This is a genomic window from Pseudomonas syringae, from assembly GCF_021606685.1.
Taxonomy (GTDB): domain Bacteria; phylum Pseudomonadota; class Gammaproteobacteria; order Pseudomonadales; family Pseudomonadaceae; genus Aquipseudomonas; species Aquipseudomonas syringae_R.
The window spans coordinates 1-47,332 of sequence record NZ_WKCB01000045.1; the positions used below are offsets into that span (position 1 = coordinate 1).

Consider the following 47,332-nt stretch of genomic DNA (forward strand, 5'->3'; position numbering starts at 1 on the left):
GTGAAACGATGCATCGCCGATGGTAGTGTGGGGTTTCCCCATGTGAGAGTAGGTCATCGTCAAGATTAAATTCCAGAACCCCTGTTTGCTAACGCAAACAGGGGTTTTGTTTTGGGCGGTCGAAAAGGGCGAAGTGGCGCATTACGGCGGCCTTCAATGCTAAAGTCCCGCCTTTCTATGCAATGACCCTTCGCATGGCTATCATGCGTGCCTCATTGTGAGGCGATACTTGCATGCTGACGTTGTTGAAACTTCTAAAAGATGGCCGATTCCACTCCGGGGAGGCACTTGGTGCCGCTCTGGGCGTCAGCCGAAGTGCTGTCTGGAAGCAGCTCCAGCACCTGGAGGCTGAATTGAATCTGCCCATCCATAAGGTCCGTGGCAAGGGCTATCAGCTGGCCTCGCCGCTGGTATTCTTGAGTGCCGCAGAGATTGCGTTGAGTGCGCCTTCCCTGGCCTGGCCTGTTCATATATTCGACTCCATCGACTCTACCAACGCAGAAGCCTTGCGCCTTGTTGGCGCTGGGTGCGCGGCGCCGTTCCTGGTACTGGCGGAGCAGCAAACCGCAGGGCGAGGCAGGCGAGGCCGTAGGTGGGTCAGTCCGTTCGCTCAGAACCTGTATTACAGTCTCGTATTGCGTATTGACGGCGGCCTTAGGCAGTTAGAAGGGCTAAGCCTGGTTGTCGGCTTGGCGGTCATGCAAGCCCTGCGCGAGTCGGGAGTGCAGGGGGCGAGCTTGAAATGGCCAAACGACGTTTTAGTCGGGCAGAAAAAAATTGCCGGGATCTTGCTGGAGTTGGTGGGGGATCCAGCTGATATCTGTCACGTTGTCCTCGGAATAGGCGTCAACGTGAATATGCAGAAAGCTGATGAAGTCGATCAGCAGTGGACTTCCGTGCAGCTCGAAACAGGCTCTCCAGTCGATCGTAACCGACTGGTCGCGCAACTGGGTCTGCAGCTGCAGCACTACCTGGATCGGCACCGGGTTGCAGGCTTTACAGCGCTCCAGGAGGAGTGGGAGCAAAATCACGCTTGGCAGGGAAGGGCGGTATCTCTTATCGCCGGTGTCAACCAAGTTGATGGAGTTGTCCTGGGGGTCGACCCTCAAGGTGCGTTGCGTTTAAGTGTTGATGGCGTCGAGAAAATATACAGTGGTGGTGAGTTAAGCCTGAGGTTGCGTGATGATTCTTGAGCTCGACTGTGGGAATAGCTTTATCAAGTGGCGAATCCTTGAGTCGGATAGGGCCAGTGCCTCTGCAGAAGGGGTTGCAGGTTCGGACATCGCACTGATTGAAAGCCTGCTAGCGCTGCCCGGAGTATTGCTGACACGCTGTCGCTTGGTGAGTGTTCGCGCCATAGAGGAAACGGACAAGCTCGTTGCGGCTCTCGTAGAGGCTTTTGGTGTGGTTGTTTGCTGTGCTGCTTCTGCACGAGAAATGGCCGGGGTGCGCAACGGCTACGAAGATTTCGAGCGTCTTGGCCTTGATCGCTGGCTGGCGATGCTGGGTGGGTTCAAGTTGGCATCGGGTGCTTGCCTGGTACTCGATTTTGGCACGGCAGCGACTGCAGACTTTATCGCGGCGGACGGTGAGCATCTGGGCGGCTTCATTTGCCCCGGTATGCCTCTCATGCGTAACCAGCTTCGCACGCACACGCGCAGGATACGTTATGACGATGCCGCAGCGGAAAGGGCCTTGGAGGGCTTTTCGCCTGGCCGTACGACCGTAGAGGCGGTAGAGCGTGGTTGTACATTAATGCTCAGGGGATTTGTGCTGACCCAGCTTGAATTGGCTCGCGCCTACTGGGGGGATGACTTCACCGTATTCCTCACCGGTGGGGATGCAGGCCTGGTATCGGATGCGGTGCCCCAGGCCCGGCTGGTGCCTGATTTGATTTTCGTGGGGTTGGCGATGGCGTGTCCATTATCTTGAGGTGATTATGCGTTGGCTGTTTTTACTTTTACTTGTCCTCAACGCCTTCTATTACGTATGGCATCAGCAAGAGGCGCCGTTGCGTGCCAAGGATGTCACTCCTTTGAGTCTCTATCGGGGCTCACAGCAAGACATCCGACTACTGAGTGAGTCTGCCGATGATGTGGTCCGCAAGGATCGAGCAAAAGCGCCCGACGCGCCGAATACATGCTTGTACATCGGTGGTTTTTTGGATCAGCGCCAAGCGCAGACGCTCGAGCAGCGCCTCACAAGCCTGGATATAAAGGTCAAAGTTCAATTGCTGGCCACGCCCGATACCTCAGGTTATTGGCTCCGCGTGGCCCCAGAAAGTCGGCGCCTGGCTGATGATCTGCCATTTGAAAACCTTGCTAAGGAATTCAATGAGTTAAAACATAAAATAATGTTGTGCGAAGGCGTTGCAAGTGTCGAATAGTTTGCATAGAATGGCGCCCGCTTCGCAGTGAAGACCTTTACGGTCTACAGCGTGAAGCGAAGGTCAACGCAGCTAACCTCATATTTTTAATGAGAAAATGCTTGACAGAAGGCCGGCGTGATGTAGAATGCCGGCTCGCTTAGGAGGGGTTCCCGAGCGGCCAAAGGGATCAGACTGTAAATCTGACGTCTACGACTTCGAAGGTTCGAATCCTTCCCCCTCCACCATTTTTAGCGTGAGCTGCAAGCTCCGCGGGTATAGTTTAGTGGTAGAACCTCAGCCTTCCAAGCTGATGATGCGGGTTCGATTCCCGCTACCCGCTCCAAGTTTGCAGGTTGTGCAAGGTGTTTCGCTCTTGTAGCTCAGTTGGTAGAGCACACCCTTGGTAAGGGTGAGGTCAGCGGTTCAAATCCGCTCAAGAGCTCCATATGACAAGGCAGATATGAAAATATCTGCCTTTGTTTTAACAGCTACCTCGGCTTGATGGTGTTGTGCCTGGCTTTGTTGTTAGGTGATTTCAAGTCTAGTGGGGTTGGTTGTTGTAAAGTCTTTTTCAGGCCTGCATAATGGTCGGCCTGATTTTGTTTTAGGTCAGTAGCTCAATTGGCAGAGCGACGGTCTCCAAAACCGTAGGTTGGGGGTTCGATTCCCTCCTGACCTGCCAGATTCACGTGGTGTATCTGGCTTTCTTTTCACAGGATCTTCATAGATGACTCCTAAGGCTGAAGCTCAAAGCTCTCGTTTCGATCTCGTCAAGTGGCTCGCCGTAGTCGCATTGGTGGTCGTAGGCGTTGTTGGCAATCAGTACTACTCTGCTTCGCCGATCCTGTACCGTGTGCTCGCTTTGCTCGCCCTTGCTGCTGTAGCTGCCTTTGTGGGCCTGCAGACTGCCAAAGGCAAGTCTTTCGCGGTCCTGGTAAAGGAAGCTCGCACCGAAATTCGTAAAGTCGTTTGGCCGACTCGCCAAGAAACCACGCAGACCACGTTGATTGTTGTGGCTGTTGTTCTGGTTATGGCGTTGCTGTTGTGGGGGCTTGATTCCCTGCTCGGCTGGCTTGTTTCCTTGATTGTTGGCTAAGGGTGTCCCGTGGCTAAGCGTTGGTACGTTGTGCATGCTTACTCGGGTTACGAGAAGCATGTTATGCGCTCTTTGCTGGAGCGCGTAAAGCTCGCAGGCATGGAAGATGGCTTCGGCGAAATTCTGGTTCCCACTGAAGAAGTGGTTGAAATGCGGAATGGTCAGAAGCGCAAGAGTGAACGCAAGTTCTTCCCTGGCTACGTGCTGGTTCAGATGGACATGAATGAAGGTACTTGGCACTTGGTCAAGGACACTCCTCGTGTCATGGGTTTCATTGGCGGTACTGCTGATAAGCCTGCTCCGATCACTGACAAGGAAGCGGAAGCGATTCTGCGTCGTGTTGCTGACGGTAGCGACAAGCCTAAGCCGAAGACGTTGTTCGAGCCGGGTGAGGTTGTTCGTGTCACAGATGGTCCGTTTGCTGATTTCAACGGCACCGTCGAAGAAGTTAACTACGAAAAGAGCCGGATCCAAGTGGCAGTGCTCATTTTCGGTCGCTCTACTCCGGTAGAGTTGGAGTTCAGCCAGGTCGAGAAGGTCTAGCTGGGCAAGCATCCCAACCCCGCAGCCTTAGGCTGTGGGGTTTTGTCGTCACTGGGATAAACGCGCAAGTAACCGGGGAGCCTTTCGAGGCGTTCGAACCCGTAATTGGAGTGCCTCATGGCCAAGAAAATTACCGCTTACATCAAGCTGCAAGTGAAGGCCGCTCAGGCCAACCCTAGCCCACCCGTCGGTCCAGCTCTGGGTCAGCACGGCGTGAACATCATGGAATTCTGCAAAGCCTTCAACGCCCGTACTCAGGGTCTTGAGCCAGGTCTGCCGACTCCAGTGATCATCACTGTATACAGCGACCGTAGCTTCACTTTCGAAACCAAGTCGACCCCGGCTTCGGTTCTGTTGAAGAAAGCTGCCGGTCTGACTAGCGGTTCCGCTCGTCCTAACACCGTTAAGGTTGGCACCGTAACTCGTGCTCAGCTGGAAGAAATCGCGAAAACCAAAAACGCGGATCTGACTGCAGCTGATATGGATGCAGCCGTGCGTACCATCGCCGGTTCTGCTCGTAGCATGGGCCTTAACGTGGAGGGTGTGTAATGGCTAAGCTGACCAAGCGCCAAAAGGCTATCGCCGGCAAAATCGAAGCGGGCAAGTCCTACAACTTTGTAGACGCTGCTGCCCTGCTGACCGAGCTGTCGACTGTCAAGTTCAGCGAGTCCGTTGACGTTGCTGTAAACCTGGGTGTTGACCCACGTAAATCCGACCAGGTCGTTCGTAGCGCTACTGTGCTGCCACACGGTACTGGCAAGACTGTACGTGTAGCTGTCTTCACCCAAGGCCCGGCAGCTGAAGCTGCTCTGGCCGCCGGCGCAGACCGCGTTGGTATGGACGACCTGGCTGCCGAAATGAAAGGCGGCGACCTGAACTATGACGTTGTTATTGCCTCCCCGGATGCAATGCGCGTTGTAGGTCAGTTGGGTCAGATCCTGGGTCCACGTGGTCTGATGCCTAACCCTAAAGTCGGCACCGTAACGCCAGACGTAGCTACCGCGGTTAAAAACGCCAAGGCTGGTCAGGTTCGTTATCGCACCGACAAAAACGGCATCATTCACACCTCCGTTGGCAAAGTCGGCTTTGATGCCGTCAAGCTGAAGGAAAACGTTGAAGCCCTGATCGCTGATCTGAAGCGTATCAAGCCAGCTTCCTCGAAAGGTATCTACGTCAAGCGCGTTACCCTGAGCACCACTATGGGCCCAGGTCTGGTCATCGACCAAGGCTCGCTGGACGTATAAGACACAGATTGGCGCAAGCGATTGCGCCAATTGAAAAATTGGGGTCCCTGCCTGGCGGGGGCTATCCAAGACCGTAGGCGACGCAAGTCTTAAACCATAAGCCTACGCAGATGGTGCTCCCGGTTCCTTACCGAATCAGACACCAAAACGACATCCGGCTCCGGCCAGATGAAACGGTAACAAGCAGGAGTTAAACCCGTGGCAATTAATCTCGAAGACAAGAAGGCCATCGTCGCTGAAGTCAACGAGGCTGCCAAAGCTGCTCTGTCCGCTGTCGTGGCTGATGCCCGTGGTGTGACAGTAGGCGCTATGACCGGACTCCGTAAAGAGGCTCGTGAAGCTGGCGTATACGTACGTGTTGTACGTAACACCCTGCTCAAGCGCGCTGTTGCTGACACTGAATACAGTGTTCTCAACGACGTGTTCACCGGCCCGACTCTGATCGCGTTCTCCAAGGATCATCCAGGCGCTGCTGCCCGTTTGTTCAAGGAATTCGCTAAGAGTCAGGATAAGTTCGAGATCAAGGCAGCTGCGTTCGAGGGCAAGTTCCTCGCAGCTAACCAAATCGACGTACTGGCAACACTGCCGACCCGCGACGAAGCCATTTCGCAGCTGATGAGCGTGATTCAAGGCGCTACCAGCAAGCTGGCTCGTACTCTGGCTGCAGTTCGCGAGCAAAAAGAAGCTGCCGCAGCCTAAGGCTGAGCAACTTCTCTCGCGTATTTTTGTTTATTTCGATGGCCGCGTAGGCCGTCCCCCAATTCAGGAAATACAGCAATGTCTATCTCCCAAGACGATATCCTCAACGCCGTAGCTGAAATGTCGGTTCTGCAGGTTGTTGAGCTGATCAAAGCTTTCGAAGAAAAATTCGGCGTTTCCGCTGCCGCTGCTTCCGCTGGCCCAGCTGCTGCTGCTGCCGTTGTTGAAGAGCAAACCGAATTCAACGTCATGCTGACCGAAGCTGGCGAGAAGAAAGTAAACGTGATCAAGGCAGTACGTGAACTGACCGGTCTGGGCCTGAAAGAAGCCAAGGCTGTAGTTGACGGCGCTCCTGCCGTGGTTCTGGAAGCTGTCTCCAAAGACGCAGCTGACAAAGCCAAAGCTACTCTGGAAGAAGCAGGCGCTAAAGTCGAGCTGAAGTAAGCATCGACCTTGCGTCTCCAGCCCAAGCGTTAAGCTGAAGGCTGATGGCTGGTGGCTCTTGCCACCGGCCTTTTTCCGTTCTTGGCTGTCGACTCGGTCGCCGCCATTAACGCGCTGTAGCCACCCGAAGCGGTGGTGCAAACCATGGGGTTTGCGAGATTTTCTGGCTGCTCCCGTCGGAGGGGCCAAACAAGCAGGTGACCAAGCTGGGGAACGCTGATGGCTTACTCATATACTGAGAAAAAACGTATCCGCAAGGACTTTAGCAAGTTGCCGGACGTCATGGATGTCCCGTACCTTCTGGCTATCCAGCTGGATTCGTATCGTGAATTCTTGCAGGCGGGAGCGACCAAAGATCAGTTCCGCGACGTGGGCCTGCATGCGGCCTTCAAATCCGTTTTCCCGATCATCAGCTACTCCGGCAATGCTGCGCTGGAGTACGTCGGTTATCGCCTGGGCGAACCGGCATTTGATGTCAAAGAATGCGTGTTGCGCGGTGTTACGTACGCCGTACCTTTGCGGGTAAAAGTCCGTCTGATCATTTTCGACAAAGAGTCGTCGAACAAAGCGATCAAGGACATCAAAGAGCAAGAAGTCTACATGGGCGAAATCCCACTGATGACTGAAAACGGTACCTTCGTTATCAACGGTACCGAGCGTGTTATCGTTTCCCAGCTGCACCGTTCCCCGGGCGTGTTCTTTGACCACGACCGCGGCAAGACGCACAGCTCCGGTAAGCTCCTGTACTCCGCGCGGATCATTCCGTACCGCGGTTCGTGGTTGGACTTCGAGTTCGACCCGAAAGACTGCGTGTTCGTGCGTATCGACCGTCGTCGCAAGCTGCCGGCCTCGGTACTGCTGCGCGCGCTCGGCTATACCACTGAGCAAGTGCTGGACGCTTTCTACACCACCAACGTATTCAGCCTGAAGGATGAAACCCTCAGCCTGGAGCTTATTGCTTCGCGTCTGCGTGGTGAAATTGCCGTTCTGGACATCCAGGACGAGAATGGCAAGGTCATTGTTGAAGCGGGTCGCCGTATTACTGCGCGCCACATCAACCAGATCGAAAAGGCCGGTATCAAGTCGCTGGAAGTGCCTCTGGACTACGTCCTGGGTCGCACCACCGCCAAGGTCATCGTTCACCCGGCTACTGGCGAAATCCTGGCTGAGTGCAACACCGAGCTGAACACCGAGATCCTGGCAAAAATCGCCAAGGCTCAGGTTGTACGCATCGAGACTCTGTACACCAACGACATCGACTGCGGTCCGTTCGTCTCCGACACATTGAAGATCGACTCCACCAGCAACCAATTGGAAGCGCTGGTCGAGATCTATCGCATGATGCGTCCTGGCGAGCCACCAACCAAAGACGCTGCCGAAACCCTGTTCAACAACCTGTTCTTCAGCCCTGAGCGCTATGACCTGTCTGCGGTCGGCCGGATGAAGTTCAACCGTCGTATCGGTCGTACCGAGATCGAAGGTTCGGGCGTGCTGTGCAAGGAAGACATCGTCGCGGTACTGAAGACCCTGGTCGACATCCGTAACGGTAAAGGCATCGTCGATGACATCGACCACTTGGGTAACCGTCGTGTTCGCTGCGTAGGCGAAATGGCCGAGAACCAGTTCCGCGTTGGCCTGGTACGTGTTGAGCGTGCGGTCAAAGAGCGTCTGTCGATGGCTGAAAGCGAAGGCCTGATGCCGCAAGACCTGATCAACGCCAAGCCAGTGGCTGCGGCGGTGAAAGAGTTCTTCGGTTCCAGCCAGCTCTCGCAGTTCATGGACCAGAACAACCCGCTCTCCGAGATTACCCACAAGCGCCGTGTTTCCGCACTGGGCCCGGGCGGTCTGACCCGTGAGCGTGCGGGCTTCGAAGTTCGTGACGTACACCCGACGCACTACGGTCGTGTTTGCCCGATCGAAACGCCGGAAGGTCCGAACATCGGTCTGATCAACTCCCTGGCCGCTTATGCGCGCACCAACCAGTACGGCTTCCTCGAGAGCCCGTACCGTGTGGTGAAAGACGCTCTGGTCACCGACGAGATCGTATTCCTGTCCGCCATCGAAGAAGCTGATCACGTGATCGCTCAGGCTTCGGCCACGATGAACGACAAGAAAGTCCTGATCGACGAGCTGGTAGCTGTTCGTCACTTGAACGAGTTCACCGTCAAGGCGCCGGAAGACGTCACCTTGATGGACGTTTCGCCGAAGCAGGTAGTCTCGGTTGCAGCGTCGCTGATCCCGTTCCTGGAGCACGATGACGCCAACCGTGCGTTGATGGGTTCCAACATGCAGCGTCAAGCTGTACCGACCCTGCGTGCTGACAAGCCGCTGGTAGGTACCGGCATGGAGCGTAACGTAGCCCGTGACTCCGGCGTTTGCGTCGTGGCTCGTCGTGGCGGCGTGATCGACTCTGTTGATGCCAGCCGTATCGTGGTTCGTGTTGCCGATGACGAAGTTGAAACTGGCGAAGCCGGTGTCGACATCTACAACCTGACCAAATACACCCGCTCGAACCAGAACACCTGCATCAACCAGCGTCCGCTGGTGAGCAAGGGTGATCGCGTTCAGCGTAGCGACATCATGGCCGACGGCCCGTCCACCGATATGGGTGAGCTGGCACTGGGTCAGAACATGCGCATCGCGTTCATGGCATGGAACGGCTTCAACTTCGAAGACTCCATCTGCCTGTCCGAGCGTGTTGTTCAAGAAGACCGCTTCACCACGATCCACATCCAGGAACTGACCTGTGTGGCGCGTGACACCAAGCTTGGGCCAGAGGAAATCACTGCAGACATCCCGAACGTGGGTGAAGCTGCACTGAACAAGCTGGACGAAGCCGGTATCGTTTACGTAGGTGCTGAAGTTGGCGCAGGCGACATCCTGGTCGGTAAGGTCACTCCGAAAGGCGAGACTCAACTGACTCCGGAAGAGAAGCTGCTGCGTGCCATCTTCGGTGAAAAAGCCAGCGACGTTAAAGACACCTCCCTGCGTGTACCTACCGGTACCAAGGGTACTGTCATCGACGTACAGGTCTTCACCCGTGACGGCGTTGAGCGTGATGCTCGTGCACTGTCCATCGAGAAGACTCAACTCGACGAGATCCGCAAGGACCTGAACGAAGAGTTCCGTATCGTTGAAGGCGCGACCTTCGAACGTCTGCGTTCCGCTCTGGTAGGCCACAAGGCTGAAGGCGGCGCAGGTCTGAAGAAAGGTCAGGACATCACCGACGAAGTTCTCGACGGTCTTGAGCACGGCCAGTGGTTCAAACTGCGCATGGCTGAAGATGCTCTGAACGAGCAACTCGAGAAGGCCCAGGCCTACATCGTTGATCGCCGCCGTCTGCTGGACGACAAGTTCGAAGACAAGAAGCGCAAACTGCAGCAGGGCGATGACCTGGCTCCAGGCGTGCTGAAAATCGTCAAGGTTTACCTGGCAATCCGTCGCCGCATCCAGCCGGGCGACAAGATGGCCGGTCGTCACGGTAACAAAGGTGTGGTCTCCGTGATCATGCCGGTTGAAGACATGCCGCACGATGCCAATGGCACACCGGTCGACGTCGTCCTCAACCCGTTGGGCGTACCTTCGCGTATGAACGTTGGTCAGATCCTTGAAACCCACCTGGGCCTCGCGGCCAAAGGTCTGGGCGAGAAGATCAACCGTATGATCGAAGAGCAGCGCAAGGTCGCAGACCTGCGTAAGTTCCTGCACGAGATCTACAACGAGATCGGCGGTCGCAACGAAGAGCTGGACACCTTCTCCGACCAGGAAATCCTGGATCTGGCGAAGAACCTGCGCGGCGGCGTTCCAATGGCTACCCCGGTATTCGACGGTGCCAAGGAAAGCGAAATCAAGGCCATGCTGAAACTGGCAGACCTGCCAGAAAGCGGCCAGATGCAGCTGTTCGACGGCCGTACCGGCAACAAGTTTGAGCGCCCGGTTACTGTTGGCTACATGTACATGCTGAAGCTGAACCACTTGGTAGACGACAAGATGCACGCTCGTTCTACCGGTTCGTACAGCCTGGTTACCCAGCAGCCGCTGGGTGGTAAGGCTCAGTTCGGTGGTCAGCGTTTCGGGGAGATGGAGGTCTGGGCACTGGAAGCATACGGTGCTGCTTACACTCTGCAAGAAATGCTCACAGTGAAGTCGGACGATGTGAACGGTCGGACCAAGATGTACAAAAACATCGTGGACGGCGATCACCGTATGGAGCCGGGCATGCCCGAGTCCTTCAACGTGTTGATCAAAGAAATTCGTTCCCTCGGCATCGATATCGATCTGGAAACCGAATAACACGTGACGCGAATCGAGAGTGGGGCAATTTGGCCCGCTCTCTGCTCCGCCAGGAGGAAAGGCCTTGAAAGACCTACTGAATTTGCTGAAAAACCAGGGTCAAGTCGAAGAGTTCGACGCCATCCGTATTGGATTGGCATCGCCTGAGATGATCCGTTCGTGGTCGTTCGGTGAAGTTAAAAAGCCGGAAACCATCAACTACCGTACGTTCAAACCTGAGCGTGACGGCCTGTTCTGCGCCAAGATCTTTGGCCCGGTAAAGGATTACGAGTGCCTGTGCGGTAAGTACAAGCGCTTGAAGCACCGTGGTGTGATCTGCGAGAAGTGCGGCGTTGAAGTTGCACTGGCCAAGGTTCGTCGTGAGCGCATGGCGCACATCGAACTGGCTTCGCCGGTTGCCCACATCTGGTTCCTGAAATCGCTGCCGTCCCGTATCGGCTTGCTGATGGACATGACCCTGCGTGATATCGAACGCGTTCTCTACTTCGAGAGCTATGTCGTTATCGATCCAGGCATGACCACCCTTGAAAAAGGTCAGCTGCTGAACGACGAGCAGTACTTCGAAGCGCTGGAAGAGTTCGGCGACGATTTCGATGCCCGCATGGGTGCCGAAGCTGTCCGCGAGCTGCTGCACGCTATCGACCTGGAGCACGAGATTGGCCGTCTGCGTGAAGAAATTCCGCAAACCAACTCCGAAACCAAGATCAAGAAACTGTCCAAGCGTCTGAAGTTGATGGAAGCCTTCCAGGGTTCCGGCAACTTGCCAGAGTGGATGGTGCTGACCGTTCTGCCGGTTCTGCCGCCAGACCTGCGTCCGCTGGTACCGTTGGACGGTGGTCGTTTTGCGACATCCGACCTCAACGACCTGTACCGCCGCGTGATCAACCGTAACAACCGCTTGAAGCGCCTGCTTGATCTGTCCGCTCCGGACATCATCGTGCGCAACGAAAAGCGTATGTTGCAAGAAGCTGTCGATGCCTTGCTCGACAACGGTCGTCGTGGCCGCGCTATCACCGGTTCGAACAAGCGTCCTCTGAAATCCCTGGCTGACATGATCAAGGGTAAGCAAGGTCGTTTCCGTCAGAACTTGCTCGGTAAGCGTGTTGACTACTCCGGTCGTTCGGTAATTACCGTAGGCCCGACCCTGCGTCTGCACCAGTGCGGTCTGCCTAAGAAGATGGCTCTCGAGCTGTTCAAGCCGTTCATCTTCGGCAAGCTGGAAATGCGCGGTCTCGCGACCACCATCAAAGCGGCCAAGAAAATGGTCGAGCGCGAACTGCCAGAGGTTTGGGATGTTCTCGCTGAAGTGATCCGCGAACACCCGGTTCTCCTCAACCGTGCACCGACCCTTCACCGTCTGGGTATCCAGGCGTTTGAACCGGTACTGATCGAAGGTAAGGCTATCCAGCTGCACCCTCTGGTCTGTGCTGCGTACAACGCCGACTTCGACGGCGACCAAATGGCCGTGCACGTACCGCTGACACTGGAAGCCCAGTTGGAAGCGCGTGCGTTGATGATGTCGACCAACAACATCCTGTCGCCAGCCAACGGTGAGCCAATCATCGTTCCGTCGCAGGACGTTGTATTGGGTCTGTACTACATGACCCGTGAAGCGATCAACGCCAAGGGCGAAGGTCGTGTGTTCGCTGACCTGCAAGAAGTTGACCGTGTGTTCCGTGCCGGCGAAGCCGCACTGCACGCCAAGGTCAAAGTGCGGATCAACGAAACCGTCAACGACCGTGACGGCGGCAGCGTGAGCAACACCCGTATCGTCGACACCACTGTTGGCCGTGCGCTGTTGTACCAGGTTGTGCCAAAAGGTCTGTCGTACGACGTCGTCAACCTGCCGATGAAGAAAAAGGCGATCTCCAAGCTGATCAACCAGTGCTACCGCGTGGTTGGTTTGAAAGAGACCGTGATCTTCGCTGACCAGTTGATGTACACCGGTTTTGCTTATTCGACCATTTCCGGCGTTTCCATCGGTGTTAACGACTTCGTTATCCCGGATGAAAAAGCCCGCATCATCAATGCTGCTACTGATGAAGTGAAAGAGATCGAGAGCCAGTACGCCTCCGGCCTGGTAACCCAGGGCGAGAAGTACAACAAGGTGATCGACCTTTGGTCCAAGGCCAACGACGAAGTCTCCAAGGCGATGATGGCCAACCTCTCGAAAGAGAAAGTCATCGACCGTCATGGCGACGAAGTTGACCAGGAGTCCTTCAACTCGATGTACATGATGGCCGACTCGGGCGCACGGGGTTCTGCTGCGCAGATCCGTCAGCTCGCCGGTATGCGGGGCCTGATGGCCAAGCCGGACGGTTCCATCATCGAAACGCCGATTACTGCGAACTTCCGTGAAGGTTTGAGCGTACTTCAGTACTTCATCTCCACGCACGGTGCTCGTAAGGGTCTTGCGGATACCGCGTTGAAAACCGCTAACTCCGGTTACCTGACTCGTCGTCTGGTAGACGTTGCACAAGATCTGGTTGTAACCGAGATCGATTGCGGCACCGAGCACGGCCTGCTGATGACTCCGCACATTGAAGGCGGTGACGTTGTAGAGCCGCTGGGTGAGCGCGTATTGGGTCGTGTTATTGCCCGTGACGTATTCAAGCCAGGTACCGAGGAAGTTATCGTTCCGGCCGGCACCCTGGTTGACGAGAAGTGGGTCGAGTTCATCGAACTCAACAGCATCGACGAAGTGATCGTTCGCTCGCCGATCAGCTGCGAAACCCGCTACGGCATTTGCGCCAAGTGCTACGGCCGTGACTTGGCTCGTGGTCACCAGGTGAACATCGGTGAAGCGGTCGGCGTTATCGCTGCCCAGTCCATCGGTGAGCCGGGTACCCAGCTGACCATGCGTACGTTCCACATCGGTGGTGCGGCAAGCCGGACCTCCGCAGCTGACAGCGTTCAGGTGAAGAATGGCGGTACTGTCCGTCTGCACAACCTGAAACACGTTGAGCGAGTGGATGGCCACCTGGTAGCTGTGTCCCGTTCCGGTGAGCTGGCGATCGCTGATGACTTCGGTCGTGAGCGTGAGCGTTACAAGCTGCCGTACGGTGCTGTGATCTCGGTTAAAGAAGGTGACAAGGTCGACGCTGGCGCAATCGTGGCCAAGTGGGATCCGCACACTCACCCAATCGTTACCGAAATGAAAGGTACCGTGACCTACGTGGGCATGGAAGAAGGCATCACGATCAAGCGTCAGACTGACGAATTGACCGGTATGACCAACATTGAAGTACTCGACGCGAAAGATCGTCCAGCTGCCGGTAAAGACATCCGTCCTGCCGTGAAGATGGTCGATGACAACGGCAAGGATCTGTTGCTTCCAGGCACTGACGTAATCGCTCAGTACTTCCTGCCAGCCAACGCCCTGGTCGGTGTAGCGGATGGTGCGAAGATCGCGATCGGTGATGTTATCGCGCGTATCCCGCAAGAAACTTCGAAGACCCGTGACATCACCGGTGGTCTGCCGCGTGTTGCCGACTTGTTCGAAGCTCGTCGTCCGAAAGAAGCGTCGATTCTGGCTGAAGTCAGCGGCACCATCGCGTTCGGTAAAGAGACCAAAGGCAAGCGCCGTCTGGTCATTACCCCGAACGACGGTAGCGATCCGTACGAAGAGCTGATTCCTAAGTGGCGTCACCTGAACGTGTTTGAAGGCGAACAGGTAAACCGCGGCGAAGTTATCTCCGACGGCCCGAGCGATCCACACGACATCCTGCGTCTGCTGGGTGTGAGTGCGCTGGCCAAGTACATCGTTAACGAGATCCAGGACGTTTACCGCCTGCAAGGCGTGAAGATCAACGATAAGCACATCGAGACCATCCTGCGTCAGATGCTGCGTAAAGTTGAAATCGCTGAATCCGGCGATTCCAGTTTCATCAAGGGCGACCAGATGGAATTGACTCACGTACTGGTTGAAAACGAGCGCCTGACGAACGAAGAGAAATTCGTTTCCAAGTTCACTCGCGTGCTGCTGGGTATCACTAAGGCGTCGTTGTCCACTGAGTCGTTCATCTCGGCGGCCTCCTTCCAGGAGACCACTCGCGTACTGACCGAAGCAGCGGTAACCGGCAAGCGCGATTACCTGCGCGGCCTGAAAGAGAACGTGGTCGTGGGTCGTCTGATCCCGGCAGGTACCGGTTTGGCTTACCACAGCGAGCGTAAGCGCCGCCGTGATGCTGACAAGCCGTTGCGCGTGAGCGCCAGTGAAGTGGAAGCTGCACTGACCGAAGCGCTGAACTCAAGCGGTAACTGAGTTCTGCGGTAGATAAGTCTGGGCCCTGGCAGCCCCATTCGTCGGATCGAGGCAATTTTGCCCCGGTTCGATGAGAGGGGAGGTCGGGGCCTTGCCTTGACTGGGGACAAGATCCTCTTTAGACTCTTGTACCCCTAAATTTGGCGGGAATTCGTTCCTGCCATTTTGCTTTTCTTGCAAGACAATAGCGTCGCAAGACAACAGTGGAGCTAGTAGATGGCAACTATCAACCAGCTGGTACGTCAGCCGCGTAAGCGTATCGTCGAGAAATCCGACGTACCTGCGCTGCAGAACTGCCCGCAACGTCGTGGCGTATGCACTCGCGTGTATACCACTACGCCGAAAAAACCTAACTCGGCACTGCGTAAAGTATGCCGTGTGCGTCTGACCAACGGTTTCGAGGTTTCCTCGTACATCGGCGGTGAAGGCCACAACCTGCAAGAGCACAGCGTGGTACTGATCCGCGGCGGTCGTGTAAAAGACTTGCCAGGTGTTCGTTACCACACCGTACGCGGCTCCTTGGATACTTCCGGCGTTAAAGGTCGTAACCAGGGTCGTTCGAAGTACGGTACCAAGAAGCCTAAGTAGTAGCGGCTTTTTGTAAAACTGAATCATCTTATTTTCTGAGTCGATAAGAGTAAGGTCGGAGGCGTCCCGAAAGGGCACCGATTCCGAGCGAACCTGAAGACCGTTTGAGGGCTTATCCATGCCAAGAAGACGCGTAGCAGCCAAGCGCGAAGTGCTTGACGATCCAAAATACGGAAGCCAAATCCTGGCCAAGTTCATGAACCACGTGATGGAAAGCGGCAAGAAAGCCGTTGCCGAGCGTATCGTTTATGGCGCGCTGGAAAAGGTTAAAGAACGCAAGAACAGCGACCCCCTGGAAATCTTCGAGAAAGCTCTCGACGCCATCGCTCCGCTGGTCGAAGTGAAGTCGCGCCGTGTAGGCGGTGCTACTTACCAGGTTCCGGTTGAAGTTCGCCCGTCCCGTCGTAACGCTCTGGCAATGCGCTGGTTGGTAGACTTCGCCCGTAAGCGCGGCGAGAAGTCTATGGCTCTGCGTTTGGCCGGCGAGCTGTTGGACGCTGCTGAAGGTAAAGGTGCTGCTGTTAAGAAGCGTGAAGACGTGCACCGTATGGCTGAAGCTAACAAAGCTTTCTCGCACTACCGCTTCTAATTCTAGCTTCACTAATTTTGCGAGGGCTTTATGGCTCGTACTACTCCGATTAGCCGCTACCGTAACATCGGTATCGTTGCTCACGTGGATGCTGGTAAAACCACCACCACCGAGCGCGTACTGTTTTACACCGGCAAAAGTCACAAAATGGGCGAGGTGCATGACGGCGCCGCGACCACAGACTGGATGGTTCAGGAGCAGGAGCGTGGTATTACCATTACTTCTGCTGCTATTACCGCCTTCTGGAAAGGTTCCGAGAAGCAGTACAAAGACGAGCATCGCTTCAACGTAATCGATACCCCGGGCCACGTAGACTTCACCATTGAAGTTGAGCGTTCCCTGCGTGTACTCGACGGCGCTGTCGTTGTGTTCTGCGGTACCTCGGGTGTTGAGCCACAGTCGGAAACCGTATGGCGTCAAGCCAACAAATACGGCGTTCCACGTCTTGTTTACGTAAACAAGATGGACCGTGCTGGTGCCAACTTCCTGCGCGTGATCGGTCAGATCAAGCAGCGTCTGGGTCACACCCCGGTGCCAATTCAATTGGCCATCGGTTCCGAAGACAACTTCCAGGGTCAGATCGATCTGATCAACATGGAAGCGGTCTACTGGAATGACGCTGACAAAGGCATGGTTCCTGTTCGCAAGCCGATCCCGGCTGAGCTGCAAGAGCTGGCTGACGAGTGGCGTAACAACATGGTTGAGGCTGCGGCCGAAGCCAGCGAAGAGCTGATGAACAAGTACCTCGAAGGTGAAGAACTCACCAACGTGGAAATCAAGGCCGCTCTGCGTCAGCGTACTATCGCTGGTGAGATCGTCTTGGCTGTTTGCGGTTCTTCCTTCAAGAACAAGGGTGTTCCCCTGGTTCTCGACGCCGTTATCGACTTCCTGCCTGCTCCAACCGACATTCCTGCTATCAAGGGTTCCAACCCTGATAACGAGGAAGAAGAGATGGAGCGTCATGCTGACGACAGCGAGCCGTTCTCGGCTCTGGCGTTCAAGATCGCTACCGACCCATTCGTGGGTACTTTGACCTTCGTCCGCGTTTACTCGGGCGTGTTGGCATCCGGCGACGGCGTGATCAACTCGGTTAAAGGCAAGAAAGAGCGCGTGGGTCGTATGGTGCAAATGCACGCAAACGCCCGTGAAGAGATCAAGGAAGTACGCGCTGGTGACATCGCGGCCCTGATCGGCATGAAGGACGTCACCACTGGTGAGACTTTGTGCGACGCTGCTAAGCCAATCATCCTGGTTCGCATGGACTTCCCGGAGCCGGTTATTTCGGTTGCCGTAGAGCCTAAGACCAAGGATGACCAGGAAAAAATGGGTATCGCTCTGGGCAAACTTGCTCAGGAAGATCCATCTTTCCGCGTCAAAACTGATGAGGAGACTGGTCAAACGATCATCTCCGGCATGGGCGAGTTGCACCTGGACATCCTGGTTGACCGGATGCGCCGTGAGTTCAACGTCGAAGCCAACATCGGTAAGCCTCAGGTTTCCTATCGTGAGCGCATCACGAAGAACTGTGAAATCGAAGGCAAGTTCGTTCGTCAGTCCGGCGGTCGTGGTCAGTTCGGTCACTGCTGGATCCGTTTTGCTCCTGCTGACGAAGGTCAGGAAGGTCTGCAATTCGTGAACGAAGTAGTAGGTGGTGTTGTTCCTAAGGAATACATCCCTGCTATCCAGAAGGGTATCGAAGAGCAGATGAAGAACGGTGTTGTTGCCGGCTATCCGCTGATCGGCCTGAAAGCAACCGTTTTTGACGGTTCTTACCACGACGTCGACTCCAACGAGATGGCGTTTAAGGTGGCTGCTTCCATGGCAACCAAGCAACTGGCCCAAAAGGGCGGTGGTGAGTTGCTTGAGCCAATCATGGCGGTAGAAGTTGTTACACCTGAAGACTATATGGGTGATGTCATGGGCGACCTTAACCGTCGTCGCGGCATGATCTTGGGTATGGAAGACACGGTTTCCGGCAAAGTGATTCGCGCCGAGGTTCCGTTGGGTGAGATGTTCGGTTATGCGACCGACGTTCGCTCCATGTCCCAGGGTCGCGCAAGCTACTCTATGGAATTCAAAAAATACAACACAGCTCCGGCGCACATCGCTGAAACTGTATCCAAAAAACAAGGCTGATTCAGTCCTTTAGGCAAGGAGTTAATTGTCGTGGCTAAAGAAAAATTTGATCGTTCCCTACCGCACGTAAACGTTGGCACCATCGGCCACGTTGACCACGGTAAAACCACTCTGACCGCTGCTCTGACTCGCGTCTGCTCCGAAGTTTTCGGTTCGGCTCGTGTTGACTTCGACAAGATCGACAGCGCACCAGAAGAAAAAGCTCGTGGTATCACCATCAACACCGCGCACGTTGAGTACAACTCGACTATTCGTCACTACGCTCACGTTGACTGCCCAGGTCACGCTGACTACGTGAAGAACATGATCACTGGTGCTGCCCAAATGGACGGCGCTATCCTGGTTTGCTCGGCCGCTGATGGTCCGATGCCACAAACCCGTGAGCACATCCTGCTGTCCCGTCAGGTAGGCGTTCCGTACATCGTGGTTTTCCTGAACAAGGCTGACCTGGTAGACGACGCTGAGCTGCTGGAACTGGTTGAGATGGAAGTGCGCGATCTGCTGAGCACTTACGACTTCCCAGGCGACGACACTCCGATCATCATCGGTTCTGCTCGTATGGCTCTGGAAGGTAACGACGAAAACGAAATGGGCACCACTGCCGTTCGTAAACTGGTTGAAACTCTGGATACCTACATCCCAGAACCAGTTCGTCTGACCGACAAGCCGTTCCTGATGCCAATCGAAGACGTATTCTCGATCTCCGGTCGCGGTACTGTTGTGACTGGTCGTATCGAGCGCGGTATCGTTCGCGTTCAAGATCCACTGGAAATCGTTGGTCTGCGTGACACCACCGTCACCACCTGCACCGGTGTTGAAATGTTCCGTAAGCTGCTCGACGAAGGTCGTGCTGGCGAGAACTGCGGCGTTCTGCTGCGTGGTACCAAGCGTGACGACGTTGAGCGTGGCCAGGTTCTGGTTAAGCCAGGTTCGGTTAAGCCGCACACCAAGTTCACCGCAGAAGTTTACGTTCTGAGCAAAGAAGAAGGCGGCCGTCATACTCCGTTCTTCAAAGGCTACCGTCCACAGTTCTACTTCCGTACTACTGACGTGACCGGTAACTGCGAACTGCCAGAAGGCGTTGAAATGGTAATGCCAGGCGATAACATTCAAATGACTGTTACCCTGATCAAAACCATCGCAATGGAAGACGGTCTGCGCTTCGCTATCCGTGAAGGCGGCCGTACCGTTGGTGCTGGCGTTGTAGCTAAAATCATCGAGTAATTATCTCTTCTGAGATAGCTCGATTTTTTGAGAAGGCCCCCGCTCAGCGGGGGCCTTTTTTATTGGGTTGACACCCATCTGGGGCGTCTATAGAATTGCGCCTCCTTTTAACGGGCGTATTGCGCTCGCTGGGAATAGCAGCCGGAGTCTGAAATCCAATGCAAAATCAGCAAATCCGTATCAGGTTGAAGGCTTTTGACCATCGCCTGATCGACCAATCCACCCAGGAAATCGTGGAAACCGCGAAACGTACTGGTGCTCAAGTGCGTGGTCCAATTCCACTGCCTACCCGTAAAGAACGGTTCACCGTTCTGGTCTCCCCGCACGTCAACAAAGACGCGCGTGACCAGTACGAGATCCGTACTCATAAGCGCGTACTGGACATCGTCCAGCCAACGGATAAAACCGTTGATGCACTTATGAAGCTTGATCTGGCGGCCGGTGTGGAAGTACAGATCAGCCTCGGCTAAGACTTGGGTCTTAGTCGTGTAACGCTCTGAAATGGGCGGCCATAGCGGGTGAAAGCCCCGTACACTCATGAGGTTTACAACATGACTATTGGTGTAGTCGGTCGTAAATGCGGTATGACCCGTATTTTCACCGAAGAAGGTGTCTCCATTCCGGTCACGGTCATTGAGATCGAACCGAATCGCGTCACCCAGTTCAAAACTGAAGAAACCGATGGCTATCGTGCAGTGCAAGTCACTGTCGGCGAGCGTCGTGCTTCGCGTGTGACTGCTGCTCAAGCAGGTCACTTCGCAAAAGCAAACGTTGCAGCTGGTCGTACTGTTATGGAGTTCCGTCTCGAAGACGGCGACTACCAGGCTGGCGATCTGATCAACGCTGAAATCTTCGCCGCTGGTCAACTGGTTGATGTAACCGGTCAGTCCAAAGGTAAAGGCTTCCAGGGTACGATCAAGCGTTGGAATTTCCGTGGTCAAGACAACACTCACGGTAACTCCGTTTCCCACCGCGTCCCGGGCTCTATTGGCCAGTGCCAGACTCCTGGTCGTGTATTCAAGGGCAAAAAAATGTCCGGTCATATGGGCGCTGAGCGCGTGACCGTGCAGTCCCTCGAAGTAGTGCGCGTCGACGCTGAACGCAATCTGTTGTTGGTCAAGGGTGCTGTTCCTGGCGCTACTGGCGGCAACCTGGTTGTACGTCCAGCGGCCAAGGCTCGCGGTTAAGGGGAAGCTGACATGCAATTAAATGTAAATGACGCTCAAGCGATCGAAGTTTCCGAACTGACATTTGGCGGCGAATTCAACGAGACGCTGGTTCACCAAGCAGTCGTGGCCTACATGGCCGGCGGCCGTCAAGGTAGCAAGCAGCAAAAGACCCGTTCCGACGTACGTGGTGGCGGTAAGCGCCCTTGGCGTCAGAAAGGCACTGGCCGTGCTCGTGCCGGTACTATCCGTAGCCCAATCTGGCGTGGCGGCGGTACCACTTTCGCAGCTCGTCCACAGGATCACACTCAGAAGCTCAACAAGAAGATGTATCGCGCAGCACTGCGCTCCATCCTTGCTGAACTCGTGCGTACTGATCGTCTGGTCGTGGTTCAGGACTTCGCTGTTGAAAGTCCAAAAACCAAAGATCTGCTGGGCAAACTGAACAACATGAGCCTGACCGACGTTTTGATCGTGTCTGAAGCTGTTGATCAGAACCTGTACCTGGCTGCTCGCAACCTGCCACACGTTGATGTACGTGACGTGCAAGGTTCCGATCCAGTTAGTCTGATCGCATACGACAAGGTGTTGATCACCGTGTCGGCCGTGAAGAAATTCGAGGAGCTGCTGGGATGAACCAGGAACGCGTATTTAAAGTTCTGCTTGGCCCGCACGTTTCCGAAAAGGCTACGGTTCTGGCTGACAAGAAAGGCCAGTTCGTTTTCAAGGTTGCAACTGACGCAACCAAGCTGGAAATCAAGAAGGCCGTCGAAAGCCTGTTCAGCGTGAAAGTAGAGCGTGTTACTACCCTGAATGTTCTGGGTAAGAGCAAGCGCACTGCTCGCGGTCTGGGCAAGCGTAATGACTGGAAGAAGGCAGTTATCTCCCTTCAGCCAGGCCAAGATCTCGATTTCAGCAGCAGTGCTGAGTAAGGAAGGGGTGCATCATGGCAATCGTTAAATGCAAACCGACTTCCCCTGGCCGCCGTTTTGTGGTCAAGGTGGTCAACCAGGAGCTGCATAAAGGCGCTCCTCACGCACCGCTGCTCGAGAAAAAATCGAAGTCTGGTGGTCGTAACAACAATGGTCGTATTACCACTCGTCACATCGGTGGTGGCCATAAGCAGCATTATCGTCTGGTCGATTTCCGTCGCAACGACAAAGATGGCATCTCTGCCACTGTCGAGCGTATCGAATACGATCCAAACCGTACTGCTCACATCGCTCTGCTGCTGTACGCAGATGGCGAGCGTCGCTACATCATCGCCCCTAAAGGCGTGAGTGCTGGCGACCAGCTGATCGCAGGTGCCCTGGCACCGATCAAGCCGGGCAACGCTTTGCAACTGCGTAACATTCCAGTTGGTAGCACCGTACACGGCATCGAATTGAAGCCAGGTAAAGGCGCCCAAATCGCTCGTTCCGCTGGTGCTTCGGCTCAGCTGATCGCTCGTGAAGGTGTCTACGTGACCCTGCGTCTGCGTTCTGGTGAGATGCGTAAAGTGCTGGCTGAATGCCGCGCGACCCTGGGTGAAGTCTCGAACTCCGAGCACAGCCTGCGTTCGCTGGGTAAAGCTGGTGCCAAACGCTGGCGTGGCGTTCGCCCAACCGTTCGTGGTGTTGCCATGAACCCGGTTGACCACCCACACGGTGGTGGTGAAGGTCGTACCTCTGGTGGTCGTCATCCGGTATCGCCATGGGGCTTCCCGACTAAGGGCGCGAAGACTCGTGGTAATAAGCGTACCGACAAAATGATCGTCCGTCGTCGCAAGTAAATAGAGGGATACGACAGTGCCACGTTCTCTGAAAAAAGGTCCTTTTATTGATCTTCACCTACTGAAGAAGATCGAAGTGGCGGCGGAAAAGAACGATCGCAAACCAGTTAAAACCTGGTCGCGTCGTTCGATGATCCTGCCACAAATGGTCGGTCTGACCATCGCAGTACACAACGGTCGTCAACACGTCCCAGTTCTCGTTAACGAAGACATGGTCGGCCACAAACTAGGCGAGTTTGCCGGTACCCGCACTTATCGTGGGCACGTGGCAGACAAGAAAGCCAAGCGTTAAGGGGTAAGGAAATGGAAGTAGCCGCTAAGTTGTCGGGCGCTCGAATCTCCGCCCAGAAAGCCCGCTTGGTCGCCGACCAGATCCGCGGGAAGAAGGTGGGCGAAGCGCTCAACCTGTTGGCTTTCAGCAGTAAGAAAGCCGCCGAGATCATGAAGAAAGTGCTGGAGTCGGCCGTAGCCAACGCCGAGCATAACGAAGGCGCAGACGTTGATGACCTCAAGGTCAGCACCGTTTTCGTCAACGAAGGGCGTTCGCTGAAGCGCATCATGCCACGTGCCAAAGGCCGTGCTGATCGCATCGTCAAGCGGTCTTGCCATATCACTGTCAAGGTTGCTGACAAGTAACGGAGTCGAAGAGATGGGTCAGAAAGTACATCCCATTGGCATTCGCCTGGGAATCGTCAAGGAGCACACCTCCGTCTGGTACGCAGACGGTCGGACTTATGCGGACTATTTGTTCGCTGATCTGAAGGTGCGTGAGTATCTCCAAGACAAACTAAAAAGCGCGTCCGTAAGCCGTATCGATATCCATCGTCCGGCGCAAACTGCACGTATCACCATCCACACCGCTCGTCCAGGTATCGTTATCGGGAAGAAAGGTGAAGATGTTGAGAAACTGCGTCAGGACCTGACCAAGCAAATGGGTGTGCCTGTGCACATCAATATCGAAGAGATCCGTAAGCCGGAGCTCGACGGTATGCTGGTTGCGCAGAGCGTAGCTCAGCAGCTGGAGCGTCGCGTAATGTTCCGTCGCGCTATGAAGCGCGCCGTACAGAACGCCATGCGCATTGGTGCCAAAGGCATCAAAATCCAAGTGAGCGGTCGTCTCGGCGGTGCTGAAATCGCACGTACTGAATGGTATCGCGAAGGTCGTGTGCCACTGCACACCCTGCGTGCCGACATCGACTATGCCAACTACGAAGCTCACACCACTTACGGTGTGATCGGTGTAAAGGTTTGGATCTTCAAAGGCGAAGTAATTGGTGGTCGCCAAGAAGAACTGAAACCACAAGCACCAGCGCCTCGTAAAAAAGCTGCTAAGTAAGGGGTACGCCAAATGTTGCAACCTAAGCGTACGAAGTTCCGCAAGCAGATGACAGGCCACAACCGTGGTCTGGCTCAGCGCGGTAGCAAAGTCAGCTTCGGCGAGTTCGCGCTGAAGTCTGTAGCTCGTGGTCGTCTCACCGCTCGTCAGATCGAGTCAGCGCGTCGTGCTCTGACCCGTCACGTAAAACGTGGCGGCAAGATCTGGATCCGTGTATTCCCGGACAAGCCGATCTCCAAAAAACCTCTCGAGGTTCGGATGGGTAAAGGTAAGGGTAACGTGGAATACTGGGTAGCCCAGATTCAGCCAGGAAAAGTCCTGTATGAAATCGAGGGTGTTTCTGAAGAGCTGGCGCGTGAGGCTTTCGCCCTGGCTGCTGCAAAGCTGCCGCTCGCCACCTCCTTTGTTAAACGGACGGTGATGTGATGAAAGCGAATGAACTTCGTGAAAAATCCGCACAGCAGCTGAACGAGCAACTGCTCGGCCTGCTGCGCGACCAGTTCAATCTGCGTATGCAGAAAGCAACTGGCCAGTTGGGGCAGTCTCATCTGCTCTCGCAAGTTAAGCGTGACATCGCTCGCGTGAAGACTGTGCTCAACCAGCAGGCAGGTAAGTGATCATGGCTGAAGCCGAAAAGACTGTCCGTACGCTGACTGGCCGTGTTGTCAGCGACAAGATGGACAAAACCATCACCGTTTTGATCGAGCGTCGCGTTAAGCACCCGATCTACGGTAAATATGTTAAGCGTTCGACTAAGCTGCACGCGCACGACGAAACCAATCAGTGCCACATCGGCGACAAAGTCACTATTCGTGAAACTCGTCCGCTGGCCAAGACCAAGTCTTGGGCACTGGTTGATGTTCTCGAACGCGCTGTGGAAGTCTAAGGACTAGGGGTCGGAGAAATTATATGATTCAGACTCAATCCATGCTCGATGTGGCCGATAACAGCGGCGCTCGCCGTGTTATGTGCATCAAGGTGCTGGGTGGCTCCCATCGTCGTTACGCTGGTATCGGTGACATCATCAAAGTTACCGTGAAGGAAGCAATTCCTCGCGGTAAAGTGAAAAAAGGCCAAGTGATGACTGCTGTTGTAGTCCGCACTCGTCACGGCGTACGCCGTGCTGATGGCTCCATTATCCGCTTTGATGGCAACGCTGCTGTTCTTCTGAACAACAAGCAAGAGCCGATCGGCACCCGTATCTTTGGGCCAGTGACCCGTGAACTTCGTACTGAGAAGTTCATGAAGATCGTCTCGCTCGCCCCAGAAGTGCTGTAAGGAGATCCGACATGCAAAAGATTCGTCGTGACGACGAGATCATCGTGATCGCCGGCAAAGACAAAGGTAAGCGCGGTAAGGTGCTTAAGGTTCTCGCTAATAACCGTCTGGTTATCGGTGGTCTGAACCTGGTTAAGCGTCATACCAAGCCTAACCCGATGTCGGGCGTGCAGGGCGGTATCGTCGAGAAAGAAGCTCCGCTGGACGCTTCTAACGTCGCCATCTTCAACGGCGAAACCAACAAGGCTGACCGCGTTGGTTTCAAAGTAGAAGACGGTAAGAAAATTCGTGTCTTCAAGTCGACCCAAAAAGCGGTTGATGCTTGAACACTGCTAGGTAGATTAGACCATGGCACGACTACAAGAGATTTACCGGAAGGAAATCGCCCCTAAGCTTAAGGAAGAACTTAAGCTTGGGAACGTGATGGAAGTTCCGCGCGTTACCAAAATTACCCTGAACATGGGTCTGGGCGAAGCGATCGGCGACAAAAAAGTCATCGAGCACGCTGTTGCCGACCTGGAAAAGATCACCGGTCAGAAAGTCGTTGTGACTTACGCTCGGAAATCCATCGCTGGCTTTAAAGTCCGTGAAGGTTGGCCGATCGGCGTCAAAGTGACTCTGCGCCGTGAGCGTATGTACGAATTCCTGGATCGTCTGCTGTCGATCTCCCTGCCTCGGGTTCGCGACTTCCGCGGCCTGAATGCCAAGTCCTTCGATGGTCGTGGTAACTACAGCATGGGCGTGAAAGAGCAGATCATCTTCCCGGAAATCGACTACGACAAGATCGATGCTCTCCGCGGTCTGGACATCACCCTGACCACCACTGCCAAGAACGATGATGAAGGTCGCGCCCTGTTGCGTGCTTTCAAATTCCCGTTCCGCAACTGATTGGAGTAGGACCATGGCCAAGATGAGCATGAAAAACCGCGAGCTGAAGCGTCAGCTCACGGTTGCCAAGTACGCCAAGAAGCGTGCAGCACTGAAAGCAATCATCGTTGATCTGAACGCAAGTCCAGAAGCACGTTGGGAAGCGACAGTAGCTCTGCAGAAGCAGCCACGTGACGCAAGCGCTTCGCGCATGCGTAACCGCTGCCGCCTGACTGGTCGTCCACACGGCGTTTACCGCAAGTTCGGCCTCGGCCGTAACAAACTGCGTGAAGCGGCAATGCGTGGTGACGTACCAGGTCTGGTTAAAGCCAGCTGGTAAGTACTTTCAACGTCCAGGTGGTCTGAGTCGCAAGATACTGACCGCCGGTGACCTTGAATCTGGAACAAGCCCCTTTTGGGGCTTGTTTCATTTCTGGAGTGTGTCTAAAATACGCGGCTCGCCTGAGCCCGTGTTTTTTATGCTCGGAGATTCTCGGCGACATATGTAGCCGCAAGGCTAATTTTTTTGTATTAGGAGCGTCTAGCCCATGAGTATGCAGGACCCGTTAGCGGACATGCTAACTCGTATCCGTAATGCCCAGATGGCTGAAAAGTCCGTCGTAAGCATGCCATCTTCCAAGTTGAAGGTAGCTGTTGCCAAAGTCCTGAAAGACGAAGGCTACATTGCGGGTTATCAGATCAGCAGCGAAACCAAGCCACTGCTGTCCATCGAGCTGAAGTACTTCGAAGGCCGTTCGGTCATCGAGGAAGTGAAGCGCGTTAGCCGTCCAGGCCTGCGTCAGTACAAGTCCGCTGAAGATCTGCCGAAAGTTCGTGGCGGTCTGGGCGTGTCTATCGTCTCCACCAACAAAGGTGTGATGACGGATCGTGCTGCGCGCGCTGCCGGTGTCGGCGGCGAAGTTCTTTGCACTGTGTTCTAAGGGGGGATAAGCATGTCTCGCGTCGCTAAGAACCCCGTTAAGCTGCCAGCCGGTGTCGAAGTCAAATTCGCAGGCCAACAGCTTTCGGTGAAGGGTGCCAAGGGCACTCTTGAACTGAACATCCATTCGTCCGTTGAGATCGTTGAAGAAGCTGGTGAGCTGCGTTTCGCTGCTCGCAATGGCGATCAACAAACTCGCGCAATGGCCGGTACCACGCGTGCGTTGGTAAACAACATGGTCCAAGGCGTAAGCCAAGGCTTCGAGCGTAAGCTCCAGCTGGTCGGTGTTGGTTACAAAGCGCAAGCAAAAGGCACGGTTTTGAACCTGGCCCTTGGCTTCTCGCACCCAGTGGATTACGAACTGCCGGAAGGCATCACCGCTGAGACTCCTAGCCAGACCGATATCCTGATCAAGGGCATCGATAAGCAACTGGTAGGTCAAGTGGCTGCTGAGATCCGCGACTTCCGTCCACCAGAGCCGTACAAAGGCAAAGGTGTGCGCTACGCGGACGAAGTCGTCCGTCGTAAAGAAGCCAAGAAGAAGTAGGGCATAGCAAATGACCGACAAAAAAGTTACTCGACTGCGTCGCGCTCGCAAAGCACGCCTGAAAATGCACGAACTCGAAGTCGTGCGTCTCTGCGTGTTCCGCTCGTCGCAGCACATCTACGCCCAGGTCATCTCGGCCGACGGCAACAAAGTCCTGGCAAGCGCCTCGACTTTGGATAAAGAACTGCGTGATGGTGCCACTGGCAACATCGACGCGGCCACTAAGGTTGGCCAGCTGGTCGCTACGCGTGCTAAGGCCGCCGGCGTCTCGCAAGTGGCTTTCGACCGCTCTGGCTTCAAGTACCACGGCCGCGTGAAAGCGCTGGCTGATGCTGCTCGTGAAGCTGGGCTGGAGTTCTAAGTTATGTCAAATAACGACCAAAAGCGCGACGAAGGCTACATTGAGAAGCTGGTTCAAGTTAACCGCGTAGCCAAAACCGTTAAAGGCGGCCGTATCTTCACTTTCACCGCGTTGACCGTGGTTGGTGATGGTAAAGGGCGTGTTGGCTTCGGCCGTGGCAAGTCGCGTGAAGTGCCTGCTGCGATCCAGAAGGCAATGGAAGCTGCTCGTCGCAACATGATCCAAGTTGATCTGAACGGCACCACTCTGCAGTACGCAATGAAGTCCGCCCATGGCGCTTCGAAGGTGTACATGCAGCCTGCCTCTGAAGGTACCGGTATCATCGCTGGCGGCGCTATGCGTGCTGTCCTCGAAGTTGCTGGCGTTCAGAACGTTCTGGCCAAGTGCTACGGCTCGACTAACCCGGTAAACGTGGTTCACGCCACTTTCAAAGGTTTGAAAGCTATGCAATCTCCTGAGTCCATCGCTGCTAAGCGTGGTCTGACTGTCAAGGAGATCTTCTGATCATGGCTACCGTTAAAGTAACGCTGATCAAAAGCATGACCGGCCGCATCCCTAACCACAAACTGTGTGTTAAAGGTTTGGGTCTGCGTCGCATCGGTCACACTGTAGAAGTCCAGGATACTCCCGAGAATCGCGGGATGATCAACAAGGCTTACTACATGCTGCGTGTAGAGGGTTAATCGATGAAACTCAATGATCTGAGTCCAGCGCCGGGTTCCCGTCGCGAAAAGCATCGTCCGGGCCGTGGTATCGGTAGCGGTTTGGGTAAGACTGGTGGCCGTGGCCACAAAGGTCAAACCTCCCGCTCCGGTGGCACCATCGCTCCAGGCTTTGAAGGCGGTCAACAGCCGCTGCATCGTCGCCTGCCTAAGTTTGGTTTCGTTTCCCTGAAAGCCATGGACCGCGCAGAAGTGCGTTTGTCCGAGTTGGCTAAAGTGGAAGGCGACATCGTTACTGTGCAGACCCTGAAAGATGCCAACGTGATCAACGTCAACGTACAGCGTGTGAAAATCATGCTGTCCGGTGAAGTGACTCGCGCTGTCACTATCGGCAAGGGAATCGGCGCCACCAAAGGTGCGCGTTCGGCTATCGAAGCAGCTGGCGGCAAGTTCGAGGAATAAATGGCTAAGCAAGGTGCTCTCTCAGCGCTCGGCAAAGGCGGTATGTCTGAACTTTGGGCTCGTCTGCGTTTTCTGTTCCTGGCGATTATCGTCTACCGAATAGGCGCACACATCCCGGTTCCAGGTATCAACCCGGACCGACTCGCAGACCTGTTTCGACAGAATGAGGGGACCATTCTTAGCTTGTTCAACATGTTTTCCGGCGGCGCGCTGGAACGGATGAGCATCTTTGCACTGGGGATCATGCCGTACATTTCGGCATCGATCATCATGCAACTGATGACCGCCGTCAGCCCGCAGCTGGAGCAGTTGAAGAAGGAAGGTGAAGCTGGCCGTCGCAAGATTAGCCAGTACACCCGCTACGGCACTGTCATCCTCGCCCTGGTCCAAGCTATCGGCATGTCCGTTGGCCTGGCAGGGCAGGGTGTTGCGTTCACTGGTGACTTTGGCTTCCATTTCGTCGCGGTATCCACTTTTGTGGCTGGTGCGATGTTTATGATGTGGCTGGGTGAGCAGATTACTGAGCGTGGTGTTGGCAACGGTATCTCGATGTTGATTTTCGCAGGTATCGTCGCCGGTCTTCCGAGAGCGATCGGGCAGTCTTTCGAGTCTGCACGTCAGGGTGATATCAATATCTTTGCCCTGGTTGCCATCGGTTTGCTGGCAGTAGCGATTATCGGTTTTGTGGTGTTCATTGAGCGTGGCCAGCGTCGTATTGCTGTTCACTACGCCAAGCGTCAGCAGGGCCGTAAGGTTTTTGCTGCGCAGACCAGCCACTTGCCGCTGAAAGTGAATATGGCCGGTGTTATCCCGGCAATTTTCGCGAGCAGCATTTTGCTGTTTCCGGCTTCGTTGGGTACCTGGTTTGGTCAGTCTGAAAATATGGGCTGGCTGCAGGACCTCTCTCAGTCGATCGCTCCTGGTCAGCCGTTGAATATTCTGCTGTTTAGTGCAGGGATTATTTTCTTCTGCTTCTTCTATACGGCGTTGATGTTCAATCCGAAAGACGTAGCGGAAAACCTGAAGAAGTCCGGTGCCTTTATTCCGGGCATCCGTCCAGGTGAGCAGTCGGCACGCTACATTGATGGCGTTCTGACTCGTTTGACCCTGTTCGGTGCTCTATATATGACGGCCGTGTGCTTGTTGCCCCAGTTCCTGGTGGTTGCAGCAAACGTTCCGTTCTACCTTGGCGGGACCTCGTTGCTGATCGTGGTCGTGGTTGTGATGGACTTCATGTCCCAAGTACAATCGCACCTCGTTTCGCACCAGTACGAATCCCTGATGAAGAAAGCCAACCTGAAGGGCTACGGCAGCGGCATGTTGCGCTGAGTACCCCATAAGGTTCGAGGAGTTGGTGATGAAAGTTCGTGCATCGGTGAAAAAGCTGTGCCGTAACTGCAAGATTATTCGCCGCGAAGGTGTTGTTCGAGTAATTTGCAGCGCGGAACCGCGTCACAAACAGCGCCAAGGCTGAGTGTGATCCGCTTGAAGCCCGGCAGCTAGTGCGCTGCCGGGTTGATTATTTGTTATTACAGCGATATTATCTCGCGCCCTATTTCTTGGCTTCCGGGGCGTAGGTAGCTGTCAATTGGAGTCCCACTGAATGGCCCGTATTGCAGGCGTTAACATTCCAGATAACAAGCACACTGTTATCTCGCTGACCTACATCTATGGTGTTGGTCGCACTACTGCGCAGAAAATTTGCGCAGTTGCTGGGGTAAACCCAGCCGCTAAGATCAAGGATCTGAGCGACGAGCAGATTGAACAGCTGCGTGGCGAAGTCGCGAAGTTCACCACTGAAGGTGATCTGCGTCGCGAAATCAACATGAAAATCAAGCGTTTGATGGACCTCGGTTGCTATCGCGGTCTGCGTCATCGTCGTGGTCTTCCAGTACGCGGTCAGCGTACCAAGACTAACGCGCGTACCCGTAAAGGTCCGCGTAAGCCGATCCGCAAGTAATCGCCCCAGCGAATCGACAGGAAAATTATCATGGCAAAACCTGCTGCTCGTCCTCGTAAAAAAGTTAAAAAGACAGTGGTTGATGGCATCGCCCACATCCATGCTTCTTTTAACAACACCATCGTGACCATCACCGACCGTCAAGGTAACGCGCTTTCTTGGGCTACCTCCGGTGGTTCGGGTTTCCGCGGTTCCCGCAAGTCCACCCCGTTTGCTGCTCAAGTAGCTGCTGAACGTGCTGGCCAAGCTGCGCTGGAATACGGCCTGAAAAACCTCGACGTTAACGTCAAGGGTCCAGGTCCAGGTCGTGAGTCTGCTGTCCGTGCTTTGAACGGCTGTGGCTATAAGATCGCCAGCATCACCGACGTGACGCCAATCCCGCACAACGGGTGCCGTCCGCCGAAGAAGCGCCGCGTGTAATCCAGGAGATTGTAAAGAATGGCTCGTTACATTGGTCCAAAATGCAAACTCGCTCGTCGCGAAGGCACCGATCTCTTCCTGAAGAGCGGCGTGCGCGCGATCGAATCGAAGTGCAACATTGAAGCAGCACCTGGTATCCACGGCCAACGCCGCGGTCGCCAGTCCGATTACGGCACCCAACTGCGTGAAAAGCAGAAGGTCCGTCGTATTTACGGCGTTCTCGAGCGTCAGTTCAGCGGCTACTACAAAGAAGCTGCTGGCAAGAAAGGTGCAACCGGTGAAAACCTGCTGCAACTGCTCGAATGCCGTCTGGACAACGTTGTATACCGTATGGGCTTTGGTTCGACTCGTGCCGAATCCCGTCAGCTGGTATCGCACAAGTCGATCAGCGTTAACGGTCAGACCGTAAACGTTCCGTCCTACCAGGTTCGTGCTGGTGACGTGGTCGCAGTTCGCGAGAAAGCAAAAAACCAACTTCGCATTGTCCAAGCTCTCGATCTGTGTGCCCAACGTGGCCGCGTAGAATGGGTAGAAGTAGACACTGAGAAGAAGTCGGGCGTTTTCAAGAACGTTCCTGCTCGCAGTGATCTGTCCGCCGACATCAACGAAAGCCTGATTGTCGAGCTCTACTCCAAGTAAGGGCTAGAAAATAGGTGCATCCATGCAGATTTCGGTAAATGAGTTCCTGACACCCCGCCACATTGATGTGCAGGTTGTCAGTCCAACCCGCGCCAAGATCACTCTCGAGCCTCTCGAGCGTGGTTTTGGCCACACCCTGGGCAACGCGCTGCGCCGCATCCTGTTGTCCTCAATGCCCGGCTGTGCAGTAGTCGAGGCCGAGATTGACGGTGTGCTCCACGAGTACAGCGCCATCGAAGGTGTACAGGAAGACGTAATTGAAATCCTGTTGAACCTTAAAGGTCTGGCTATCAAGCTGCACGGCCGTGACGAAGTTACGCTGACCTTGTCGAAGAAGGGTTCGGGGGTGGTTACCGCTGCCGATATTCAGCTGGATCATGATGTCGAGATCGTTAACCCCGATCACGTAATCGCTAACCTGGCGTCTAACGGCGCCCTGAACATGAAGCTCACCGTAGCTCGTGGTCGTGGTTATGAACCGGCCGACTCGCGTCAGAGCGATGAAGACGAAAGCCGCAGCATTGGTCGCTTGCAGCTTGACTCTTCGTTCAGCCCGGTTCGCCGTATCGCATACGTGGTGGAAAACGCCCGTGTCGAGCAGCGTACTAACCTGGACAAGCTGGTTATTGATCTGGAAACCAACGGTACTCTGGATCCTGAAGAGGCTATCCGCCGCGCTGCAACCATTCTGCAACAGCAGTTGGCTGCGTTCGTCGACCTCAAAGGTGACAGCGAACCAGTGGTAATCGAGCAGGAAGACGAGATCGATCCGATCCTGCTTCGCCCGGTTGACGATCTGGAACTGACTGTACGTTCGGCTAACTGCCTTAAGGCGGAAAACATTTACTACATCGGTGACCTGATCCAGCGCACCGAAGTAGAACTGTTGAAGACTCCGAACCTGGGCAAGAAATCCTTGACTGAAATCAAGGACGTTCTGGCCTCCCGCGGTCTGTCCCTCGGCATGCGCCTCGACAACTGGCCGCCTGCAAGTCTTAAGAAGGACGACAAGGCGACTGCCTGATCGTCGTAATCACCGAACGTGAGTTTGGTAAGGAATGAACCATGCGTCATCGTAAAAGTGGTCGTCACCTGAGCCGTACCAGCTCGCACCGCAAGGCCATGTTCCAAAACATGGCGGTGTCGCTGTTCGAGCACGAGCTGATCAAAACTACACTGCCGAAAGCTAAAGAACTGCGTCGCGTTGCTGAGCCGCTGATCACTTTGGCCAAGACAGACAGCCTGGCTAACCGCCGTCTGGCTTTCGACCGTACTCGTTCGAAAGCTATCGTTGGTAAGCTCTTCAACGACCTGGGCAAGCGTTACGCTACCCGTGAGGGTGGCTACCTGCGCATCCTCAAGTGCGGCTTCCGCGCTGGCGACAACGCGCCTATGGCGTACGTCGAGTTGGTTGATCGTGCTACTGCCGGCGAAGCTGTAAGCGCCGAGTAAGACGACAAGCTGTAACGAAAAACCGGGCCTAGCGCCCGGTTTTTTGTGCGCGTAATAAAAGCGCGATTTGTACAAGCTTCCACAGGTAGCACTTGGCACTATGAGCACCGGGGTTATTGGTAGTTATTTTCTATGGGCGCCTACAATTTAATGAATTTGTAGGTGTCATGTTGATGATCAATACTCCCTGCAAGCCGATTAGCCGGCAGTTTCAAGTCCGACCTGAGGAAAATTGAGCATGAGCCAGAATAAAATCCTTACGACCGCCAGCGGTGCTCCCGTTGCGGATAACCAGAATTCCCGTTCCGCCGGCCCGCGCGGACCGTTGCTGCTCGACGACTTCCACCTGATCGAGAAGCTTGCTCACTTCAACCGTGAAAACATCCCTGAACGCCGTGTGCACGCCAAGGGGTCGGGTGCCTACGGTACGTTTACGGTCACACGTGACATCACTCAGTACACCAGCGCCAAGCTGTTCGAGGCCATTGGCAAGCAGACGCCGACGTTCCTGCGCTTCTCTACCGTAGGCGGTGAGCGCGGTTCGGCGGATACCGAGCGTGACCCACGTGGCTTCGCCCTCAAGTTCTATACCGAAGAAGGTAACTGGGACATCGTGGGTAACAACACGCCGGTGTTCTTCATTCGTGATCCATTGAAGTTTCCTGACTTCATCCATACCCAGAAACGCCTGCCGCAAAGCAATCTGAAAAGCGCGCAGATGATGTGGGACTTCTGGTCGCACTCCCCAGAAGCATTGCACCAGGTCACCATTCTGTTTTCCGACCGTGGTATCCCCGACGGCTACCGTCATATGCACGGTTTCGGCAGCCATACCTACAGCCTGATCAACGCCAATGGCGAACGGCATTGGGTGAAGTGGCACTACAAGACCAAGCAAGGCATCAAGAACCTGGCGCCTGCTGAGGCTGCGCGTCTGGCCGGTACCGATCCTGACTACGCCCAGCGCGATCTGTTTGGTGCGATCGAGCGCGGTGACTTCCCGAAATGGCGCGTGTGCATCCAGATCATGACCGAGGCTCAAGCGAACGCTCACTACGAGAACCCGTTTGACGTGACCAAAACCTGGTCGCAAAAAGAGTTTCCGTTGATCGAAGTGGGTGAGTTGGAACTCAACCGCAACCCGCAGAACTACTTCGCTGAGGTCGAGCAGGCCGCGTTCGGCCCTAGCAACATGGTGCCAGGTGTTGGCTTGTCCCCGGACCGCATGCTGCAAGGTCGTGTGTTCGCTTACGCAGATGCCCACCGCTACCGTGTTGGCACCAACCACCAGCAACTGCCGGTGAACGCGCCTCGAAGCCCGGTTAACAGCTACCAGCGTGATGGCTCGATGGCCTTCGGCAGCAATGGCGGCGCAGCGCCTAACTACGAGCCGAACAGCTACACCGATGCACCGAAACAAGCACCTCAGTACGCGGAGCCTGCATTGGCGTTGAGCGGTGCCGCTGATCGTTACGATCACCGTGAGGACACCGATTACTACAGCCACGCCGGTGCGCTCTTCCGTCTGATGAACGATGAGCAGAAAGCGCTGCTCACCAACAACATCGCCGGTGCAATGGCAGGAGTCTCCGGTGACGTGGTTCAGCGCCAATTGCAGCACTTCTACAAGGCAGACCCTGCTTATGGAGACGCAATCGCAAAGGCACTGGGTGTATCGCTTAACTAACTCTAAACGATAAGCAGAACCGCCCTCATTTGGGCGGTTTTTGCGTTATTTCAGCTACTTTTCTTCGTAAATCCGCACTTTTCTGCCGTTGGTCCCGTGACCTTCCGGTCGTCTTGGTTCAAACTACAGACTTTCAAGCAGGGAGATGTAGGGCGATGCAAGGTCATCCCGACGTAATCGATTACCTCAACACGTTGCTGACGGGCGAACTGGCAGCTCGTGACCAATATTTCATCCATTCGCGTATGTACGAAGACTGGGGCTTTACCGAGCTCTACGAGCGTATCAACCACGAGATGGAAGAAGAGGCACAGCACGCTGACGCCCTGATGCGCCGTATCCTGATGCTCGAAGGCACGCCACGTATGCGTCCCGATGACCTGGATGTGGGCACTACCGTGCCTGACATGCTCGCAGCCGACCTTCGCCTTGAGTACAAGGTGCGTGCCGCGCTCTGCAAGGGCATCGAGCTCTGCGAGCAGCACAACGACTATGTCACCCGGGAAATCCTGCGGGTGCAGTTGAATGACACTGAAGAAGATCACACCTACTGGCTCGAAAAGCAGTTGGGCTTGATCAAGTTGATTGGCCTGGAAAACTACCTGCAATCGCAGTTCTGATTCCCCGGCTACAAAAAAGCCCCTGTCACTGATGAAGTGACAGGGGCTTTTTATTGGGCCCGATAAATCAGGCCCGGTCGCGCTCCAGCAATGGTTTCAAGTAGTAACCCGTGTGGGACTGCGGCATCTCGGCGACCTGCTCCGGCGTGCCTACCGCGATGATCTGGCCGCCTTTGGAGCCGCCTTCCGGGCCCAGGTCCACCAGCCAGTCGGCGGTCTTGATCACATCCAGGTTGTGCTCGATCACCACCACGGTGTTGCCGTGGTCACGCAAGCGGTGCAGCACGTCCAGCAGTTGCTGAATATCCGCGAAGTGCAGGCCGGTGGTCGGCTCATCGAGGATATACAGGGTCTTGCCGGTATCGCGCTTGGACAGCTCGCGGGACAGCTTCACTCGCTGCGCCTCACCACCGGAAAGCGTGGTGGCCGACTGTCCCAGCTTGATATACGACAGGCCCACATCCATCAGCGTCTGCAGCTTGCGCGCGAGCGCAGGAACCGCATCGAAGAACACCCGCGCCTCTTCGATGGTCATCTCCAGGGTTTCGTGGATGCTCTTGCCCTTGTATTTGATCTCAAGGGTTTCACGGTTGTAGCGTTTGCTCTTGCACACATCGCACGGCACATAAATGTCCGGCAGGAAGTGCATCTCCACCTTGATCAAGCCATCGCCCTGGCACGCTTCACAGCGACCACCCTTGACGTTGAACGAGAACCGGCCCGGCCCGTAACCCCGTGAGCGGGACTCCGGCACGCCGGCGAACAGCTCGCGGATGGGCGTGAACAACCCGGTATAGGTCGCCGGGTTGGAGCGCGGTGTACGGCCGATCGGGCTTTGGTCGATATCGACTACCTTGTCCAGGTGCTCCAGGCCCTTGATGCTGTCGTGCGCCGCTGCTTCGAGGGTGGTAGCGCCGTTCAGGGCGGTAGCACTCAAAGGGAACAGTGTGTTGTTGATCAACGTCGACTTGCCCGAGCCGGAAACGCCGGTCACACACGTCAGCAGGCCCAGTGGGATTTCCAGGTCAACGTTACGCAGATTGTTGCCCCGCGCGCCCTTGAGGTGCAGCGCCTGCTTCTTGTTGCGCGGTGTGCGCTTGGCCGGTACTTCGATCTTCACGCGACCGGACAGGTATTTACCCGTCAGCGAGTCCGGGTGAGCCATGACCTCGGCTGGCGTGCCTTCGGCGACAATATGCCCGCCGTGCACACCCGCACCCGGGCCAATGTCGACCACGTAATCCGCCAGGCGGATCGCATCTTCATCGTGTTCGACCACAATCACGGTGTTGCCGATATCCCGCAGGTGTTTGAGCGTGCCCAGCAGTCGGTCGTTATCGCGCTGGTGCAAGCCAATCGACGGTTCATCGAGGATGTACAACACGCCCACAAGGCCCGCGCCGATCTGGCTGGCCAAGCGGATTCGCTGGGCTTCGCCGCCGGACAACGTATCCGCGCTGCGATCCAGCGACAGATAATCCAGGCCTACGTTAACCAGGAACTGCAGACGCTCGCGGATTTCCTTGAGGATCTTGTCGGCAATTTCCCCCCGGCGACCGGTAAGCTTGAGTACACCAAAGTACTCACAGGCGTCACCAATCGGCAGGTTGGTCACCGCCGGCAGCGTCTTCTCGCCCACCCACACGTGCCGCGCCTCACGACGCAGACGGGTACCACGGCAATCCGGGCACGGTTGGGTGCTGAGGAATTTCGCCAGCTCCTCGCGCACGCTCGCCGATTCCGTTTCGCGGTAGCGGCGCTCAAGGTTGGGCACGATGCCTTCGAACGGATGCGACCGTTTAACGATATCGCCACGGTCGTTCAGGTATTTGAAGTCGACGTTCTGCGAGCCGCTACCGTGCAGGATGACTTTCTGCTGTTCGGTCGGCAGTTCGTTGAAAGGCACTTCCAGGCTGAATTTGTAGTGCGACGCCAACGACCCCAACATCTGGAAGTAGTAAACGTTACGCCTGTCCCAGCCGCGTATTGCGCCTTCCGCCAGCGTGAGGTCGCCATTGACCAGGCGCTTGATGTCGAAGAACTGTTTAACCCCCAGGCCATCACAGGTAGGGCAGGCGCCCGCCGGGTTGTTGAAGGAAAACAGCTTGGGTTCCAGCTCGCTGATGGCATGGCCGCAGATTGGGCAGGCAAAGCGCGCGGAGAAGATGATCTCTTCGCCCGGCTCGTCATCCATCGGCGCCACCAAGGCAATGCCATCGGCCAGCTTCAGAGCCGTCTCGAAGGATTCCGCCAAGCGCTGCTGCAGGTCGGCGCGCACTTTGAAACGGTCGACCACGACATCAATCGAATGCTTCTTCTGTTTGTCGAGCTTGGGCGCTTCGTCCAGCTCATACAGCTTGCCGTTGATGCGCGCGCGCACAAAGCCCTGCGCACGCAGCTCTTCGAACACGGAAAGGTGTTCGCCTTTGCGCTCGCGAATCACCGGGGCCAACAGCATCAGCTTGGCGCCTTCCGGTTGGGCCAGCACCAGGTCGACCATCTGGCTGACGGTCTGGGCTTCCAGTGGAATGTCGTGGTCCGGGCAACGCGGGATACCCACGCGCGCGTAAAGCAGGCGCAGGTAGTCGTAGATTTCGGTAATAGTGCCCACGGTAGAGCGCGGGTTATGGGAGGTCGACTTCTGCTCGATGGAAATCGCCGGCGACAGGCCCTCAATGGTGTCGACGTCGGGTTTTTCCATCATCGACAGGAACTGGCGGGCATAGGCCGACAGCGATTCCACATAGCGGCGCTGGCCTTCGGCATACAGCGTGTCGAACGCCAGGGAAGATTTGCCGGAGCCGGACAAGCCGGTGATGACGATCAGCTTGTCCCGGGGAAGGGTCAGGTCAATGTTCTTCAGGTTGTGGGTTCTAGCCCCACGAATCAGGATCTTGTCCAAGATGGCCTCGCACGGCGGGCGTAAATAATGCCGGAGTATACGGCTAAAGACTGGATGAATATACACTGTCAAAAGGCCGCTTGCAGCCTTAGATGAAAGCTGCGCGGCAAAGCGCCGCATATACCCTCTCAATCGATGGGACTGGTAGAATCGCCGCCGGTTCACACGAGGTTTTTCCATGCACGATCCCCACAGCGAACGCATGAGTAGCGGCGAGACCCGAGCGGCAAGCGGTCTGGCCCTGGTGTTCGCCTTCCGTATGCTTGGCATGTTCATGGTGTTGCCGGTGCTGGCGACCTATGGGATGGATCTCGCAGGCGCGACCCCCGCATTGATCGGCCTGGCGATTGGCGCCTATGGCCTGACCCAGGCGATTTTTCAGATTCCGTTCGGGATCATTTCCGACCGCATTGGCCGTCGCCCGGTGATTTACCTGGGCTTGATCGTGTTTGCCCTCGGCAGTGTGCTCGCGGCCCAGTCCGATTCCATCTGGGGCGTAATCGCCGGACGTATCCTGCAAGGCGCCGGTGCGATTTCTGCAGCGGTCATGGCGTTGTTGTCAGACCTGACCCGTGAACAACACCGCACCAAGGCCATGGCCATGATCGGCATGACCATCGGCCTGTCGTTTGCGGTGGCCATGGTGGTCGGCCCCTTGCTGACCCGTGCGTTTGGCCTGCACGGCTTGTTCCTCGCCACAGGTGGCATGGCGTTGTTCGGAATCGTCATCGTGGCTTTTATGGTGCCGCGCTCCACCGGCACCTTGCAGCACCGCGAGTCCGGTGTCGCGCGCCAGGCCTTGTTGCCGACGCTCAAGCACCCGGACCTGCTGCGCCTGGATTTAGGTATCTTCGTGTTGCACGCGATGCTGATGTGCAGCTTCGTCGCGTTGCCCCTGGCACTGGTCGAAAAAGCCGGCCTGCCCAAGGAGCAGCACTGGTGGGTCTACCTTACCGCGCTGCTGGTTTCGTTTTTCGCGATGATCCCGTTCATCATCTACGGCGAGAAAAAACGCAAAATGAAACGAGTTTTGCTCGGCGCCGTCGCGACGCTGCTGCTCACTGAGCTATTCTTCTGGCAGTTCGGCGACAGCCTGCGGGCGCTGGTAATCGGCACGGTGGTGTTCTTTACCGCGTTCAATCTGCTGGAAGCTTCGTTGCCTTCGCTGATCAGTAAAGTTTCACCGGCCGGTGGCAAGGGCACGGCGATGGGGGTGTATTCCACCAGCCAGTTCCTGGGTTCTGCACTGGGCGGCATCATGGGTGGCTGGATGTTTCAGCACGGCGGTTTGTCGGTTGTGTTCCTCGGATGCGCAGGTCTGGCTGCCCTCTGGTTAGCCTTTGCTGTTACCATGCGCGAACCTCCCTATGTGACGAGCCTGCGTTTGCCGTTATCGCCAGAAGCGATCCGCGAAGCCGGTCTGGTTGAGCGCCTCAAGGCCGTTACCGGGGTTACAGATGCCGTGGTTATTGCTGAAGAAGCCGCCATCTACATCAAATTAGACACCGAATTATTGGATCGCGCGACGCTCGAGCAGCTGGTCAACCCAGTGCCGACAGCGCGCCCAGCCTAGGAGAACGTTATGGCCCGTGGGGTTAACAAAGTCATATTGGTCGGTACATGCGGCCAGGATCCCGAAGTTCGCTACTTGCCTAACGGTAACGCCGTGACCAACCTGAGTCTGGCGACCAGCGAACAGTGGACCGACAAGCAGACCGGCCAGAAGGTCGAGAAAACCGAATGGCACCGTGTGTCGATGTTCGGCAAGGTGGCAGAGATCGCCGGTGAGTACCTGCGCAAAGGTTCGCAGGTCTACATCGAAGGTAAACTGCAAACCCGCGAGTGGGAAAAAGACGGCATCAAGCGTTACACCACTGAAATCGTGGTCGACATGCAGGGCACCATGCAACTGTTGGGCGGCCGTCCACAGCAGGGTGACCAACAAGGCGGGGGCAATAACTACCAGCAGTCCGCCCCGGCCCCACGCCAGCAGGCCCCGCGTCCGCAGCAGTCGGCACCGCAACAGTCGCGTCAGGCGCCACCGCCACAGCAGGCCGCTGCGCAACCCGCTCCGGATTTCGACAGCTTTGATGACGATATTCCGTTCTAAGGCGGACTAAAGTCCTTTATGTGAGTTAATCCATAACGGACTCATCAGCTCCAGCTGTCACGCGAAAAGCCTCCACTGTCCGCAAAGGATACTGGAGGTTTTTTTTGCCTGGGCAAAACGTGGTGGGTAAAAACACATGAGGGGAGGAGGTACTGAGGCTGAATGAACTTGCCGCTTGGATGCGCTGTGCCAGCTTTAGCCCACGCAGCACGCGGTGGCCAAACGTGTCCGATCAGCCTCTGCGCGTCGTGTGGCTCAAAGTGGCAGGCGAAATTGCTCGCACCTGACTTGTCGAAGAATCGAGCGGGGGCCAACCGCGAGCTTCAGTCATGAAGCTTGATGACCACCTTGCCTTTGGCTCTTCCCTGTTCGACGTAGCGCAATGCTTCAGCGGTTGATTCGAAAGGGAAGGTTCGGTCGATCACGGGTTTGATAACGCCGGACTCGACAAGCCGCGTGATTTTTCCCAATTGAGCGCCGTTCGCACGCATGAACACGAACGCATACTGGATACCCCGTTTGCGGGCTTCTCTGCGTATGCCGCGGCTTAAAAAGTGCATGACCCAACCCAGTCCCCAGAACAGCTTTTGCTCTTGTGCGAATGCGGCGGTCGGTGGCCCCGAGATCGAGATGAGCTGGCCACCTGGCTTGAGAATGCCGAGTGATTTTTGCAGTTCGACAGGGCCCAGGCTGTTCAAGACGACGTCGTAGTCGTGCAACACGGTTTCAAAGTCTTGTTGCGTGTAGTCGATGACGACGTCCGCTCCCAGCGCCTTGACCCAATCCACGTTACGGGTGCTGGTCGTCGTCGCAACGAAAGCACCCAGATGTTTGGCAAGCTGGATGGCGATGCTGCCGACGCCGCCAGAGCCTGCGTGGATGAACACTTTCTGGCCCTTCTTCACACGTGCAGTTTCAACCAACACTTGCCAGGCAGTCAGCGCAACCAAGGGCAGGGAGGCCGCTTCTGCCATAGTGGTATTTTGGGGTTTCAGTGCGAGGGCGCTTTCCTCAACCGCAATCAGTTCGGCGAAGCCTCCAATGCGTGTCTGAGGCGGGCGAGCATAGACCTCGTCACCGGGTTTGAAGGTGCGCACGCCTGCCCCCACCCGAACCACGACGCCGGCCAGGTCGTTACCCATAATCAGTGGGAATGTGTAAGGCAGGATCAGTTTGAACTCACCTTTACTGATCTTCGCGTCCAGCAGGTTGACGCTGCTGGCATGCACCTTGACCAGAACGTCGTTGATTCCCACGTGCGGTTCCGGCACATCGCCAAGGCGTCCATGATTGTTGCCGTAACGGTCGATGAGGAAAGCTTTCATGATTCGGTTCTCATGTTACGCACGGCAATTACGCCTTGGCTTGATAGCGCTCGGCGACGACGGATTGGCGAATTTCCGAAAGCAAACTTTGGCGGGCAGCCTGCAGAGCGTCCCAGCGGCTAGCGTCTTGCAGCGGTGGAATGGTCACGGGTTCGCGACGATCAAAACCGACCAGCGCAGCATCGACCAGGTCGCTCACGTCCATCACTTCGCTCAAGGTGTTGATGTCGATGCCTGCACGCTCCCAGATTTCCGTGCGGGTGGCCGCAGGGAGAACCGCTTGCACGTAGACGCCTTTTGGCGAGAGTTCAAGGCTCAGACCCTGTGATAGAAACAGGACAAAAGCCTTGGTCGCGCCGTAGACGCTCATCCCGAATTCCGGCGCCAGCCCCACGACCGAACCTATGTTGATGATCGCGCCCTGACCGGCGTGTGCCAGGCGTGGAGCGATTGCGCTGGCGAGTCGCACCAGTGCAGTGGTATTGAGCGCGACCAGATTGGCAACGCTGTCGGTGGATTGCTCCACGAAGCTGCCGGATTGGGCAGCGCCCGCATTGTTCACCAGGATGCCGATACTGGCGTCTTCACGCAGGCGGCTTTCGACGGTGATCAAATCAGCGGTTTGAGTCAGGTCAGCCTGGATAACGTCAATGGAAACAGCGTGTTTCTCACGCAGTTGGGCGGCCAGTGCGTCCAGCCGGCTCTTGTCGCGGGCAACCAGCACCAAGTTGTGGCCACGCTGGGCAAAACGCTCGGCGTAGGTCGCGCCAATGCCTGTTGAGGCGCCGGTAATCAGTACGGTTTCTGGAGTGCTCATAAGTGGATGCTCTTGCAAGTGTGGGTGGCTAACTGAGCCCGGGTGGGCAGGACATACGGTGGCGGAATTATGATGTCGGTCATAATCAAAGCTGTCAATGGTTTTGAGTATGCTCGACATCAGAGTATAGTCAGGCCATTGTTCAAGCGGCATTGGAGGGCGCAATGAAGATCACCAAAACGCAATCACTCGCCAACCGGGCTCATATTGTGGATACGGCTTCAGAGCTGTTTCGCGAGCGTGGTTATGATGGTGTAGGTGTTGCCGAGCTGATGGCGACTGCTGGTTTTACCCAGGGAGGTTTCTACAAACACTTTGGCTCCAAGGCCGATTTGATGGCCGAAGCAGCCGAAAACAGCCTTTCAAAATCCCTCTCGAGTGCCTGCAATCTCGATGTACAGGGGTTTGTGAACCTGTACGTGTCCAGGGATCACAGAGACGGCAGGGGAGCAGGTTGCACCCTGGCAGCCCTGTGTGGCGACGCCGCCCGTCAGTCGGACGATTTGAAGGCGACCTTTGCCGGTGGCGTGGAAAACACGCTTGCTGCACTTGAGGCAAAGTACACGGCGGGCGCGGATGCGACGAAGCAAGAGGCTCGAGTGAAAATGATCAACCTGCTGGCGCATGCCGTTGGTGCAGTTATGCTGTCGCGAGCGTGCCCGGATGACTCGGCGCTGGCGGATGAAATACTGCAAACGTGCCGTGCCGAGATAGTGGCCTCGCTGCCATCGAATCAAGAAAACAGTCTGTGAATCGCTGGCTGGACGCGAGGTGAGCGTGCCCAGGGCAGCAACGATGCTTTTGCACTGAGGGCGTGTCAGCACCCTGAAGCCCCCGACTCGGGGTAAAAGAAGCCTCTGAAAACAAGGAAAGCCGTGATGACCTGGTCAGCCAAGCAGTACACGCTGTTCGAGCAGCAGCGTACCCGTCCCGTCCGCGACCTGGTCGCGGCCATTCCCGATAGCGATGTGCGTACCGCCGTCGACCTGGGTTGCGGCCCGGGCAACTCCACGCAAGTGTTGGCCGAGCGTTTCCCTCACGCGCAGGTCACTGGCCTGGACAGCTCTGACGACATGCTGGTCGACGCACGCAAACGCCTCCCGGCGCTCAGCTTCGAACTGGCGGACATCGGCGCCTGGAACCCGGCTCAGCGCTTCGATGTGATTCTGGCCAATGCCTCGCTGCAATGGCTGCCGGACCACGCCACGCTCTACCCGCACCTGGTCAACCAGCTGACACCCGGTGGCACGCTGGCGGTGCAAACCCCGGACAACCTCGACGAGCCTGCGCACCGGCTGGCGCGTGAGGTGGCCGCAGACGGGCCATGGTCGGACAGGATCGGTGCGGTCAAACACAATGAGCGGCACACGGCGAGCTACTACTACGAGTTGCTCAGCCAGCACTGCAGTACCGTCGACGTGTGGCGCACCACCTACCAGCACCCGCTGGCCGATCATGCCGCGGTGGTGGAGTGGTTCAAGGCTTCGGCATTGCGGCCGTTTCTTGCGCCGTTGACCGACGATGAAAAAGCCGCCTTCCTGCGCGACTATCAGACGCGAATTACCCAGGCTTACCCAGCCCTGCGTGATGGCACTGTTTTACTGCCGTTCCCGCGCCTGTTCATCATCGCCACGCGTTAGACGCGCCAAGCGGTGGTCACACGGCCGCCGCTTGCGCCTGCAAGTAGTCATCTGCCGACACCACACTGGCATACCCGAACGCCAATGCTGCCATGTACGCGCCATGCACCTGGGCGGCGGGGATCACCTGCCCATTGAATTCCAGATCCCGTGTGGCGCACGCGTCATGAATCACCGTGACGGTGTAGCCCAGGTCTGCTGCAGCCCGCACCACCGCATCCACGCACATATGGCTCATGCTGCCGACCACCACCAGGTCGGTGATGCTGCGTTGTTCCAGCAAGGTGCGCAGGTTGGTTTCGCGAAACGCATTAACGAAGTGTTTGAGCACCACCGGCTCGTTGCCCACGTTCAGTGCTTTAGGGTGCAGGTGCGCACCCTCGGAGCCTGGGGTGAAGAACGGCGCGTCCTCGGAGGCAAACTCATGGCGCACATGAATCACGGCGTCCCCGGCCGCACGAAACGCCTGCAGCAACTGCGCGGCCTTGTCCGCCGCAGCGTCCACGCCGTCAAGCGGCCACTTGCCCTGAGGGAAGTAGTCGTTTTGGATATCAATGAGGATGAGCGCTTGCTTGGCCATGGGGGTCGCCTCGTGAAGGGTGATGAGGCCAGTATCTTAGCTGGCGCCGGGGCGCAGGTTCAGGGGAATCGTGCAGAACGCCGCGTGTTTGGACCTGCGTCGTGCAGAATCAAACAGGCCAACTGCCATCGTCTTTTGCGCAACTGATTGATTTCAAAGCTATCCCTCATGAAAGCGCTTTGGCTTGATCCCTGCAACCGTCTTGCAACACACATGGCCCGATGGCCAAGGGGGACGCATGACCCCGAATCAACGCAAAAAACAGGTGGTCGCTCACTCCACGCGCGACGGCGCGCCAAAGCATGAGGTTGAAACCAATCTCGCCCTGGCGCGCTGGCTGGCGCAGATACTGGGGCTGAAATTCGGCGGCCATTATGACCCCGCTCGCCACGCCGGCCGCGATCTGTACTTACTCCCCACACAAACCCTGGTCGGCCCCGGCCAGGCTCGCGCGCTCAACATCAAAGGCCCCGAAGACCTCTGGGGCGGCTATGTCGACCACGACTTTATCTGCACCAAGGCGATCAGCCATGGCGTACTGGGCCCCGATGCAGTCACGCCGCAAGGTTGGTCGCCGGTATTCTGTGAGCGCGTGCGCGGGGTGGTGCTGGACGGCCTGAGCGTATTTGCCCTCGAGGATGCGCGGGAGGCCGCCACACGGTTGCTCTACAGCGGGCCGATCCGCCTGAAACCGGTGCATGCCTGCGCCGGGCGTGGCCAGGAGGTAATCCGCAGCCTCGACGAATTCGATGCGCTGCTGGCGCGACCGGAGGCTGCGAAGCTCTTCAGCGAGGGCGTGGTGCTGGAGCAGGACCTGCAGGACGTCATCACCCACAGCGTGGGCCAAAGCTTCATCGGCGACCACGTGTTCAGCTATTGCGGTGAGCAGTACCTGACCCAGGACGGGCACGGTGAGGAGGTTTACGGTGGATCCGACCTGCTGGTAGTGCCCGGCTATTATGAAGACTTGCTCAAGCTCGACCTGCCTGACGACGTCCGCCTGGCGATCGAACAGGCCCAGGTATTTGACGCGGCCGCAGACGAAGCCTACCCCGGCTTCTATGCCTCGCGGCGCAACTACGACATCGCCCAGGGCCTGGGCAGCGACGGCCAACGCCGCAGTGGCGTGCTCGAACAATCCTGGCGCATGGGGGGAGCCAGCAGTGCGGAGGTCGCGGCGCTGCAGAGCTTTATCAACCACCCGGGCCTCACCGCCATTCATGTGTCCTCGGTGGAAACCTACCTGGACCAGGCGCTGCCGGCGGATGCCATTGAGGTGTATCGCGGCCCGGCCGAAAACAGCGACTTTCTTCTCAAGTACGTGACGGTTAAATCTTATGACGGCTAGAAGCGAAAGCATTGCGATCGATATCGACGACGAACAGATGAGCGGGACGTTCCTGAGCCCTAAATCCAAAGTCCCCGGCGTGTTGTTCGTGCACGGCTGGGGCGGTAGCCAGGAGCGCGACCTGGAGCGCGCCAAGGGCATTGCCGGACTCGGCTGCGTATGCCTGACCTTCGACCTGCGCGGGCATGCCGGCACGGGTATTCCATTGTCGCGCGTTACTCGCGAAGACAACCTGCGCGACCTGCTGGCGGCCTACGACCGGCTGCTCTCCCATCCGGCCATCGACACCTCGGCGGTGGCAGTGGTGGGCACCAGCTACGGAGGTTACCTGGCGGCGATTCTCACCTCGTTGCGCCCGGTGCGCTGGCTGGCGCTGCGCGTGCCGGCGTTGTACCGCGACCAGGAATGGCTCAAGCCCAAGCGCGACCTGGACAAGGCCGATTTGCTGGATTACCGCAGTACGCTGGTGCATGCCGAAACCAATCGCGCCTTGCACGCGTGTTCGGCGTTTACCGGGGACGTGCTGATCGTCGAATCGGAAACCGATGACCACGTGCCCCACGCCACCATCATGAGTTACCGCGCGGCGTGCCAGCAGACCCATTCCCTGACGCACCGCATTATCGACGGCGCCGACCACTCCTTGAGCGACCCGGTGTCCCAGCAGGCCTATACCTCGATCCTGGTGGACTGGATTACCGAAATGGTCGTGGGCGAGCGGTTGAGCATCATCCAGGCCCGATAACCTTCAGCTGAACACTAAATCCGTGGACAACGGGCTTGTGTGCGAACCGGCCCTTTTGACGAGCGGGCTTCTGTGGCCAGCGGGCATGTGTGGCGAGCGGGCTTGCCCGCGTTGGGCCGCGCAGCGGCCCCAAACCAGACGCTGAGGTCATTCAGGAAAAACTGCGGCGTCTTTACTGGGGCTGCTTCGCAGCCCAACGCGGGCAAGCC

The 47,332-nt window shown here is 56.4% G+C and carries 55 protein-coding genes and 4 tRNA genes; 55 read left to right on the forward strand and 4 right to left on the reverse strand.

The genetic code is table 11. The features are described from left to right. Positions 1 to 233: 233 nt before the first annotated feature. The 49 genes from birA to bfr all read left to right on the forward strand — a co-directional run bounded on the left by birA (position 234) and on the right by bfr (position 35,656). Positions 234 to 1,193 (forward strand): bifunctional biotin--[acetyl-CoA-carboxylase] ligase/biotin operon repressor BirA, encoded by a 960-nt coding sequence (gene birA / locus GIW02_RS17285; protein WP_236421957.1) that lies wholly within the window; start codon positions 234 to 236, stop codon positions 1,191 to 1,193. After that, on the forward strand, positions 1,183 to 1,932 hold the full coding sequence (locus tag GIW02_RS17290; RefSeq protein WP_236411521.1) for a pantothenate kinase: 750 nt from the start codon (positions 1,183 to 1,185) through the stop codon (positions 1,930 to 1,932). The genes birA and GIW02_RS17290 overlap by 11 nt, the downstream gene beginning before the upstream one ends. Positions 1,933 to 1,939: 7 nt before the next feature. Beyond that, positions 1,940 to 2,386, forward strand: coding sequence for a hypothetical protein (locus GIW02_RS17295; protein WP_236411520.1), 447 nt, complete (start codon positions 1,940 to 1,942; stop codon positions 2,384 to 2,386). A 142-nt stretch (positions 2,387 to 2,528) separates the two neighbouring features. Next, positions 2,529 to 2,613, forward strand: a tRNA-Tyr gene (locus GIW02_RS17300). Positions 2,614 to 2,637: 24 nt separating this feature from the next. Beyond that, a tRNA-Gly gene (locus GIW02_RS17305) sits at positions 2,638 to 2,711 on the forward strand. 26 nt (positions 2,712 to 2,737) lie between these two features. Next, positions 2,738 to 2,813: transfer RNA gene (locus tag GIW02_RS17310), tRNA-Thr, on the forward strand. A gap of 161 nt (positions 2,814 to 2,974) precedes the next feature. Then, positions 2,975 to 3,050, forward strand: a tRNA-Trp gene (locus GIW02_RS17315). A gap of 45 nt (positions 3,051 to 3,095) precedes the next feature. Beyond that, complete coding sequence (gene secE, locus GIW02_RS17320) at positions 3,096 to 3,464, forward strand: preprotein translocase subunit SecE (protein WP_003194658.1); 369 nt, start codon at positions 3,096 to 3,098, stop codon at positions 3,462 to 3,464. A 9-nt stretch (positions 3,465 to 3,473) separates the two neighbouring features. After that, positions 3,474 to 4,007, forward strand: a complete 534-nt coding sequence (gene nusG, locus GIW02_RS17325) for a transcription termination/antitermination protein NusG (protein ID WP_003176436.1) — start codon at positions 3,474 to 3,476, stop codon at positions 4,005 to 4,007. 117 nt (positions 4,008 to 4,124) lie between these two features. Then, a complete protein-coding gene (rplK, locus tag GIW02_RS17330) occupies positions 4,125 to 4,556 on the forward strand; it encodes a 50S ribosomal protein L11 (protein WP_003176435.1) in 432 nt (143 codons plus the stop codon). Continuing rightward, the gene (gene rplA / locus GIW02_RS17335) at positions 4,556 to 5,251 is read left to right on the forward strand and encodes a 50S ribosomal protein L1 (protein WP_003176434.1); all 696 of its coding nucleotides are present in this window, start codon (positions 4,556 to 4,558) and stop codon (positions 5,249 to 5,251) included. Before rplK ends, rplA begins: the two co-directional genes overlap by 1 nt. Positions 5,252 to 5,449: 198 nt before the next feature. After that, the gene (rplJ, locus tag GIW02_RS17340; RefSeq protein WP_003232405.1) at positions 5,450 to 5,950 is read left to right on the forward strand and encodes a 50S ribosomal protein L10; all 501 of its coding nucleotides are present in this window, start codon (positions 5,450 to 5,452) and stop codon (positions 5,948 to 5,950) included. A gap of 78 nt (positions 5,951 to 6,028) precedes the next feature. Then, positions 6,029 to 6,394 carry a 50S ribosomal protein L7/L12 gene (gene rplL / locus GIW02_RS17345; protein ID WP_017736673.1) on the forward strand — a complete coding sequence of 122 codons (366 nt, stop codon included), beginning with the start codon at positions 6,029 to 6,031 and terminating at the stop codon, positions 6,392 to 6,394. Between the two features lie 219 nt (positions 6,395 to 6,613). Continuing rightward, a complete protein-coding gene (gene rpoB / locus GIW02_RS17350; protein ID WP_122540638.1) occupies positions 6,614 to 10,687 on the forward strand; it encodes a DNA-directed RNA polymerase subunit beta in 4,074 nt (1,357 codons plus the stop codon). 64 nt (positions 10,688 to 10,751) lie between these two features. Next, positions 10,752 to 14,951 carry a DNA-directed RNA polymerase subunit beta' gene (gene rpoC / locus GIW02_RS17355; RefSeq protein WP_236411518.1) on the forward strand — a complete coding sequence of 1,400 codons (4,200 nt, stop codon included), beginning with the start codon at positions 10,752 to 10,754 and terminating at the stop codon, positions 14,949 to 14,951. Positions 14,952 to 15,167: 216 nt separating this feature from the next. Continuing rightward, on the forward strand, positions 15,168 to 15,539 hold the full coding sequence (gene rpsL / locus GIW02_RS17360; RefSeq protein WP_002555494.1) for a 30S ribosomal protein S12: 372 nt from the start codon (positions 15,168 to 15,170) through the stop codon (positions 15,537 to 15,539). Positions 15,540 to 15,657: 118 nt separating this feature from the next. Continuing rightward, positions 15,658 to 16,128: a 30S ribosomal protein S7 gene (gene rpsG / locus GIW02_RS17365; protein ID WP_002555493.1), complete on the forward strand. Its 471-nt coding sequence runs from the start codon at positions 15,658 to 15,660 to the stop codon at positions 16,126 to 16,128. Positions 16,129 to 16,158: 30 nt separating this feature from the next. Then, a complete protein-coding gene (gene fusA / locus GIW02_RS17370) occupies positions 16,159 to 18,264 on the forward strand; it encodes an elongation factor G (RefSeq protein WP_236411516.1) in 2,106 nt (701 codons plus the stop codon). A gap of 30 nt (positions 18,265 to 18,294) precedes the next feature. Continuing rightward, positions 18,295 to 19,488, forward strand: coding sequence for an elongation factor Tu (tuf, locus tag GIW02_RS17375; RefSeq protein WP_025857206.1), 1,194 nt, complete (start codon positions 18,295 to 18,297; stop codon positions 19,486 to 19,488). 158 nt (positions 19,489 to 19,646) lie between these two features. Further along, on the forward strand, positions 19,647 to 19,958 hold the full coding sequence (gene rpsJ / locus GIW02_RS17380; RefSeq protein ID WP_003186070.1) for a 30S ribosomal protein S10: 312 nt from the start codon (positions 19,647 to 19,649) through the stop codon (positions 19,956 to 19,958). Positions 19,959 to 20,039: 81 nt separating this feature from the next. Then, positions 20,040 to 20,675, forward strand: a complete 636-nt coding sequence (rplC, locus tag GIW02_RS17385) for a 50S ribosomal protein L3 (protein ID WP_003194649.1) — start codon at positions 20,040 to 20,042, stop codon at positions 20,673 to 20,675. Between the two features lie 12 nt (positions 20,676 to 20,687). Continuing rightward, a complete protein-coding gene (gene rplD, locus GIW02_RS17390; protein ID WP_017135963.1) occupies positions 20,688 to 21,290 on the forward strand; it encodes a 50S ribosomal protein L4 in 603 nt (200 codons plus the stop codon). After that, positions 21,287 to 21,586 carry a 50S ribosomal protein L23 gene (gene rplW, locus GIW02_RS17395; protein ID WP_002555488.1) on the forward strand — a complete coding sequence of 100 codons (300 nt, stop codon included), beginning with the start codon at positions 21,287 to 21,289 and terminating at the stop codon, positions 21,584 to 21,586. The genes rplD and rplW overlap by 4 nt, the downstream gene beginning before the upstream one ends. Positions 21,587 to 21,600: 14 nt before the next feature. Further along, complete coding sequence (rplB, locus tag GIW02_RS17400) at positions 21,601 to 22,425, forward strand: 50S ribosomal protein L2 (protein ID WP_008053874.1); 825 nt, start codon at positions 21,601 to 21,603, stop codon at positions 22,423 to 22,425. A gap of 16 nt (positions 22,426 to 22,441) precedes the next feature. After that, positions 22,442 to 22,717 (forward strand): 30S ribosomal protein S19, encoded by a 276-nt coding sequence (rpsS, locus tag GIW02_RS17405; protein ID WP_002555486.1) that lies wholly within the window; start codon positions 22,442 to 22,444, stop codon positions 22,715 to 22,717. Positions 22,718 to 22,728: 11 nt separating this feature from the next. Continuing rightward, positions 22,729 to 23,061 carry a 50S ribosomal protein L22 gene (gene rplV / locus GIW02_RS17410; protein WP_003103908.1) on the forward strand — a complete coding sequence of 111 codons (333 nt, stop codon included), beginning with the start codon at positions 22,729 to 22,731 and terminating at the stop codon, positions 23,059 to 23,061. A gap of 13 nt (positions 23,062 to 23,074) precedes the next feature. Beyond that, positions 23,075 to 23,761 (forward strand): 30S ribosomal protein S3, encoded by a 687-nt coding sequence (gene rpsC, locus GIW02_RS17415; RefSeq protein ID WP_003176422.1) that lies wholly within the window; start codon positions 23,075 to 23,077, stop codon positions 23,759 to 23,761. Positions 23,762 to 23,773: 12 nt separating this feature from the next. Then, complete coding sequence (rplP, locus tag GIW02_RS17420) at positions 23,774 to 24,187, forward strand: 50S ribosomal protein L16 (RefSeq protein ID WP_003176421.1); 414 nt, start codon at positions 23,774 to 23,776, stop codon at positions 24,185 to 24,187. Next, positions 24,187 to 24,378 carry a 50S ribosomal protein L29 gene (rpmC, locus tag GIW02_RS17425; RefSeq protein ID WP_002555481.1) on the forward strand — a complete coding sequence of 64 codons (192 nt, stop codon included), beginning with the start codon at positions 24,187 to 24,189 and terminating at the stop codon, positions 24,376 to 24,378. Before rplP ends, rpmC begins: the two co-directional genes overlap by 1 nt. A gap of 2 nt (positions 24,379 to 24,380) precedes the next feature. Continuing rightward, on the forward strand, positions 24,381 to 24,647 hold the full coding sequence (gene rpsQ, locus GIW02_RS17430; RefSeq protein WP_003176419.1) for a 30S ribosomal protein S17: 267 nt from the start codon (positions 24,381 to 24,383) through the stop codon (positions 24,645 to 24,647). Positions 24,648 to 24,670: 23 nt separating this feature from the next. After that, positions 24,671 to 25,039, forward strand: a complete 369-nt coding sequence (gene rplN, locus GIW02_RS17435; RefSeq protein ID WP_002555479.1) for a 50S ribosomal protein L14 — start codon at positions 24,671 to 24,673, stop codon at positions 25,037 to 25,039. A gap of 11 nt (positions 25,040 to 25,050) precedes the next feature. Further along, entirely contained in the window at positions 25,051 to 25,365 is a 315-nt protein-coding gene (rplX, locus tag GIW02_RS17440) for a 50S ribosomal protein L24 (RefSeq protein WP_003176416.1), read from the forward strand. A 22-nt stretch (positions 25,366 to 25,387) separates the two neighbouring features. After that, positions 25,388 to 25,927, forward strand: coding sequence for a 50S ribosomal protein L5 (gene rplE, locus GIW02_RS17445; RefSeq protein WP_003194642.1), 540 nt, complete (start codon positions 25,388 to 25,390; stop codon positions 25,925 to 25,927). A gap of 13 nt (positions 25,928 to 25,940) precedes the next feature. Beyond that, a complete protein-coding gene (gene rpsN, locus GIW02_RS17450; RefSeq protein ID WP_003176414.1) occupies positions 25,941 to 26,246 on the forward strand; it encodes a 30S ribosomal protein S14 in 306 nt (101 codons plus the stop codon). A 208-nt stretch (positions 26,247 to 26,454) separates the two neighbouring features. Then, the gene (rpsH, locus tag GIW02_RS17455) at positions 26,455 to 26,847 is read left to right on the forward strand and encodes a 30S ribosomal protein S8 (RefSeq protein WP_010566853.1); all 393 of its coding nucleotides are present in this window, start codon (positions 26,455 to 26,457) and stop codon (positions 26,845 to 26,847) included. Between the two features lie 12 nt (positions 26,848 to 26,859). Then, positions 26,860 to 27,393, forward strand: coding sequence for a 50S ribosomal protein L6 (gene rplF / locus GIW02_RS17460; protein ID WP_003176412.1), 534 nt, complete (start codon positions 26,860 to 26,862; stop codon positions 27,391 to 27,393). Between the two features lie 10 nt (positions 27,394 to 27,403). Beyond that, a complete protein-coding gene (gene rplR, locus GIW02_RS17465) occupies positions 27,404 to 27,754 on the forward strand; it encodes a 50S ribosomal protein L18 (RefSeq protein WP_003186037.1) in 351 nt (116 codons plus the stop codon). 3 nt (positions 27,755 to 27,757) lie between these two features. Next, a complete protein-coding gene (rpsE, locus tag GIW02_RS17470; RefSeq protein WP_003176409.1) occupies positions 27,758 to 28,258 on the forward strand; it encodes a 30S ribosomal protein S5 in 501 nt (166 codons plus the stop codon). Positions 28,259 to 28,260: 2 nt separating this feature from the next. Next, positions 28,261 to 28,437 carry a 50S ribosomal protein L30 gene (gene rpmD / locus GIW02_RS17475; protein ID WP_003176408.1) on the forward strand — a complete coding sequence of 59 codons (177 nt, stop codon included), beginning with the start codon at positions 28,261 to 28,263 and terminating at the stop codon, positions 28,435 to 28,437. A gap of 3 nt (positions 28,438 to 28,440) precedes the next feature. Continuing rightward, positions 28,441 to 28,878 (forward strand): 50S ribosomal protein L15, encoded by a 438-nt coding sequence (gene rplO, locus GIW02_RS17480; RefSeq protein ID WP_003176407.1) that lies wholly within the window; start codon positions 28,441 to 28,443, stop codon positions 28,876 to 28,878. After that, complete coding sequence (gene secY, locus GIW02_RS17485) at positions 28,879 to 30,207, forward strand: preprotein translocase subunit SecY (RefSeq protein WP_003176406.1); 1,329 nt, start codon at positions 28,879 to 28,881, stop codon at positions 30,205 to 30,207. A gap of 28 nt (positions 30,208 to 30,235) precedes the next feature. After that, positions 30,236 to 30,352, forward strand: a complete 117-nt coding sequence (gene rpmJ / locus GIW02_RS17490) for a 50S ribosomal protein L36 (RefSeq protein WP_002555468.1) — start codon at positions 30,236 to 30,238, stop codon at positions 30,350 to 30,352. 129 nt (positions 30,353 to 30,481) lie between these two features. Further along, complete coding sequence (gene rpsM / locus GIW02_RS17495; RefSeq protein WP_003194635.1) at positions 30,482 to 30,838, forward strand: 30S ribosomal protein S13; 357 nt, start codon at positions 30,482 to 30,484, stop codon at positions 30,836 to 30,838. Positions 30,839 to 30,868: 30 nt separating this feature from the next. Next, the gene (gene rpsK, locus GIW02_RS17500; protein ID WP_002555466.1) at positions 30,869 to 31,258 is read left to right on the forward strand and encodes a 30S ribosomal protein S11; all 390 of its coding nucleotides are present in this window, start codon (positions 30,869 to 30,871) and stop codon (positions 31,256 to 31,258) included. Between the two features lie 18 nt (positions 31,259 to 31,276). Next, positions 31,277 to 31,897, forward strand: coding sequence for a 30S ribosomal protein S4 (gene rpsD / locus GIW02_RS17505; protein WP_003176404.1), 621 nt, complete (start codon positions 31,277 to 31,279; stop codon positions 31,895 to 31,897). A 22-nt stretch (positions 31,898 to 31,919) separates the two neighbouring features. Next, positions 31,920 to 32,921 (forward strand): DNA-directed RNA polymerase subunit alpha, encoded by a 1,002-nt coding sequence (locus GIW02_RS17510; protein ID WP_003176403.1) that lies wholly within the window; start codon positions 31,920 to 31,922, stop codon positions 32,919 to 32,921. Between the two features lie 41 nt (positions 32,922 to 32,962). Next, positions 32,963 to 33,349, forward strand: a complete 387-nt coding sequence (gene rplQ, locus GIW02_RS17515; RefSeq protein WP_003176402.1) for a 50S ribosomal protein L17 — start codon at positions 32,963 to 32,965, stop codon at positions 33,347 to 33,349. A gap of 238 nt (positions 33,350 to 33,587) precedes the next feature. Then, positions 33,588 to 35,036: a catalase gene (locus tag GIW02_RS17520; RefSeq protein WP_236411514.1), complete on the forward strand. Its 1,449-nt coding sequence runs from the start codon at positions 33,588 to 33,590 to the stop codon at positions 35,034 to 35,036. Positions 35,037 to 35,191: 155 nt separating this feature from the next. Beyond that, entirely contained in the window at positions 35,192 to 35,656 is a 465-nt protein-coding gene (gene bfr, locus GIW02_RS17525; protein WP_003176400.1) for a bacterioferritin, read from the forward strand. A gap of 67 nt (positions 35,657 to 35,723) precedes the next feature. Here the strand turns inward: bfr and uvrA are convergent, their stop codons facing one another. Then, entirely contained in the window at positions 35,724 to 38,558 is a 2,835-nt protein-coding gene (gene uvrA, locus GIW02_RS17530) for an excinuclease ABC subunit UvrA (protein WP_236411512.1), read from the reverse strand. Between the two features lie 178 nt (positions 38,559 to 38,736). On the opposite strand from uvrA, the gene GIW02_RS17535 reads away from it, so the two are divergent. Both GIW02_RS17535 and GIW02_RS17540 read left to right on the forward strand, forming a co-directional pair. Further along, on the forward strand, positions 38,737 to 40,131 hold the full coding sequence (locus GIW02_RS17535) for an MFS transporter (RefSeq protein ID WP_236411510.1): 1,395 nt from the start codon (positions 38,737 to 38,739) through the stop codon (positions 40,129 to 40,131). Between the two features lie 9 nt (positions 40,132 to 40,140). Then, positions 40,141 to 40,668 (forward strand): single-stranded DNA-binding protein, encoded by a 528-nt coding sequence (locus GIW02_RS17540; protein ID WP_236411508.1) that lies wholly within the window; start codon positions 40,141 to 40,143, stop codon positions 40,666 to 40,668. A 323-nt stretch (positions 40,669 to 40,991) separates the two neighbouring features. Here GIW02_RS17540 and GIW02_RS17545 read toward each other — a convergent pair whose 3' ends face one another. Both GIW02_RS17545 and GIW02_RS17550 read right to left on the reverse strand, forming a co-directional pair. Next, complete coding sequence (locus GIW02_RS17545) at positions 40,992 to 41,993, reverse strand: NADP-dependent oxidoreductase (RefSeq protein WP_236411506.1); 1,002 nt, start codon at positions 41,991 to 41,993, stop codon at positions 40,992 to 40,994. 28 nt (positions 41,994 to 42,021) lie between these two features. Next, positions 42,022 to 42,810 (reverse strand): SDR family NAD(P)-dependent oxidoreductase, encoded by a 789-nt coding sequence (locus GIW02_RS17550; RefSeq protein WP_236411504.1) that lies wholly within the window; start codon positions 42,808 to 42,810, stop codon positions 42,022 to 42,024. Between the two features lie 164 nt (positions 42,811 to 42,974). Between GIW02_RS17550 and GIW02_RS17555 the strand changes: the two genes are divergently transcribed. Together GIW02_RS17555 and tam are read left to right on the forward strand one after the other, a co-directional pair. Then, positions 42,975 to 43,562, forward strand: coding sequence for a TetR family transcriptional regulator (locus tag GIW02_RS17555; protein ID WP_236411503.1), 588 nt, complete (start codon positions 42,975 to 42,977; stop codon positions 43,560 to 43,562). 126 nt (positions 43,563 to 43,688) lie between these two features. Further along, positions 43,689 to 44,450 carry a trans-aconitate 2-methyltransferase gene (tam, locus tag GIW02_RS17560; RefSeq protein ID WP_236411501.1) on the forward strand — a complete coding sequence of 254 codons (762 nt, stop codon included), beginning with the start codon at positions 43,689 to 43,691 and terminating at the stop codon, positions 44,448 to 44,450. Between the two features lie 16 nt (positions 44,451 to 44,466). On the opposite strand, the gene GIW02_RS17565 is transcribed toward tam, so the two are convergent. Next, a complete protein-coding gene (locus tag GIW02_RS17565) occupies positions 44,467 to 45,030 on the reverse strand; it encodes a cysteine hydrolase family protein (RefSeq protein WP_236411499.1) in 564 nt (187 codons plus the stop codon). Positions 45,031 to 45,268: 238 nt separating this feature from the next. Here GIW02_RS17565 and GIW02_RS17570 point away from each other — a divergent pair, with 238 nt between their 5' ends. Both GIW02_RS17570 and GIW02_RS17575 read left to right on the forward strand, forming a co-directional pair. Next, positions 45,269 to 46,378, forward strand: coding sequence for a DUF3182 family protein (locus GIW02_RS17570; RefSeq protein WP_236411497.1), 1,110 nt, complete (start codon positions 45,269 to 45,271; stop codon positions 46,376 to 46,378). Continuing rightward, positions 46,368 to 47,123 (forward strand): alpha/beta fold hydrolase, encoded by a 756-nt coding sequence (locus GIW02_RS17575; protein WP_236411495.1) that lies wholly within the window; start codon positions 46,368 to 46,370, stop codon positions 47,121 to 47,123. Before GIW02_RS17570 ends, GIW02_RS17575 begins: the two co-directional genes overlap by 11 nt. Positions 47,124 to 47,332 lie beyond the last annotated feature (209 nt).

Excerpts from the sequence above, each read along its gene's own strand:
- GIW02_RS17290 (WP_236411521.1), top strand. The coding sequence starts at position 1,183 with ATGATTCTTGAGCTCGACTGTGGGAATAGCTTTATCAAGTGGCGAATC.
- rpmD (WP_003176408.1), top strand. The coding sequence starts at position 28,261 with ATGGCTACCGTTAAAGTAACGCTGATCAAAAGCATGACCGGCCGCATC.
- secY (WP_003176406.1), top strand. The coding sequence starts at position 28,879 with ATGGCTAAGCAAGGTGCTCTCTCAGCGCTCGGCAAAGGCGGTATGTCT.
- rpsQ (WP_003176419.1), top strand. The coding sequence starts at position 24,381 with ATGGCTGAAGCCGAAAAGACTGTCCGTACGCTGACTGGCCGTGTTGTC.
- rpmC (WP_002555481.1), top strand. The coding sequence starts at position 24,187 with ATGAAAGCGAATGAACTTCGTGAAAAATCCGCACAGCAGCTGAACGAG.
- rplF (WP_003176412.1), top strand. The coding sequence starts at position 26,860 with ATGTCTCGCGTCGCTAAGAACCCCGTTAAGCTGCCAGCCGGTGTCGAA.
- GIW02_RS17520 (WP_236411514.1), top strand. The coding sequence starts at position 33,588 with ATGAGCCAGAATAAAATCCTTACGACCGCCAGCGGTGCTCCCGTTGCG.
- rplN (WP_002555479.1), top strand. The coding sequence starts at position 24,671 with ATGATTCAGACTCAATCCATGCTCGATGTGGCCGATAACAGCGGCGCT.
- rpsG (WP_002555493.1), top strand. The coding sequence starts at position 15,658 with ATGCCAAGAAGACGCGTAGCAGCCAAGCGCGAAGTGCTTGACGATCCA.
- GIW02_RS17535 (WP_236411510.1), top strand. The coding sequence starts at position 38,737 with ATGCACGATCCCCACAGCGAACGCATGAGTAGCGGCGAGACCCGAGCG.
- rplA (WP_003176434.1), top strand. The coding sequence starts at position 4,556 with ATGGCTAAGCTGACCAAGCGCCAAAAGGCTATCGCCGGCAAAATCGAA.
- rpsE (WP_003176409.1), top strand. The coding sequence starts at position 27,758 with ATGTCAAATAACGACCAAAAGCGCGACGAAGGCTACATTGAGAAGCTG.
- rplD (WP_017135963.1), top strand. The coding sequence starts at position 20,688 with ATGCAATTAAATGTAAATGACGCTCAAGCGATCGAAGTTTCCGAACTG.
- fusA (WP_236411516.1), top strand. The coding sequence starts at position 16,159 with ATGGCTCGTACTACTCCGATTAGCCGCTACCGTAACATCGGTATCGTT.
- GIW02_RS17545 (WP_236411506.1), bottom strand. The coding sequence starts at position 41,993 with ATGAAAGCTTTCCTCATCGACCGTTACGGCAACAATCATGGACGCCTT.
- rplB (WP_008053874.1), top strand. The coding sequence starts at position 21,601 with ATGGCAATCGTTAAATGCAAACCGACTTCCCCTGGCCGCCGTTTTGTG.
- GIW02_RS17555 (WP_236411503.1), top strand. The coding sequence starts at position 42,975 with ATGAAGATCACCAAAACGCAATCACTCGCCAACCGGGCTCATATTGTG.
- birA (WP_236421957.1), top strand. The coding sequence starts at position 234 with ATGCTGACGTTGTTGAAACTTCTAAAAGATGGCCGATTCCACTCCGGG.
- tam (WP_236411501.1), top strand. The coding sequence starts at position 43,689 with ATGACCTGGTCAGCCAAGCAGTACACGCTGTTCGAGCAGCAGCGTACC.
- rplW (WP_002555488.1), top strand. The coding sequence starts at position 21,287 with ATGAACCAGGAACGCGTATTTAAAGTTCTGCTTGGCCCGCACGTTTCC.
- rplV (WP_003103908.1), top strand. The coding sequence starts at position 22,729 with ATGGAAGTAGCCGCTAAGTTGTCGGGCGCTCGAATCTCCGCCCAGAAA.
- GIW02_RS17565 (WP_236411499.1), bottom strand. The coding sequence starts at position 45,030 with ATGGCCAAGCAAGCGCTCATCCTCATTGATATCCAAAACGACTACTTC.
- GIW02_RS17540 (WP_236411508.1), top strand. The coding sequence starts at position 40,141 with ATGGCCCGTGGGGTTAACAAAGTCATATTGGTCGGTACATGCGGCCAG.
- rplC (WP_003194649.1), top strand. The coding sequence starts at position 20,040 with ATGACTATTGGTGTAGTCGGTCGTAAATGCGGTATGACCCGTATTTTC.
- rplP (WP_003176421.1), top strand. The coding sequence starts at position 23,774 with ATGTTGCAACCTAAGCGTACGAAGTTCCGCAAGCAGATGACAGGCCAC.
- GIW02_RS17550 (WP_236411504.1), bottom strand. The coding sequence starts at position 42,810 with ATGAGCACTCCAGAAACCGTACTGATTACCGGCGCCTCAACAGGCATT.
- rpoB (WP_122540638.1), top strand. The coding sequence starts at position 6,614 with ATGGCTTACTCATATACTGAGAAAAAACGTATCCGCAAGGACTTTAGC.
- bfr (WP_003176400.1), top strand. The coding sequence starts at position 35,192 with ATGCAAGGTCATCCCGACGTAATCGATTACCTCAACACGTTGCTGACG.
- rpmJ (WP_002555468.1), top strand. The coding sequence starts at position 30,236 with ATGAAAGTTCGTGCATCGGTGAAAAAGCTGTGCCGTAACTGCAAGATT.
- rplR (WP_003186037.1), top strand. The coding sequence starts at position 27,404 with ATGACCGACAAAAAAGTTACTCGACTGCGTCGCGCTCGCAAAGCACGC.
- rpsL (WP_002555494.1), top strand. The coding sequence starts at position 15,168 with ATGGCAACTATCAACCAGCTGGTACGTCAGCCGCGTAAGCGTATCGTC.
- GIW02_RS17295 (WP_236411520.1), top strand. The coding sequence starts at position 1,940 with ATGCGTTGGCTGTTTTTACTTTTACTTGTCCTCAACGCCTTCTATTAC.
- rplX (WP_003176416.1), top strand. The coding sequence starts at position 25,051 with ATGCAAAAGATTCGTCGTGACGACGAGATCATCGTGATCGCCGGCAAA.
- rpsN (WP_003176414.1), top strand. The coding sequence starts at position 25,941 with ATGGCCAAGATGAGCATGAAAAACCGCGAGCTGAAGCGTCAGCTCACG.
- secE (WP_003194658.1), top strand. The coding sequence starts at position 3,096 with ATGACTCCTAAGGCTGAAGCTCAAAGCTCTCGTTTCGATCTCGTCAAG.
- rpsH (WP_010566853.1), top strand. The coding sequence starts at position 26,455 with ATGAGTATGCAGGACCCGTTAGCGGACATGCTAACTCGTATCCGTAAT.
- rpsJ (WP_003186070.1), top strand. The coding sequence starts at position 19,647 with ATGCAAAATCAGCAAATCCGTATCAGGTTGAAGGCTTTTGACCATCGC.
- GIW02_RS17575 (WP_236411495.1), top strand. The coding sequence starts at position 46,368 with ATGACGGCTAGAAGCGAAAGCATTGCGATCGATATCGACGACGAACAG.
- rplQ (WP_003176402.1), top strand. The coding sequence starts at position 32,963 with ATGCGTCATCGTAAAAGTGGTCGTCACCTGAGCCGTACCAGCTCGCAC.
- rplK (WP_003176435.1), top strand. The coding sequence starts at position 4,125 with ATGGCCAAGAAAATTACCGCTTACATCAAGCTGCAAGTGAAGGCCGCT.
- rpsK (WP_002555466.1), top strand. The coding sequence starts at position 30,869 with ATGGCAAAACCTGCTGCTCGTCCTCGTAAAAAAGTTAAAAAGACAGTG.
- rplL (WP_017736673.1), top strand. The coding sequence starts at position 6,029 with ATGTCTATCTCCCAAGACGATATCCTCAACGCCGTAGCTGAAATGTCG.
- rpsD (WP_003176404.1), top strand. The coding sequence starts at position 31,277 with ATGGCTCGTTACATTGGTCCAAAATGCAAACTCGCTCGTCGCGAAGGC.
- GIW02_RS17570 (WP_236411497.1), top strand. The coding sequence starts at position 45,269 with ATGACCCCGAATCAACGCAAAAAACAGGTGGTCGCTCACTCCACGCGC.
- rplE (WP_003194642.1), top strand. The coding sequence starts at position 25,388 with ATGGCACGACTACAAGAGATTTACCGGAAGGAAATCGCCCCTAAGCTT.
- GIW02_RS17510 (WP_003176403.1), top strand. The coding sequence starts at position 31,920 with ATGCAGATTTCGGTAAATGAGTTCCTGACACCCCGCCACATTGATGTG.
- rpsC (WP_003176422.1), top strand. The coding sequence starts at position 23,075 with ATGGGTCAGAAAGTACATCCCATTGGCATTCGCCTGGGAATCGTCAAG.
- rpsM (WP_003194635.1), top strand. The coding sequence starts at position 30,482 with ATGGCCCGTATTGCAGGCGTTAACATTCCAGATAACAAGCACACTGTT.
- rplO (WP_003176407.1), top strand. The coding sequence starts at position 28,441 with ATGAAACTCAATGATCTGAGTCCAGCGCCGGGTTCCCGTCGCGAAAAG.